The sequence below is a fragment of the Aedoeadaptatus acetigenes genome (genome assembly GCF_025566985.1).
Classification (GTDB): Bacteria; Bacillota; Clostridia; order Tissierellales; family Peptoniphilaceae; genus Aedoeadaptatus; species Aedoeadaptatus acetigenes.
Map to the genome: position 1 here is coordinate 112,335 of NZ_JAOQJD010000005.1, position 48,941 is coordinate 161,275.

At 49.0% G+C, this 48,941-nt stretch carries 50 protein-coding genes and 2 pseudogenes (1 of these 52 only partly in view); 49 read left to right on the top strand and 3 right to left on the bottom strand.

What is annotated here, in order from left to right; translation table 11 throughout:
• The 45 genes and pseudogenes from OCV31_RS04070 to OCV31_RS04290 all read left to right on the top strand — a co-directional run.
• On the top strand, positions 1-360 hold the 3' portion of the coding sequence (locus OCV31_RS04070; protein ID WP_148472866.1) for a distal tail protein Dit. 171 nt of this gene lie to the left of the window's left edge; the window shows 360 of its 531 coding nt (coding positions 172-531); the start codon falls outside the window, past its left edge; it ends in the stop codon at positions 358-360.
• Between the two features lie 2 nt (positions 361-362).
• Positions 363-1,139 carry a phage tail fiber protein gene (locus tag OCV31_RS04075; protein ID WP_148472869.1) on the top strand — a complete coding sequence of 259 codons (777 nt, stop codon included), beginning with the start codon at positions 363-365 and terminating at the stop codon, positions 1,137-1,139.
• 2 nt (positions 1,140-1,141) lie between these two features.
• Complete coding sequence (locus tag OCV31_RS04080) at positions 1,142-1,837, top strand: hypothetical protein (RefSeq protein ID WP_148472871.1); 696 nt, start codon at positions 1,142-1,144, stop codon at positions 1,835-1,837.
• On the top strand, positions 1,834-3,591 hold the full coding sequence (locus OCV31_RS04085) for a phage tail spike protein (RefSeq protein WP_148472872.1): 1,758 nt from the start codon (positions 1,834-1,836) through the stop codon (positions 3,589-3,591). Before OCV31_RS04080 ends, OCV31_RS04085 begins: the two co-directional genes overlap by 4 nt.
• Positions 3,588-4,553: a phage upper tail fiber protein gene (locus OCV31_RS04090; protein WP_148472874.1), complete on the top strand. Its 966-nt coding sequence runs from the start codon at positions 3,588-3,590 to the stop codon at positions 4,551-4,553. Before OCV31_RS04085 ends, OCV31_RS04090 begins: the two co-directional genes overlap by 4 nt.
• A gap of 5 nt (positions 4,554-4,558) precedes the next feature.
• A complete protein-coding gene (locus tag OCV31_RS04095) occupies positions 4,559-5,185 on the top strand; it encodes a hypothetical protein (protein WP_148472876.1) in 627 nt (208 codons plus the stop codon).
• Between the two features lie 13 nt (positions 5,186-5,198).
• On the top strand, positions 5,199-5,645 hold the full coding sequence (locus OCV31_RS04100) for a phage holin family protein (RefSeq protein WP_148472879.1): 447 nt from the start codon (positions 5,199-5,201) through the stop codon (positions 5,643-5,645).
• On the top strand, positions 5,626-6,900 hold the full coding sequence (locus tag OCV31_RS04105; protein ID WP_267303799.1) for a glucosaminidase domain-containing protein: 1,275 nt from the start codon (positions 5,626-5,628) through the stop codon (positions 6,898-6,900). The genes OCV31_RS04100 and OCV31_RS04105 overlap by 20 nt, the downstream gene beginning before the upstream one ends.
• Positions 6,845-7,102, top strand: a complete 258-nt coding sequence (locus OCV31_RS04110; RefSeq protein WP_148472883.1) for a phage holin family protein — start codon at positions 6,845-6,847, stop codon at positions 7,100-7,102. The genes OCV31_RS04105 and OCV31_RS04110 overlap by 56 nt, the downstream gene beginning before the upstream one ends.
• 464 nt (positions 7,103-7,566) lie before the next feature.
• Positions 7,567-8,517, top strand: coding sequence for a phosphate acyltransferase PlsX (gene plsX, locus OCV31_RS04115; protein ID WP_148472885.1), 951 nt, complete (start codon positions 7,567-7,569; stop codon positions 8,515-8,517).
• A complete protein-coding gene (locus OCV31_RS04120; protein WP_108831421.1) occupies positions 8,514-8,744 on the top strand; it encodes an acyl carrier protein in 231 nt (76 codons plus the stop codon). The genes plsX and OCV31_RS04120 overlap by 4 nt, the downstream gene beginning before the upstream one ends.
• The gene (rnc, locus tag OCV31_RS04125; protein WP_148472887.1) at positions 8,741-9,415 is read left to right on the top strand and encodes a ribonuclease III; all 675 of its coding nucleotides are present in this window, start codon (positions 8,741-8,743) and stop codon (positions 9,413-9,415) included. Before OCV31_RS04120 ends, rnc begins: the two co-directional genes overlap by 4 nt.
• Positions 9,402-10,394, top strand: coding sequence for an elongator complex protein 3 (locus OCV31_RS04130; protein WP_148472889.1), 993 nt, complete (start codon positions 9,402-9,404; stop codon positions 10,392-10,394). The genes rnc and OCV31_RS04130 overlap by 14 nt, the downstream gene beginning before the upstream one ends.
• Positions 10,381-13,944 (top strand): chromosome segregation protein SMC, encoded by a 3,564-nt coding sequence (gene smc / locus OCV31_RS04135; RefSeq protein WP_148472891.1) that lies wholly within the window; start codon positions 10,381-10,383, stop codon positions 13,942-13,944. The genes OCV31_RS04130 and smc overlap by 14 nt, the downstream gene beginning before the upstream one ends.
• Positions 13,913-15,409: a signal recognition particle-docking protein FtsY gene (gene ftsY, locus OCV31_RS04140; RefSeq protein ID WP_148472894.1), complete on the top strand. Its 1,497-nt coding sequence runs from the start codon at positions 13,913-13,915 to the stop codon at positions 15,407-15,409. The genes smc and ftsY overlap by 32 nt, the downstream gene beginning before the upstream one ends.
• Before the next feature lie 95 nt (positions 15,410-15,504).
• Positions 15,505-16,668 (top strand): alanine racemase, encoded by a 1,164-nt coding sequence (gene alr, locus OCV31_RS04145; RefSeq protein ID WP_148472896.1) that lies wholly within the window; start codon positions 15,505-15,507, stop codon positions 16,666-16,668.
• A 74-nt stretch (positions 16,669-16,742) separates the two neighbouring features.
• On the top strand, positions 16,743-17,102 hold the full coding sequence (gene ylxM / locus OCV31_RS04150; RefSeq protein WP_267303800.1) for a YlxM family DNA-binding protein: 360 nt from the start codon (positions 16,743-16,745) through the stop codon (positions 17,100-17,102).
• Positions 17,092-18,429, top strand: a complete 1,338-nt coding sequence (gene ffh, locus OCV31_RS04155) for a signal recognition particle protein (protein WP_148472900.1) — start codon at positions 17,092-17,094, stop codon at positions 18,427-18,429. Before ylxM ends, ffh begins: the two co-directional genes overlap by 11 nt.
• A 22-nt stretch (positions 18,430-18,451) precedes the next feature.
• Positions 18,452-18,697, top strand: a pseudogene (rpsP, locus tag OCV31_RS04160) (30S ribosomal protein S16); the annotation flags it as partial.
• 287 nt (positions 18,698-18,984) lie between these two features.
• On the top strand, positions 18,985-19,224 hold the full coding sequence (locus tag OCV31_RS04165; protein WP_148472904.1) for a KH domain-containing protein: 240 nt from the start codon (positions 18,985-18,987) through the stop codon (positions 19,222-19,224).
• Positions 19,208-19,708 (top strand): ribosome maturation factor RimM, encoded by a 501-nt coding sequence (gene rimM / locus OCV31_RS04170; RefSeq protein WP_148472906.1) that lies wholly within the window; start codon positions 19,208-19,210, stop codon positions 19,706-19,708. The genes OCV31_RS04165 and rimM overlap by 17 nt, the downstream gene beginning before the upstream one ends.
• A complete protein-coding gene (trmD, locus tag OCV31_RS04175) occupies positions 19,705-20,454 on the top strand; it encodes a tRNA (guanosine(37)-N1)-methyltransferase TrmD (protein ID WP_148472908.1) in 750 nt (249 codons plus the stop codon). The genes rimM and trmD overlap by 4 nt, the downstream gene beginning before the upstream one ends.
• Positions 20,441-20,785, top strand: coding sequence for a 50S ribosomal protein L19 (gene rplS, locus OCV31_RS04180; protein ID WP_108831409.1), 345 nt, complete (start codon positions 20,441-20,443; stop codon positions 20,783-20,785). Before trmD ends, rplS begins: the two co-directional genes overlap by 14 nt.
• A 71-nt stretch (positions 20,786-20,856) precedes the next feature.
• Positions 20,857-22,527, top strand: a complete 1,671-nt coding sequence (locus tag OCV31_RS04185; RefSeq protein ID WP_148472910.1) for a glycosyl hydrolase family 18 protein — start codon at positions 20,857-20,859, stop codon at positions 22,525-22,527.
• A 67-nt stretch (positions 22,528-22,594) separates the two neighbouring features.
• Positions 22,595-23,230, top strand: a complete 636-nt coding sequence (locus OCV31_RS04190) for a zinc dependent phospholipase C family protein (RefSeq protein ID WP_148472912.1) — start codon at positions 22,595-22,597, stop codon at positions 23,228-23,230.
• Positions 23,231-23,452: 222 nt separating this feature from the next.
• Positions 23,453-24,451, top strand: coding sequence for an aspartate--ammonia ligase (asnA, locus tag OCV31_RS04195; protein WP_148472914.1), 999 nt, complete (start codon positions 23,453-23,455; stop codon positions 24,449-24,451).
• A gap of 58 nt (positions 24,452-24,509) precedes the next feature.
• Entirely contained in the window at positions 24,510-25,268 is a 759-nt protein-coding gene (locus OCV31_RS04200) for a hypothetical protein (protein WP_148472916.1), read from the top strand.
• A 38-nt stretch (positions 25,269-25,306) separates the two neighbouring features.
• Entirely contained in the window at positions 25,307-25,801 is a 495-nt protein-coding gene (ruvC, locus tag OCV31_RS04205) for a crossover junction endodeoxyribonuclease RuvC (RefSeq protein WP_148472918.1), read from the top strand.
• 7 nt (positions 25,802-25,808) lie between these two features.
• The gene (gene ruvA, locus OCV31_RS04210; RefSeq protein ID WP_148472920.1) at positions 25,809-26,399 is read left to right on the top strand and encodes a Holliday junction branch migration protein RuvA; all 591 of its coding nucleotides are present in this window, start codon (positions 25,809-25,811) and stop codon (positions 26,397-26,399) included.
• Between the two features lie 9 nt (positions 26,400-26,408).
• A complete protein-coding gene (gene ruvB / locus OCV31_RS04215; RefSeq protein WP_148472922.1) occupies positions 26,409-27,419 on the top strand; it encodes a Holliday junction branch migration DNA helicase RuvB in 1,011 nt (336 codons plus the stop codon).
• Positions 27,416-28,645, top strand: coding sequence for a SpoIID/LytB domain-containing protein (locus tag OCV31_RS04220; protein ID WP_148472924.1), 1,230 nt, complete (start codon positions 27,416-27,418; stop codon positions 28,643-28,645). The genes ruvB and OCV31_RS04220 overlap by 4 nt, the downstream gene beginning before the upstream one ends.
• Before the next feature lie 10 nt (positions 28,646-28,655).
• On the top strand, positions 28,656-29,687 hold the full coding sequence (queA, locus tag OCV31_RS04225) for a tRNA preQ1(34) S-adenosylmethionine ribosyltransferase-isomerase QueA (RefSeq protein WP_148472926.1): 1,032 nt from the start codon (positions 28,656-28,658) through the stop codon (positions 29,685-29,687).
• Complete coding sequence (tgt, locus tag OCV31_RS04230; protein WP_148472928.1) at positions 29,684-30,802, top strand: tRNA guanosine(34) transglycosylase Tgt; 1,119 nt, start codon at positions 29,684-29,686, stop codon at positions 30,800-30,802. The genes queA and tgt overlap by 4 nt, the downstream gene beginning before the upstream one ends.
• Positions 30,803-30,815: 13 nt before the next feature.
• Complete coding sequence (gene yajC, locus OCV31_RS04235) at positions 30,816-31,169, top strand: preprotein translocase subunit YajC (protein ID WP_199909584.1); 354 nt, start codon at positions 30,816-30,818, stop codon at positions 31,167-31,169.
• 9 nt (positions 31,170-31,178) lie between these two features.
• Positions 31,179-31,325: a six-cysteine ranthipeptide SCIFF gene (scfA, locus tag OCV31_RS04240; RefSeq protein ID WP_077075141.1), complete on the top strand. Its 147-nt coding sequence runs from the start codon at positions 31,179-31,181 to the stop codon at positions 31,323-31,325.
• Positions 31,326-31,369: 44 nt separating this feature from the next.
• A complete protein-coding gene (gene scfB / locus OCV31_RS04245) occupies positions 31,370-32,728 on the top strand; it encodes a thioether cross-link-forming SCIFF peptide maturase (protein WP_148472930.1) in 1,359 nt (452 codons plus the stop codon).
• Positions 32,725-34,440 carry a single-stranded-DNA-specific exonuclease RecJ gene (recJ, locus tag OCV31_RS04250; RefSeq protein ID WP_148472932.1) on the top strand — a complete coding sequence of 572 codons (1,716 nt, stop codon included), beginning with the start codon at positions 32,725-32,727 and terminating at the stop codon, positions 34,438-34,440. The genes scfB and recJ overlap by 4 nt, the downstream gene beginning before the upstream one ends.
• 4 nt (positions 34,441-34,444) lie before the next feature.
• The gene (locus OCV31_RS04255; RefSeq protein WP_148472934.1) at positions 34,445-36,604 is read left to right on the top strand and encodes a RelA/SpoT family protein; all 2,160 of its coding nucleotides are present in this window, start codon (positions 34,445-34,447) and stop codon (positions 36,602-36,604) included.
• Between the two features lie 9 nt (positions 36,605-36,613).
• Positions 36,614-37,063 (top strand): D-aminoacyl-tRNA deacylase, encoded by a 450-nt coding sequence (dtd, locus tag OCV31_RS04260; protein ID WP_148472937.1) that lies wholly within the window; start codon positions 36,614-36,616, stop codon positions 37,061-37,063.
• The gene (locus OCV31_RS04265; RefSeq protein ID WP_148472939.1) at positions 37,063-37,683 is read left to right on the top strand and encodes an MBL fold metallo-hydrolase; all 621 of its coding nucleotides are present in this window, start codon (positions 37,063-37,065) and stop codon (positions 37,681-37,683) included. Before dtd ends, OCV31_RS04265 begins: the two co-directional genes overlap by 1 nt.
• The gene (hemZ, locus tag OCV31_RS04270; protein ID WP_148472941.1) at positions 37,680-39,059 is read left to right on the top strand and encodes a coproporphyrinogen dehydrogenase HemZ; all 1,380 of its coding nucleotides are present in this window, start codon (positions 37,680-37,682) and stop codon (positions 39,057-39,059) included. The genes OCV31_RS04265 and hemZ overlap by 4 nt, the downstream gene beginning before the upstream one ends.
• Positions 39,056-40,588: a Mur ligase family protein gene (locus tag OCV31_RS04275; RefSeq protein WP_148472943.1), complete on the top strand. Its 1,533-nt coding sequence runs from the start codon at positions 39,056-39,058 to the stop codon at positions 40,586-40,588. The genes hemZ and OCV31_RS04275 overlap by 4 nt, the downstream gene beginning before the upstream one ends.
• 8 nt (positions 40,589-40,596) lie before the next feature.
• On the top strand, positions 40,597-42,375 hold the full coding sequence (gene aspS, locus OCV31_RS04280) for an aspartate--tRNA ligase (protein WP_148472945.1): 1,779 nt from the start codon (positions 40,597-40,599) through the stop codon (positions 42,373-42,375).
• A gap of 4 nt (positions 42,376-42,379) precedes the next feature.
• Complete coding sequence (locus tag OCV31_RS04285) at positions 42,380-42,796, top strand: SoxR reducing system RseC family protein (RefSeq protein WP_148472947.1); 417 nt, start codon at positions 42,380-42,382, stop codon at positions 42,794-42,796.
• A gap of 123 nt (positions 42,797-42,919) precedes the next feature.
• Positions 42,920-43,342 (top strand): transposase family protein, encoded by a 423-nt coding sequence (locus OCV31_RS04290; protein WP_267303801.1) that lies wholly within the window; start codon positions 42,920-42,922, stop codon positions 43,340-43,342.
• Here OCV31_RS04290 and OCV31_RS04295 read toward each other — a convergent pair.
• Positions 43,327-43,794 (bottom strand): annotated as a pseudogene (locus OCV31_RS04295) (transposase); the annotation flags it as partial. The gene OCV31_RS04290 and the pseudogene OCV31_RS04295 sit on opposite strands and share 16 nt — an antisense overlap.
• A gap of 50 nt (positions 43,795-43,844) precedes the next feature.
• Here OCV31_RS04295 and OCV31_RS04300 point away from each other — a divergent pair.
• The gene (locus OCV31_RS04300) at positions 43,845-45,146 is read left to right on the top strand and encodes an ISL3 family transposase (protein WP_267303802.1); all 1,302 of its coding nucleotides are present in this window, start codon (positions 43,845-43,847) and stop codon (positions 45,144-45,146) included.
• Positions 45,147-45,219: 73 nt separating this feature from the next.
• Here the strand turns inward: OCV31_RS04300 and OCV31_RS04305 are convergent, their stop codons facing one another.
• Complete coding sequence (locus OCV31_RS04305) at positions 45,220-46,443, bottom strand: dihydroorotase (RefSeq protein WP_148472956.1); 1,224 nt, start codon at positions 46,441-46,443, stop codon at positions 45,220-45,222.
• Positions 46,444-46,527: 84 nt separating this feature from the next.
• Here OCV31_RS04305 and sdaAB point away from each other — a divergent pair, with 84 nt between their 5' ends.
• The 3 genes from sdaAB to OCV31_RS04320 all read left to right on the top strand — a co-directional run bounded on the left by sdaAB (position 46,528) and on the right by OCV31_RS04320 (position 48,681).
• Entirely contained in the window at positions 46,528-47,220 is a 693-nt protein-coding gene (sdaAB, locus tag OCV31_RS04310) for an L-serine ammonia-lyase, iron-sulfur-dependent subunit beta (protein ID WP_148472959.1), read from the top strand.
• A complete protein-coding gene (gene sdaAA, locus OCV31_RS04315) occupies positions 47,213-48,088 on the top strand; it encodes an L-serine ammonia-lyase, iron-sulfur-dependent, subunit alpha (RefSeq protein ID WP_108831544.1) in 876 nt (291 codons plus the stop codon). The genes sdaAB and sdaAA overlap by 8 nt, the downstream gene beginning before the upstream one ends.
• Before the next feature lie 113 nt (positions 48,089-48,201).
• The gene (locus tag OCV31_RS04320) at positions 48,202-48,681 is read left to right on the top strand and encodes a DUF4342 domain-containing protein (protein WP_148472961.1); all 480 of its coding nucleotides are present in this window, start codon (positions 48,202-48,204) and stop codon (positions 48,679-48,681) included.
• Between the two features lie 152 nt (positions 48,682-48,833).
• Here OCV31_RS04320 and OCV31_RS04325 read toward each other — a convergent pair.
• A partial coding sequence (locus OCV31_RS04325; protein ID WP_267303804.1) for an IS3 family transposase occupies positions 48,834-48,941 on the bottom strand: 108 nt, incomplete at its 5' end.

Here is a 48,941-nt window from a genome sequence, read left to right on the forward strand (position 1 = left end):
AGAACGATTCGGCTGGAATGCGACGTTATTGAAAAGTTGTCGCGGGCCGATTTGAGAGAAATATCTTATATCTTAGGTAAAAAAGGCAAGTTGTATCTGTGGGATGAGCCTGACAAATACTACGTTGGCGAGATTTATCATGGCGGCGAAATTATGGACTTTCCAAAACAAAACATGCGGACATTTACCCTCGAATTTATCTGCGAACCGTTTGCCTATCGAGAATCTAAAACCATTGAATTCGAAGGTGAACTACAAATCGATTATCAAGGAACAATGGACACTCCTTGTATTCTTGAATTGGACAATCCGTCAAAAGGATCGAACGGCTTTTTGATCACGCAACTGAAAAGGAGATAATTATGTATGCGACAAATTATTTAGAAAGAGCATTTTTAAACACATTAAAAGGAATTCAGTTTACAGCGCCGGCAGTGGTATATGTCGGACTTTATATTACGAGCCCAAGTGAAACTGGTGCGGGCGTAGAAGTTAACTATAACGGTTATGAACGACAACTTGTTCGTTTTAATTCGCCCGCAGAAAAAGATGGCGTCATTAGTATTTCCAATGAAGAACAAATCAACTTCCCGCAGACCGAATCGCCAGCCGGTACGGTCACTTATATCGGCATCAGTGATTCAAAATTAGGTGGAAATATGCTGGCCTATGGGAAGTTAACAGAAGACTTGGAAATCAGGGCACAAGAGGCACCGGTATTTATGCCTGGAGAAATTAAGGTTTATTCTACGGGGAATTTATCGACAGCGTACAAGAAGAAACTTTTAAATATTTTCAATGGTAGAAGCATGAACGGCGTATCGCCTCATCTGGCATTATTTAACAATTCCCCCGATAAAGGTGGAAGTGAATTGATCGGCGACAATTATTCTCGAGTACCCATTGAATTTTCTGCACCAGAAGAAAATGAAACTGGCCAATCGGTGATTAAAAATTCGAACAAGCTAAACTTTAATCGCCCCACGACGGATTGGGGAATGTGGGATCATACGGTAGTTATGGATGATTTAAAACTTGGCGAAGCGATTTGGATTTATGACCGAGGAACTGGCAAAGAACTCAAGAAAGGCTATATGCCTATTGCAAACATCGGCGCATTGAAATTTGCCATTAACTAATCATGAAGTACAACTTAACGCCGTTTAATATTTCAGGCGTCGACACACAAGAGCCGTTAATTACTATGCATTGCTCGGCAACATTGGAGCTGAGTGTCAATTCCTATGCAGATATTTCGCTTTCCATGACAGGAACGAATCAAGTTGGTATGAAGGCTTTATTGTCTGGCGGAACGCCTGTCGAAATCAGTTTTGACGAAGAAATCACGTCAAGCGGCACTATTACTTCGGCATGCGCTATGCAATTTCAACTGAATGAAAAGTTGCACGTAAATGGGTGGTCTTCAGAAGACATTATGATCGAAGATCCATTCGAAGAAGAAATGAATTGCGATGTATGTGTTTCCGAAGACATTGCATTTGACAATGATTTTATTGAAACTTTTGATTCTGTCATCATACTAGATAAATTTATCGACTTGGTCATTATGGAACTAAGCGAAAACCTTGGAATAAATACACAGAGCACCATCTTAGATTTGACGATTATTCCTGTTTACCATAGAACTTCCAATAGCAAACGTGTGACTGTGAACTCTGAAAATTATACGGTTTATTATGATGGGAAAAATATTCTGGATAGTTATGCCAGCAACGAATGGATCGAAATAGGGCGCGATACAAAAAAAATAAGTGTTTATTCCTATAGTAATATTCCAGTTAAGGGGCGGTTGATTTATAAGGAGAGATTCCTATGATTCTATTAGAAGTGCAAGACACAAATCGAAAAAAGATCGCCTATCTGGAAAATGCATTTGACATCACCGAAGAATTAAAAATCAATTCAATCAACTTCGTCAATTTTTCCATGCCGAAAAACGATCCAAAAAATGAGCATTTAAAAATGTTCAACTATGTCAAAACGCCTCATGGATTGTACCGCATTTTAAAAGTAACTGAAAACGAAGATTCTTATGAGTATGAAGCGGAACATGTTATCGCAACATTACTGGATCACGTGATTTTTGGAACTGTGGTCTATGGAAACCTAGGCATCTATACAAAAAACGTTGTTCAGTACGTTTTGAACAAACAAAAAGTAAAAAATTGGGTTCTGGACGAGTGTGATTTTTCCCGACAATTTGAATATTGTTGGGAAAATGAAAACTTGGCTGGGGCTCTTTTTAGTATTCCAAAACCGCTGGAAGCGGAATATATTTGGAAATTTAATACGGATCAATATCCATGGAAATTGAGTTTAAAAAAGCTATCAAAAGAGGAAGCAAAGCTTCACGTCCGCCCGAAGAAAAATCAGATTAGCCTGAAAGCGACGTCAAATCCGAGAGACATTTGCACGCGAATTTATCCGCTCGGTTATGGTGAGGGCGTCAATCAACTGACGATTAAATCTATTAACAACGGAATTCCTTATTTGCAGGCCGAACAAAAATATATTGATAAGTATGGATTACAAGAGCGCGTTTGGATTGATCGCCGTTATGAGAAAGCCGACAGTTTAAAAGATGCAGCGCAAGTTATGCTGGATCGACTGAAAGAACCAATTATGGAATTTGAAGTTGATTTCGCTTTATTTAAAGATGATGATTTCACCCTTGGTGATACGGTTGTTGTTAGTGATAAGTATAGAGACACCATTATCGGCATTCAGTACAATTATTCCGATATTATGACCAGCAAAGTCACCATTGCTAATGACTCAACTTCAATCGCCGGTACGGTCGCAGATTTAGCCGACAGGCAGCGAATCGAAATGACCTATGCGCAAGGTGCAACGCAACTTTACGCACAATCCATTCAAGTAAACGCCGATAATCGTTATGGTGCGGAATTGAATTTTTATGTGCCGCAGGAAATGCGTGTCATAAATAAGGTGATCGCCAAAGTAAAAATCGATTCATTCAGAGCGTATTCTAAGGCAATCAAAGGTGGAGGCGGATCCACTGATTCCACTGACTCGGGCGGCGGTTATTACGACGGGTCTTCCACCGAGGGCGGTGGGTATCAAACGTCCACGTCTGACATCGACCAGCTAATTCCTGGCAGCCAAGGCGGTCACAACCATGGCATGGAAGGCCTCATTCAAATGTTTGGTTACGACGGCCAACCGTGGAAAAAAGATAGATTTCTCCCTTCGGGCAACCACACGCACTTTATGACAGTAAAAAATCACACACACGGTTTCCGCATAAATATTCCGTCTCATCGCCATCGCTTCGAAGTAAAAGATCATACCCACGACATTGAATTCGGTATTTTTAGAAGCCACGGGAACGTGCGATATTTTACAGTGAAAGTAAATGGCAAAGTGAAGGACACGATTTATAGTAATTCTGGCGAAATTGATCTGACAACGTACTTGCTAAATAACAAGAACGTTATTTCTAGGGGATCCTGGCATTCGGTCGAAATTGTACCAAGCGATTTGGCCTATGTGACAATCGACTTGTTTTTCCAAGGGTTTGTACAAAGTAGAGGTGATTACACAGTATGAAAGAAATGTACAAGGGGATGGTCAATTCTCCACAAACAAAATTGTCGAAAGCGATTAATTCTGCAGATACTGATATTTACGTAAAAGATGGGTCAGCATTTCCTAAAGGACCGAATCTTGCGGTAATAGGAACAGACAAGAGTGCTGAAACTATATTGTATAGTTCTGTGAATAATGACATTCTGGTCGGATGCACTCGCGGTTATCAAGGAGAAGCTAAAACTTGGGACGTGAATACACCTATTGCAAGAAATTTTACCGAAGCCGATTTAACTGCGGTGCAGGAAAACATTCGAACACTGGATGAAAAAACATTAGCAGACATGACAGAAGATAGCTTGCATAGAACCGTTTCCGATCAAGAAAAAACATCGTGGAATAATAAAGTTGATAAAGTGGACGGCAAGGCACTCTCAACAAATGACTTTACCGATGCGGCAAAAAAGAAAGTGGATGCTATTCCACCTAATCCAAAATATACAGACACGATTCAAGATTTGAGTGGATATGTAAGAAAAGAAGAAGGTAAAGTCCTTTCTGACTGTAACTTCTCTGGTCTGGAAAAACAGAAGCTACGGCAACTTCCAACCGAAAACGAACTTGGTGCGGTATTGGAAAAAAAAGCAGATAAGACAGAATTGAAAACAAAGCTTTCTGAAATGACTGACGATTCAACACACAGATTGGTGACGGACACAGAAAAAACAACGTGGAATAATAAACTTGATTCCGTGAGTGGAGAAGATGTATCGCGATCTAAAACAAAAGGGTATGAGAATGCCACTGCATGGCAAAGTGTATCTTCTAGCCGAGATGTTGAAGACTGGATTGGTGACTTCGATAAGAGGACGAGAGAAAATAAAGAAGCCATTTCAAATGTAGCTAAAATAGTGGTGTTAACAGAGAGTGAGTACAAAGCATTAAGTAATAAAGATCAAAATACAATTTATTTTGTAAGGTGACAAAAATGTTTTTGCAAGATTTAAAACTTAACAATCACGACCGGTCAATAAGCAACATATATTTGGGCGACCAATATATGATTGGAACCAAGAAAGTGGAATTTAAAAACTACCAAATTTTTAGTATGACAGATAAAAACTTTGTGGTAAATTTTACAGAACCTGTAAACGACACAGGGAGGAAATTCCTGCCAAAGGTGAGTTTTAGTAAGATTCTTCTTCGGTCATTTGAAGCCGACGCCACCAAGTGGTTGAAGTTTATGTATCTATCTTTTAGCATTGTTAGAAAGAGCGATTTGAAACGCTTCACCGTGTCAGTCCAATATAAGGACAAGGAATTAAGAGACTTTCTAACCAGTGAAACTTTTACTTTCATAGATAAGGAATTAAAGGTTTACGACGAAGGAATTTCAACTCAAGATAAGAATTGGCTTCAAAGTCAACCGATAAGGTTATTCAACTTCGACGGATATTATCTTCATCCAATTAAGGGTGAATGGATGTTTGATGAATTAAATGTGTCATCTTTTATCTTTGAAGATAATACTCCTCGACCGACGTTAACGCAATTTCAACGCTGGTTAGATACTGACGGGTGGTTAAAATTGACTGCGAAATGTTGCATAGGTTAGAAAGGAGTGATCTATGGAAGTAACACTGGACATGATTATTGCCGCCTATTCTAGGATTGCGAAAGTAAATTTGTACCACTTATTTACAATCTTGGTGATCCTCGACGTCGTAAGTGGGTGGGCGAAAGCAATAGTAAACAAGGATTTGGATAGCAAAGTGGGTGCCGCAGGAATTGCAAAGCATCTGGCGGTCATACTACTGATATTCTTAACCTGTCCTTATTTGTGGTTGCTGGGTTTTGGTTGGTTAGCTAAATTCCTTATTTACTCTATGGGAGCCACTTATGGAGTATCTATCGTCGAAAATTATTCGGATATGGGAATGCCGCTTCCAAAGTGGTTTGCGCAGTTTTTCAGAAGAATACAATCAGAAATCAATGAGGTAAGTTTAGACGATGTTGAATCTCTAAAATTAAAACATCATGTTAAGGAGGGTGAGAATGATAAAAATCATGCTTGATCCAGGTCACGGGGGCGGACGTGCCTACAATCGCGGTTTTGTCCCGGTTGTTGGTTGGTCCTACTGTAATGAAGGGGACAATAACTTTATTTATTCAAGAGATTTTTTAAAGCCGGCATTGGAACGTGCCGGCTTTTACGTTGAGATGACAAAATCAACGATCGGCCCTGATCCGTCCTTAAAAGCACGAGGTGCAAAAGCCAAGGGGTTTGACCTTTTGATTTCTGTTCACTCTAACGCAGCAAACGGAAGAGCAACGGGCGTGGAAATTTATGACAGCACAAATCCAAAGGAATCTTGTAAATCTCTATGTGATCAATTGTGCAGCGTCATTGCCACCGCGATTGGAACAAACAATCGCGGCACGAAATATAGGAGAAGCCGCAACGGCTCGAATTATTACGGGATTCTCAGGCATGGTCTAGCAAAGAAAAATATTATTATTGAACATGCTTTCCACGATAACCACGAAGATGCTCGGAAGTTTGTAACGAACCTTAGGGCGTGCGCAGAAGCTACCGCCAAAGTGCTGGCTAATTATTATGGTCTTAAAACAAGTGATACTGCACCAGCAAAACCTCAGGACAAAGACTTTGTTGAAATTGTACGAGAACATTTAAACGGTACAAAATTAAGACTTTTGCCGTCGGTAACAATTGCCCAAGCAATTTTAGAAAGCGACTGGGGCAGAAGTGATCTGGCCAAAAATGCGAACAATTTATTTGGGATTAAAGATTCTTTAGATTGGCACGGAGAAACCTATACAAAGGCCACGTGGGAACAAAAAACGTCGGGCGAAAAATATCAAATCAACGCCGCATTTAGAAAATATCCATCTATTAAGGATAGCATTATTGACCACGATAATTTTTTCTTTTCCACTGATTGGAGACGGTTGAATTATACTCGGGTACTAAATGCTAAAAATTATAAGGATCAATGCAAAGCGCTTCAAGAATGTGGGTATGCAACAGATCTTAATTATGCTAAAAAGTTAGTCAGTTTAATAGAAAGACTTGGTTTGCAAAGATACGACAAAGGAGTAATTATGGACATTAACAAAATTTCCGACTGGGCGAAAGATGCTTGGGAGTGGGGAAAAGAAAAAGGAATCACTGACGGCACCCGTCCTGGCGCTGAGATGACGCGAGAAGAAATGGTAACAATGCTTTATCGTTATGATCAAAAAGGAGGCAAAAATGCAACATGCAATTGTTCTGACGTCGGCAGTCGTCGGATTGACACAGGCCTTTAAAATAGCGGGAGTTCCAAATAAGTATTGCCCTACGCTTGCGGTTATAATCGGAATGATTATGCAACTAGCTTTAGCGGGATTGTCTGCAGAAAATGCGATTACAGGAATTGTGATTGGATTGTCCGCCGTTGGTCTCTATGAAAGCGGAACACGCATAGGAGATTACGGAATGGTTAGTGGGCATGAAAATAATCGTAAGTAGACATTGCGGATATACAGAAAAACGAAGGAGCTTCAATTCGCAGCGCCGACTAAGGTGATATAATATCTATAGAGATTGTAAAAGGCCTTAAAATCGATCTGAGGACGTCGAAAAAAATGGAGAAATTAAAAATATGAAAGCAGGCTATAAGCACAATAGCCAACTTGTAGCCAACAATTCAGGCTCTAAAGCGTTGAAAGTATTGGAAAATACAGCGTTATTCGAAATGTGGTATCAAGTCCTCTTTCCCGCACCATGTAGACTCCCTATACCGGGCATATTGTCTCGGTGGCGGGATCGCATTGACGTGTTTAACCTTACAGCTTTCAGAGTTGTAGGGTTATTTTTTTGCAGAAAACTCCTCGTCTTCGGCCAAATAGTTGAATGACGGGAAGGGTTTATATTACAATAGGTTGGATCGAAGAGTCGCATTTATTTCCGGTTTATATATAAGGAGAACGCACATGAAAATAGCTTTTGATTGCCAGGGCGGGGATCACGCACCTCAGGCGATTGTCGAAGGGGCCCTGAAGGCGAAAGAGGCCTTGGGCATCGAGCCGATCTTTTTTGGCGACGCAGCGCGTTTAAAGGCCATCGATGGCGTGGATGAAAGCCATATCGTCCACTGCGCCTCGGCCATTACTCAGGAAGACAGCCCGGCGCTTGCTATTCGGAAAAAGAAGGACAGCGCCATTGTCATGGGCCTCGGTGCCTTAAAAGAGGGAAAAGTCGACGGCATGATCAGCGCGGGAAGCACCGGCGCTTTGTTGGCCGGTGGCATGTTTATCGTGAAGCGAAAAGAAGGCGTTGAACGGGCCGCTCTTCCGGTTTATTTAGAAATCAGCGGCCAAAAGAAATTAATTTTAGACGTGGGGGCCAATATGGACGCCTCCCATGAAATGCTTTTAAGTTTTGCCGAAATGGGCCAAAGTTACCTGCGCGATGTCGAAGGCGTGGAAGCGCCGACGGTAGCCCTGTTAAACGTGGGCACGGAAGAAGGCAAGGGCAATCAACAGGTCAAGGCGGCCTACGCGCTCATGGCCGACGGCATCGAGCACTTTGCCGGAAACATCGAGGCGAGAGATGTCCTGTTTAACAATGTGAACGTCATTGTCACCGACGGCTTCGCCGGAAATATTTTACTGAAGACCATCGAAGGCACGGTGGGATACATTCAACATGGCGTGGCATCGGCTGCCAAAGGGAGCGAGAAGGCCGGTGAACTGAAGATGTTGGCTAAGAGCATCTTAGGGGATCTGGATTACAGTCGTTACGGCGGCGTGCCTTTGTTGGGCCTTGAGAAACCCTTATTTAAAGCCCACGGCGCATCAAATTCCGAGGCCATTTTATCGGCGACGGAGGCACTGGTGCGCATGGTGCGAGGAGACGAATATAGAGAAGGAGCAGGACAATGAGAGAAAGAATTTTAGAAATTATTGCCGAACAGGTGAACCGTTCCGTAGATGAACTGGACCCTTCCATGGATTTTATCGACGATTTAAATATGGACTCCATCGAGTTGGTGGAGTTGATTATGAGCGTGGAAGATGAATTCGACATCGAAATCGACGAGGATCGCCTGGAAAAAGTCCGAAGCATCGGCGATGTGTTGGACTTACTGGAAGAGTTTGATCTGGATTGACGTCCTTTCATGAATTGGAGGCGCGGGTCGGCATTCGTTTTAAGAATCCGGCCCTGTTGACCGAGGCTTTTTCTCACAAGACGTACAGCAAAGAGAGAAATGCACAGTCCTACGAGCGCTTGGAATTTTTAGGCGACAGCTTGTTGAATTTTATCGTCGGCGACTACCTTTACTCGCACTGTGATGAAGAAGAAGGCGCGTTGACGAAGATGCGTGCCGATTTGGTATGCGAATCGGCCTTAAAGGCGGCTGCCGAAGCCTTGGATTTGGGATCTTTTTTGCTTATGGGCGAGGAATTAAAGAAAGATGAGAAGTTCAATATCCACAGCGACGATTTATACGAATCCCTACTCGGCGCCATTTACTGCGATCGAGGCTTGGATGCGGCCCGCGCTTTTGTGGAAAAAACATTGCTCGCCGGGCGCAGAAACTTTAGGGCGGATTACAAATCTCTCTTGCAGGAAGCGGTGCAAAAGAAGTACCGAAAAAACGGCGTGGATTATGATCTCCGCGAAATCAATCCGTCGGCCTTCGGCGATGAAGACCGCTTTGAAGCCACGGTCTATGTTTTGGGCCGGGCCGTGGCCACGGGTCGGGGACGCAACAGGAAGACCGCAGAGGGCGCCGCTGCCGCCGAAGCGCTGAGAAAGATGGATCATGGCGAAGCGTAATATTATTCCCATTTTCATACCCTTTGCCGGTTGCCCGGTGAAGTGCGTTTACTGCGATCAAAATCAGATCACCGGCATTTCGAGCACTGTTTCGGGAGAAGACGTGGACCGTCAGATCGTAAGAGGGCTTGAAAACGGCGCCTACTCGCCTGCGGAGGTGGCTTTTTACGGCGGCACATTTACCATGCTTCCTGTGGAGAAACAAAACGAGCTTCTTCAAGCCGCACAGCCTTTTATCAGCTCCGGCGCCCTTTCGGGCATTCGCCTGTCTACGCGGCCGGAGAAATTATGTGAAGAAGACTTCGCGCGTCTGAAATCTTTCGGCGTAAAAACCGTGGAGTTCGGCATTCAATCGGTTGATCCCGATGTTTTGACGGCCGCAAAGCGCGGCGTATCCGTCGAGGAGATGGACCGCACAGTCGTCTTGGCAAAAGCCGCGGGATTCCACGTGGGCCTGCAGCAGATGATCGGCCTGCCGGAAGATTCCTTTGAAAAAGATGTAAAGACGGCTCGCTGGATCGCCGAGCGCGGGGATTTCGCGCGGATCTATCCCACGGTGGTCTTTAAGAACACGAAACTCTACGCCATGGTTGCGGCGGGAGAATTTCATCCCCTGTCCTTAAAAGAGGCCATTGAGCGGGCGGCATATCTTTTGGATCTTTACGACGCCGCATCAGTCCCCGTCATACGGGTCGGACTGCCGCAAATGGAGCGCGGCGCCTACGTGGAAGGCCCTTACCACGATAATTTCAGAGAATTCGCCGAGTCCCATCGCCTGTTGGCGCCGATTTTTAAAAAGTACAAGGCCGTCGAATCGGTGGAGGGAAGCCACAGGGCGATTAATCGCCTGGTCGGCCCCTTCGGCTACGGCAGGAAGGCCCTCGAGGCCGTTTACGGGCCCGTGGCCTTTCGGAGCAAGAATTCGGTCGAGGAAGAACTGCAGATCAACGGAGAGGAATACACCCATGCATTTAATTGAAATGGAGCTTTACGGCTTTAAATCCTTCGCCAAGCGGACGCACATTCGCTTTTCCGAAGACATTACGGCCATTGTCGGGCCCAACGGCAGCGGCAAGAGCAATATCGTCGACGGCATTATGTGGGCCTTAGGCGAATCCAGCGTCAAACAACTCCGTGGAAATAAAATGGAAGATGTTATTTTCAGCGGCACCGATCGCCATCAAGGCGTGAATTTTGCAGAAGTCGTTCTCACATTTGACAACAAGGACGGCTTTTTTGATTTGCCCTACGAAGAGCTTTCCGTTTCCAGAAAGTATTTCCGCTCCGGCGAAAGTCAGTATACCATTAACAAAAAGCGGGTGCGCCAAAAAGACGTGCGGGAGATTTTTCTCGACACGGGTATCGGAAAAAACGGCTATTCCTTTATCGGCCAAGGCCAAATCGAAGAGATATTAAGCACCCGTCCCCAGGACCGCAGAAATGCCTTCGAAGAAGCTGCGGGAATCAGCAAATTTAAATTGCGCAAGGAGGAAACCCTTCGGAATTTAAATAAAACCACGGAGCATATCGAGCGCATCGACGATATTTTCTCCGAACTGAAGAATCGCTCCGGCGAAATGGAAGAGAAGCGAACGAAGGCCCTGCGGCTCAACGAATTGGATTCGGAAAAGGAAAAGTACAGCTATGCCCTCCTAACGCGGGAAGTGGCCTCGGCGAAAGAAAAGCAGGAGAAAATTCGAGCGCGCTACAAAGAATCGGAGGCCGCCTGGCAGGAAGAGAAAGAGGCGAATCGCCTCCTCGAAGCTGCGATTCAGGAAAAAGAATTAAAAATCGAATCCGACGGCGACAACGAAGGGGCCCTCAGCGACGAAATCCTGACCCTGATTCGAAAAAAGGAGCAAGCCTCCGGGGATCTGCGCTCAAAAATCGAACGAGGTAACTACTTAAAAGAAGCGAAAACCGAAAGAGAAGCCGCCGCCAAAACCCTGCGGACGGAATTGGAAGGTCTTCTAGCCGCATCGGAAAAGCAGGAAAAAGAGGTGCAAGCCCTTAAAGGGCGCATGGACGAAAAAGCGTCTGCCCTCGATGGGATGAAGGCCGACTACGAGCGCGTCGTGGAAAAGGTGGCGGCCGTGGATTCAGGTGAAAAATCCCGCCGCGAGGCCTTGGATCAATTAGCCGACCGACGTCATTCCCTGGAATCGCGCCTGCAGGCCTTGGATTACTTATTAAAAGAACGCGCAGAACGGCTGGCGCAACTGAAGGATCGAAGAAAGGAATGGGCGCGGGAAACAGAAGAACTCGCGAAAAACCTTTTTGATTACGAAGAGAAAGAATCGCAATTAAAAGGCGCGTCGGCGGATTTAGAAAAACGGCTTTCGGGAACCCGCGATTCCCTCGTCGACATAAAAAGCCGAATCGACGCAATCGACGGGCAGATAAAAAATCTGACCATGGGTATGGAAGGGATTGAGCGCGAAAAGCGTTACTTGGAACGTCTTCGGGACAATCACGAAGGTTTTCAACATGGCGTCAAGCAGTTTCTGAAATCTGCTCGGTCGGAATCCTTCTACAATGCCGTGATCGGACCGGTGGCGGAGCATCTTCACGTGGAGGAAGCGGACGCCTTGGCCATATCCACAGCGCTTGGCTACGGCGGACAAAACATCATCCTAAAAGACGATCGAAGAATCGGCACGATTCTTTCTTACCTAAAGAGCCGGAAAATGGGTCGTCTCACCTTCCTACCCTTAAACAACTTGACGCCACGCCCTCTCCCCGGGGATCTCTCTCGACAAACGGCCATTCCCTTCCGCGTGGCATCGGATTGCGTCCGTTGCGAGGATTCCCTGCGCCCGGTGGCGAACTTTCTCTTGGGCCGCATTCTTTTGGTGGAGACGGTGGATGAGGCGAAGCAACTGGCCAAAGACTTAAAGCACCGCTATCGCATCGTCACCAAAGGCGGCGACGTCTTTCAAGTGGGCGGCGCCATTACCGGCGGCCAGGCGAAAAGCGGATCCACGGATCTCTACACGCGAGACGGCGAAATAGCCAAAAAAGCTTCGGAGCTGGTGACGATTTCCAAGGAGCTAAACGAAGCGAAGAAACAATATGAGCATTTGCATGCAGCCTACGGCGATTTAAAAAATAAAGAAAAAGAGCTGGCCGAAGCCCATGAGGAGAAGAAAGAGGCGTGCCGCAGGGCGGAAGAGAAGCTCTATCGCCTGCGCTCCGCCCTGGAACACAGCGAAGAGCAACAGGCGTCCTTAGACGCAGAGATTGAGAAGGAAACGGCGGCTTTAGGTCGCGACGAAGAGGAGTGTAAGGAACAAGAAGAGGCCCTAGAAGAAATTGCAACCTCGGAGAAAGAGTGGACGTCGCTAGAAGACGACGACAGCGACCGATGGCACCGCAGCTTAGATGAAAAGCGAGAGGAATTAAACGGGGCGAAAATCGAGCATCAGAAAATCATCGCCGCTTACAGAGAAGAGTCTCTGCGACTGGAGCAAATTCAGCGCGACGCTTCGGGTACAAAAACCCGTCTCGAAGTCGCGGAAAGAGAAGCTCGTGCCATGGCCGATGAAATGGAAAAGCTTGAGGCATCTGTGGCAGAGGCGCAACCGGAAGAGGCCCGCATGGAAGAGCGAGTGGCGGTGCTCCGAGAATCCCTCGCGTCATTAAAAGAGCATGTCTCCGACGAAAGACAAAAGCTTCGGGAAGAGAAGTCGGCCCTGGAAGCGAAGAAGGAGCATGCCTTTGCCCTGGAAAAAGATTTGGTCCGCCTTCAAAATCAATTGGAAGAAGCGGATCGGGCGGCGATTATCTTCACCGATGCCCTGGCGCAAAGCACCGACCCGGGAGACATCGATGCGCTACTGAACCTTTCCGTCACGACGCTGAGGAATAAAGAAAGCGCCATTGAAAAAGAAATTCTGCAAATCGGACCGGTGGACGGCGATGCCCTGGAGCAGTACAGCATTTGGAAAGAACGGGTAGACTTTTTGTCGGAACAGCGAGAAGACTTGGTGCTTTCCAAGGAAAAATTGGAAAAAATGATCAAGCGCCTGGACAAAGATATGCGCAAGCAATTGGAAGAAGCCCTCATACTAATCAACGGCTACTTCAACGACATCTTCCGCGAGCTCTTTCAAGGAGGAAAGGCATCTCTGGCTTGGGACGAAGGAGACATTTTGGAGGCGGGCATCTTAATTTCCGCCCAACCGCCGGGGAAAAAGCTTCAATCCCTTTCCCTCTTATCCGGCGGCGAGCGGTCCATGACGGCGGTGGCCCTTTTGTTCGCCTTGTTACGCATGCGTCAGTCGCCCTTTTGCATCGTCGACGAAATCGACGCGGCCTTGGACGATGCCAACATTCGCCGCTATTCGAATTACGTGAAACAAATCGAAGACATGCAATTTATTATGATTACCCACAGGAAGCAGACCATGGAAATGGCCAATGAAATTTACGGCGTCACCATGGAAGAAAAAGGAATTTCCCGTTTGTTATTTTTAGAATTAGAGGAGGTCGAATCTCATGTTGGAGTGGATCAAGCGAAAAATCGGTAAACAGGATGCCAATGGAGAGAAGGAAGAAAAACAGGACATAGACAAAGCTGAAACGGAAAAGGCCGAGGAGGCACCGGAAGATATCGCGGATGGCGCCGACGAAGCGCCGGCGGACGAGAAAGAAGATCCGAAAGAGACGGCAGATCCCGTAAAACACAAGGCCTACGATTTTTCCAAACCGGAAGAGAAGGAAGCCTCGGAAGAGGAGGGAGAAAAAGCGGAGGCTGGCATCGAGCCGGAAAAAGAAGCGACAGAGGAATTGCCCGAGGAAGAAGAGTCGGCAGAGGAACAGCCTGAGGAAGAAACGACAATTCCCGCCGAAGAAAGTGAAATCGTACCGGCCGATGCGGATCAGCGGGCGGTTGAATCTGAAACGAAAATTGAAGAAGACAATGCAGCGGCATCTGATGCGCCCGGCGAAAAAGAAGTCGAGGAGGAACAAGCGGCGGATGAAGTCGCCTCAGAATCCGAAGTGACCGGGGAAGAAGCACCTGCAGAAGAAGATAAATCGAAAGAAGATGCATCCGACGAAGTTGAAGAGAAAGTCGGCTGGTTTAAGCGCCTGAAACAAGGGCTTGAAAAAACCAGAGACGACATGAACTATAAGATCAACGATATTTTGGGCAATTACGTCAAGATCGACGACGAGATGATGGAAGATTTGGAAGACCTCTTAATCTCCTCGGACATGGGCATGGAAACTACCATGACCTTAATCGATCGCCTAAAAGAAACCATTCGCGAAAAACAAATCCAAGACCCGAAAAAAGTGAAGGGCCTTTTGGCGGAAGAGATTCGCGCCATTTTGGAAGGAGATCCGGAACGGAACCGCTTACATGTGGAGCCTTCTCCCGCCATCATTCTCATCGTCGGCGTCAACGGTGTCGGCAAGACAACGACCATCGGGAAATTGGCCTATCGCTTTAAGCGCGAAGGAAAATCCGTATTAATCGCTGCGGCGGACACCTTCCGAGCGGCGGCCATCGAGCAAATCGAAACCTGGGGTGAGCGCTCCGGCACGCCTGTGATCAGTCACAAAGAAGGGGCCGATCCGGCGGCGGTGGTATACGACGCCATTCAGGCGCAAAAATCCAGAAACATCGACGTGTTAATTTGCGATACGGCGGGCCGTCTCCACAACAAAAAGAATTTAATGAACGAGCTGGAGAAAATCCACCGCATTATCGAAAAAGAAGCGCCGGATGCGCAAAAAGAATCTCTCTTGGTTCTCGACGCCACCACCGGCCAAAACGCCATTCTCCAGGCGAAGACCTTCGATGAAGTCACCGACTTAAGCGGTTTAATTCTCACGAAATTAGACGGCACGGCCAAAGGCGGCGTGGTGCTGCCCTTGGTACAGGAGCTGGACATTCCCATTAAACTCATCGGCGTAGGCGAAGGCATGCTGGACCTTCAGGATTTTTCCGGAAAAGATTTTGCGAATGCGTTAATTAGCACGGAATAATATTTGTTTTTTCATCTACCTCTTGCAATTTATTGAAGAAAGTCGGATAATAGAGAAAAGAAATTATATCCGAAGCGCGATTGGAGGAGGTAATTATGAAAATCACACGTCCCGCTTGGCTGGAAATTGATCTCGATCAAGTAAAGAAAAACATGCTGGAAATTCAACGCCACTTAAAGGAAGGGACTGAAGTCATTTCCATTGTGAAGGCGGATGCTTACTCCTTCGGTGCCATTGAAGTTGCAAAGACTATGAAAGAATGCGGCGTCACCCACTTTGCTGTCGCTTCCGGAAACGAAGGGATCGCCTTGCGCCGCGCCCTTCCGAAAGTCGACATTTTGGTCTTAGGCTATACTCCGGAAGAAGTTTCCGACATGATGATTGAAAATTCCATCGACATGGCTTTGTATCGCCTGGACGTCGCGGAAAAATTAAACGCTCTTGCCGGCCGTCTGGGAAAGAGAGCCGGCGTGCATATCGCCATCGACTCGGGCATGAACCGGATCGGCTTTAAGCCCACGGATGAAAGCGTCGATGCCATCGAAAAGATCGTTCGCATGGACAATATCGAAGTAAAGGGCATGTTCACCCACTTCGCTTTGGCCGATGAAGATCGCGACTTTACATTAAAACAATACGAACGCTACGATTGGGTCTATCAAGAATTGAGAAAACGGGGCATTACATTGAATCGCCACGTATCCAATTCCCATGCCCTCATGAACTTTAGAGAATTCGACTTAGAATACGTTCGCCCCGGTATTATTCAATACGGCACTACGGAAGGCGATCCCGGCGGAAGAGACTTCGACGTACGCTTCGTCGCTCAATTAAAGGCTGAAATCGGCCACGTAAAAGCCGTCGGTGCCGGCGAAGGCGTCAGCTACGGTCAAATCTATGTCACCGAAGGGGAAACAAAAATCGCCACCATTCCCATCGGCTATGCCGACGGCATGGAACGTAGCATGTCTGAAAAATTCGACGTCCTCGTCGGCGGCAAGCGCTGCCCGCAAATCGGCCGCATCTGCATGGACCAAATGATGGTGGATGTCACCGGCGTTGACTGCAAAGTCGGCGACGAAGTGGTCATTATCGGTAGACAAGGCGACGAAGAAATTACCATCGAAGAAATCGCCGCAGCCAATAACGAAATCCCGACCTCCTTCGTTACCCACTTCAAACAACGGTTGCCGAAGGTCTATATGAAAGGCGGTGTGCGGTACAAGACCGTGGACGAAATTATGCACATCGAATATTGACAATATCCCCAAGGGATAGTATAATTCACAGGGTCAAGGAATTAACCTGACCCTGTTTTTTTATGGGAGTGATCATGGATAAGACAGTACACGTCAATGTTTTGTTAGACTTATACGATGAATTGCTAAGCGACAGGCAAAGGCAAGTGATGGATCTCTACTATAAGGAGGACTACTCCTTAAACGAGATTTCCGATCTGTTGAGTATTTCGAAGCAGGCCATTTCCGAGCACATTAAACGTGCGGAAGGGGCGCTGAAAAATTACGAGTCGACCCTGAAGCTCGCCGAAAAAACGAAGCGATGGAAAGAAGATGGGGAAGCCATCGTCGCATCCTTGGAAGAGCTCAGGCTCTTTTCCCGGGAGGCCCGTTTTCATGAAATCATCGATTCGATTGAAACTCGTATAGATAAGGAGGGATACTATGATATTTGAATCCCTGGGCGATAAATTGCAAGACACGATCGGCAAATTGCGCGGCAAAGGCAAAGTAACCGAGCAAGATGTCGACGAGGCGATGCGCGAAGTTAAATTGGCACTGCTCGAGGCTGATGTCAATTTTAAAGTCGTCAAATCCTTTGTAAAGAAAGTAAAAGAACGCTCCTTGGGCAGCGACGTCATGGAAAGCTTGACGCCGGGCCAACAGGTCATCAAAATCGTTATGGAAGAGCTGTCGGCCTTAATGGGCGACAACGCGGAAAAAATTGATTTTTCCAAAAATCCGACGGTCATCTTAATGACCGGTCTGCAAGGGGCCGGCAAGACCACCACCACGGCGAAGCTGGCGCGCTTATTGAAAAAGCAAAACAAGCGGCCGCTCCTCGTGGCCTGCGACGTTTACCGCCCGGCGGCCATTAAGCAATTGGAAGTATTGGCATCACAAGTTCAGGTTCCCGTCTTCGCTCAGGGAACCGACGAAGATCCCGTGGCCATAGCACGGCGCGGCGTCGAGCACGCCAAGGCCAACGGCAACGACGTGGTCATCATCGACACGGCGGGCCGCCTCCACGTGGATGAGGCCCTAATGGATGAAATTAAAGGGATTAAAGAGGCCACGGCGCCGACGGAAATCCTCTTGGTTTTAGATGCCATGACCGGTCAAGATGCGGTAAAAGTGGCTCAGGCCTTTAACGACGCTCTGTCCATTACCGGCGTGGTACTTACGAAGTTGGACGGCGACGCCCGAGGCGGCGCGGCACTTTCCATTCGTTCGGTAACGGATGTGCCCATTAAGTTTATCGCCCTGGGCGAAAAACTGGACGCTCTGGAAGTGTTCCATCCGGATCGCATGGCGAAGCGGATTTTGGGCATGGGCGACGTGGTGGGCCTTATCGAAAAGGCCGAAGAATTTGTGGACGAGAAAAAAGCCAAGGAATTGGAAGAAAAAATTCGTTCCCAAACCTTCACCTTCGACGACTTTCTGGATCAAATGCAGCAGATGCGAAATTTAGGTCCGCTGGAAGACTTGTTGGGCATGCTTCCCGGCATGAACAACAAGGCCATGAAAAATTTAAAGATCGACGAAAAGGAATTCGCTCGCGTGGAGGCGATTATTCAATCCATGACGAAAAAAGAGCGAACCCACCCGGAGATCATCGACAGTTCGAGGAAAAAGCGCATTGCCCAAGGATCGGGTACCGATGTAAGACAGGTGAACGGGCTGTTAAAGCAATTTAAAGAATTGCGTAAAATGATGAAAAAGCTCGGCGCGATGAGTGGAGGAAAGGGCAGACGCAAAATGAAGATGCCTTTTCCGTTTTAAATGAGAAATATGGGAGGATATAATGGCAGTAAAAATCAGATTAAAGAGAATGGGTTCCAAGAAGAATCCCTTTTACAGAATCGTAGTAGCAGATTCCAGAAAACCGAGAGACGGCCGTTTCATTGAAGAAATCGGTTATTACAACCCCTTAACGGAACCGAAGATTTTGCGCGTCGACGCCGACAAGGCAAACAGCTGGATTAAAAACGGCGCAAAACCCACGGATACCGTCGAACGTCTCTTCAAGGAAAATGCTGTTTATGAAGCAACCGGCAACTTCGATAACACCGACGTACAAAAGGCGAAGCGCGAAGAAAAAATGGCCGCCGAACGCAAGGCACGCGCCGAAAGAGAAGCTGAATTGGATCGCTTAGACGAAGAAGCAAAAGAAAAGAAAGCCAAAGAAGCTGAAGAAGCCAAAGCCAAAGCCGCAGCTGAAGCAGAAGCTGCCGAAGCTGAAGCGGAAGAAGCTGAAGGCGAAGAAGAAGTCGCAGAAGAAGCTGAAGCGGAAGAAGTTGCTGAAGAAGCATAAGGTTCGAACCAGGAGGTGAGACCATGGAAGCGTTAATTCACTACATCGTCTCGAAGCTCGTTATGGACCGAGAGTCCGTCGAAGTGATCGAAACCAGAGACGGCGACGAGGTCCACATCCAAGTGTATCTGAATCCCGACGACATGGGGCGCGTCATCGGACGTCAAGGAAAGATCGCCCGCTCCATTCGCAGCATCGCCAAAGCGGTGGGAACGAAAGAACAAGTGATGGTCTCGGTGGATTTCGATGCCAAAGAAGGATAAAGTCCTCGTCGGATTAATCACATCGGCCCACGGCATTCGCGGCATGGTGAAGGTCTATCACTACACGGATTCGCCGGATCGATTCAACACGATTCAGCGCGTCTACATCGAAGGCGACGACGCCCTTCGGGCCGTCGAGTCGGCGTCGGTTCAAAAAAACATGGCCCTTGTAAAAATTCAGGGGGTGGATACGCGAAACGCGGCGGAAGGAATTTTGAAAAAGAAATTATTCATTCCTTTCGAGGATCGCAAGCCCCTTGAAAAAGACCAGTTTTTTATCGATGACTTGATCGGCCTGACCGTATCGACGCCCTCAGGCGATGTAATCGGCGAACTTACCGATGTGATGACCCAACACGGCAACGATATTTTAGTAATCGACACGGAAAAAGGCGAGGTACTCATCCCGTTTGTCAAAGCCTTTGTTCGTTCGGTCGATCAGGGCGGCATCGTCGTCGAGCCCATCGAGGGGATGCTTTCATGAGATTTACCGTACTGACTTTATTTCCGGAATTTGTCGATTCAATGAAGACCTATTCCGTTATCGGGCGTGCCGTGGACAAGGGCTTGATCCGACTGGACTGCGTCAATATCCGGGATTACACCACGGATAAGCACAACAATGTGGACGATTACAGCTACGGTGGCGGACCGGGCATGGTTTTGCAGGCCCAGCCGGTTGCCGATGCCATATTAAAAAATCGCGGTTGGGACGGTCACGTCATCCATTTATCGCCGCGAGGCAAGGTCTTGACGCAATCGAAGCTGGAAGAACTGGCAAAGAAAGAGCACCTCGTTTTGGTCAACGGCCATTACGAAGGCATCGATCAGCGGGTCTTGGATCACTACATCGACGAAGAGATTTCCATCGGTGATTACGTCCTTTCCGGCGGAGAGCTGGGAAGCATGGTCTTAATCGACGGCGTCAGTCGACTGATCGCAGGCGTCTTGAGCAACGAAGATTCGGCCGTGGAAGAATCCCACAGCCAAGGCCTTTTGGAACACGGGCACTACACCAGGCCCTATAATTTCAGAGGCTACTGCGTACCCGACGTGCTTATGAGCGGCAATCACCGAAAGATCAAAGAATATAGAAGAAGAGAAGCTCTGAAAGTGACCTACGAGCGTAGGCCCGATCTGTTAGAGACAGCGGAGCTTTCGGAGTCGGACAAGAGTTTTTTACAGACTCTTAAAGAAAAACAAGAGGGGGAAAAGCATGGACATCATTAAATCCATTGAACAAGCGCAATTAAAAGACAATGTGCCTGAATTTAAAGCAGGCGACACCGTACAAGTAAACTACCGCATCATCGAAGGTTCCAGAGAAAGAATCCAAGCCTTCGAAGGCACCGTCATCAAACGTCAAGGCGGCGGCATCAACGAAACCTTTACCGTCAGACGCCTTTCCTATGGTGTCGGCGTCGAAAGAACATTCCCGGTACACTCTCCGAGAATCGCCGAAATCAAGGTATTAAAGCGTGGTAAAGTTCGTCGTGCAAAACTTTACTACTTACGCGATCGCCAAGGTAAAGCGGCCAAAGTTAAAGAAAAGAAGTTTTAATTGTTTAGGCATTGCTTTTGCAGTGCCTATTCTTTTAAAATCTTTTCCTGTTTAAGAAAGTAGCAGGTACCATGAAAAAACTACTTATATTGCTATTGGTTCTTGCCGGCGTATTATTTGGCGGTTACACCGTTTTAAATAAAGCGGGCGGCAACAATCAATACTCTGAAACGTACAAAACCTTCCACATTATCTACGAAGATCAACTTGTGCCGGCAAAATATGCCATGCGCGAAGACGGTCAGTACTACATGTCCCTCGAAGGCGTGCAAAAATACCTGGACGACTCGGCGCACTACGATGAAGCAAAGGCTGCCGTCGTCTTCAACAACAAGAGCGGCGAAAAAGTCTTGCCTTTAGACAGCAAGGAAGCCACGGTGAACGGTGGTAAAATCGGTTTAAGAGATCCCCTCGTTAAAAAGGACGATCAAATCTTTATTCCGGTGGAAGCCTTCGTTCACGATTATCCCATTGCCATGAATTACGAAAAGGACAAAAATGTCCTGGTCATGGACAATCGCATGAAAAAACACGCCGCAGGTACACTGGCCGGCGACGGCGTGAATTTACGTGAATCCGACACCACGGATTCGCCCATTGTCGCCACCTTAAAAGCCGATGCCAAGCTTTGGGTTTACGGCAAAAAAGGCGATTGGTATCGCGTCAGAGAGCAAGACGGCTACCTTGGGTGGATACGCGAAGATAATTTGCAGGTTGAAACCCTGGACGGCGGCGAGTACACGGCGGACAGCGGCCTCGTGCAGCAATCGGCCGTTAAAAAGCCTCTGAATATTACCTACGACTACACCTATGCCCAAGTGAAGGACGAAGTCATTGCGGGCATCAAGAAAATCGACGGTTTGGACGTGGTGATTCCCACGTGGTTTTCCGTGGAAAATGCCCAAGGAGACATTCGTGACCGCGGAGATATACGCTACGTCGAAAATTACGCAAAATTAGGCGTGGCCACCTGGGCCTATCTGGACAACAGTTTCGATCCCGAGCTGACCCATCAATTCCTGCAAAATGAAGAGGCGCGGAAAAGGGCTGTATCCACCTACGTGAATTTTGCCAAAGCCTACGGCATGAAGGGCATTAATATCGACTTTGAAAACACCAAAGTGGAAGATCGCGATGCCTTAACGACCTTTGTCAGAGAAGTGGCCGAAGAGGCCCGGGCGGCAGACCTGTTAGTTTCCGTCTGCGTCACGCCGCAGATTTCTAAAAATGTGGAAAATGAGCTTTACGACCGCAAGGCCTTGGCCGAAATCTGCGACTATGTGGTCTTAATGGCCTACGACCAACACTGGGGAAGCTCCGAAAAAGCCGGATCCGTCGCCGAATACAAATGGGTGGAAGGCAATATCAACCTCAGCCTAAAAGATATTCCGCCGGAAAAATTCATTCTTTCCGTGCCCTTCTATGCCCGTTTGTGGAAAGAAGGAGACAAGGGGCTTACATCCAGTGCTGTGGGCATGAAAACCACAGCCGATTACGTCACGGCCCATGGTTTAAATCCTACGTGGGACGATGAAGCGAAGCAGTACACCATCGAGCAAAGCGTGAACGGAAAGAGCGAAAAGATTTGGATCGAAAACGCGGAATCCGTCAGCTGGAAGGTGTCTTTGATGCGCAAATACAATTTGGCGGGGATTTCTTCCTGGCGTCTCGGATTCGAGACACCGGATGTGTGGGGTGCCATGGCGGATCAATTCAGTAAATACCGCTATCCCTATCAATAGAAATTGCATATTTCGGAAATTTTGATATAATGGCAGAGGAAGATGGAATAAAGACAAAGGAGTGTTCATGGTACCTGAAACACATCGTATTATCGCCGGTGAGGTGCGAAATCGCATCATAGAGGATTACGGCATTATTTTAGATGAATCGAAAATGTTGCGCGGATCCATTGCACCGGATGTGTATCCCAAGTATAAATTTATTCCCCATTATTATGATGAAAGCATCGATTACGTCGTCGAAAAAATCGTAGCTCTGGTTCCCTATATGTCGGAGCTCCTCAACGATACGGCCTGGAAGGATTTGTTAAACCTTCCCGTCAGCTACAAGATCGGCGTCATCAGCCACTATTTGTGCGATTACATGACCCATCCCCACGCTCGCCGCATTCGCTGCACCTCCATGAAAGATATGAAATCCCACATGCTTTACGAAAAAGACCTAAACCGCCACGTAAGAAAACACGGCGTTGATCGGGATTGCATTTCCAATATGGAAATGGGCAGCTTCCAAGGCGACAAAGGCGATCTTCGCGTCTATGTAAAAGAACAGATCGCGGCCTTGATCGAGCTTTATAAAAAAGAAACCATCACATTTAGAAACGATGCGAATTTCGCCTATATCGTGAATGTGTTTATATCAAATGTAGTTTGCGAAGCGGCCTTAAGTTATCAAAAGGTCGGACAAGTTCAAATGGCATAACCTTTGAAGAGAAGGGAAGCAGGACGGCTTATATTCAGCGAGGCATGTCGGTGAAAGATGCTTATAGGTCCCTGCGGAAAACATCTCGGAGGTTCTGCTCTCAAAAGGGCAGACGGTTTTACCCGTTATTTTGTAATAGAGTATGAAGTACTCGAACAGGTGGCATAGCGAATTTTTCGTCCGTTTGATGAAGAATTCGCTTTTTGTATTGAAGGAGAAAAGATGAGAAACAATTCTGAAGCGACAAAATTTACAATCAAAGAAACACAAATCGCCATTAAAAGTTTAAAAGATTATTTTGAGAGAGATTTGGCGAATACATTAAATTTAACCCGCGTCTCGGCGCCTTTATTTGTGCGTCCGGAAACGGGCTTAAACGATAATTTAAGCGGCGTGGAAAAGGCCGTGTCATTCAAGCTGCGTAAGTACGACATTGATGTGGAAATTGTGCAGTCCTTGGCGAAATGGAAGCGCAACGCCCTGAAGGCCTATGGATTTGACTATTACGAAGGTCTTTACACGGACATGAACGCCATTCGCCCCGACGAAGAGCTGGACGCCATTCATTCCATTTACGTGGACCAATGGGATTGGGAAAAAGTGATTCGCAAGGAAGATCGCACCGATGCCTATTTGCATTTTATCGTTTCGGAAATCTATTCGGTTTTTCTCCGCACGGAGACTTACATTAACAGCGTCTACCCCAATATTCTCTCGAGAAAATTGCCCTCATCCATTTACTTTATGACGGCACAGGAATTGGAGGACAAGTATCCGGATCTGAGCCCGAAGGATCGGGAGTACGCCATTTGTCGCGAGAAAAAAGCGGTGTTTTTACAAGGCATCGGAAAAGAACTTGCAGGCGGCGCGCCCCACGACGGCCGCAGCCCGGACTACGACGATTGGGATTTAAACGGGGACATTTTATTCTACAATCCCACGACGGATTCGGTGATCGAGCTTTCTTCCATGGGCATTCGCGTGGACGAAGAAAGCTTGATGCGCCAATTGGAAGTGGCCGGCGAAACGGATCGCCTGAAGATGAAGTACCACAAGGATCTTTTGGCCGGGGAGTTACCCTATACCGTGGGCGGCGGCATCGGCCAATCGCGAATCTGCATGTTCTTTTTGGAAAAGAAGTCCATCGCCGAGGTGCAAGCGTCCGTATGGCCTGAGGATTTTCTCCTGGAATCGAAACTTCGAGGAGAAGATGTGCTTTAAAAGGCCGTGAATTCTCTCGTGCTTTATGATAAAATAAAGCACAATAAGGAGGAAAGGCATGTCCGTACAAAACGCGCAATTGAATGACAAGACGTTAAATTTCGTCGACATGAAAGCGAAGCTCACACAGAAGTTTTTGTATGGAGCGGACAGCTCGGCCATGCAGCTCCTTTTAAATTTGTATGATCTGGAAGAAAAGATCCACAATATCTTTCCTTCCTACGTCTCGATGAAAAATCTCAAGAAGGACATTTTGTCCTTTCTGCGACGCAAAGAAAATCGCGCCCTCTTTGCAAACAGCTTAACCGACGCGATTTACGACGACATCAATCGCTTTGAGCTCGTCATGTATTTGGCCGGCTACAAATGCGGTTACAGCGCGGCATCGGAGGCCAACGAACTGGAGGTCATCGCCCTCAGGCACATCGACCTGTGCCATCTCTTTGAGCGAAAGGTGCTGTTCCACTACGATGTGGAATATGAGGATGTGCGGCGCTTCCGCAAAGAGGCCATTAATCGGCACATGTACTCCATCGGAGGCGGTGCCCCCATTCAGGAACAGGCCCGCCGGTTTTCGAAAGCGGTATTAAAGCGCAAAGTATTGACCCTAAACCACTATGTGGACCGGCAATTGCAAATGGATTTTCAAAGCCCGAAAAAGTTGTATCGCGAGTCGGACTACGTATTGACCCGGGAAGAGCTGGTCGGTTTAAATCGCAAATTAAAGAATTTTTTATACCGAGACGGACTCAGAATCTATTTGTCGGCCTACTGGTGTGGCATTAACGATTCGGTTTTAAGAAGATATCGTCCGTAATCGAAGGGCTCTGAGGGGCCCTTTTTTTAAGGAGTTTTATGAGAGTTTTGGGAATCGATCCGGGCCTCGCCACCATGGGCTATGGTATTATCGACGTGGAGGGCAATCGCCTTCGTGCCGTGGAGTACGGCACCATTGAAACGGCAAGCAAGACGGATTATCCGAAACGCCTGTATCAGCTTCACGTGGAACTGAAAAAAATCATCGAAGATACCCGCCCCGACGAGGTAGCCATGGAGGAGCTGTTTTTCAATAAGAACATTACCACGGCTATTTCCGTGGCTCAGGCCCGGGGCGTGGAAATATTGACTTGCATGGAAATGGGCCTGCCGATTTACGAATACACGCCCCTGCAGATTAAACAGGCCGTGGTGGGCTACGGCAGGGCGGAGAAGCATCAGGTGCAGGAAATGGTGAAGATGTTTTTGCATTTAAAAGACATTCCCAAGCCCGACGATGCCGCCGACGGGCTGGCCATCGCCATTACCCATATCCATTCGGCGAAGAGCAAAGCACATTTTGAATTGAAGTAGGTGGCATATGATCGATCGCATAGGCGGCATAATTTTAGAAAAAAAATTAGACGGCGTCGTCGTTGAAACGGGAGGATTCGGCCTTTTGGTCTATCTCCCCGGATCCGATCTCGGTAGAGTCGACGAAGGGGATCGCGCGACGATTTACACGTATCTGCAAGTGAAAGATGACGGATTTTCCCTCTTCGGCTTTTTGGATGAGAAGGACAGGGAGTTGTTTCTTCTGTTAATCGGCGTCACCGGCGTTGGCCCGAAAGTGGCCATGGGTATTTTCGGGCGATTTTCCGCCGGCGATGTGATTTATTTTATCCAAAACGGCGACGCGAAATCATTAACGGAAGCGCCGGGTATCGGAAAGAAGACGGCGGAGCGCTTGCTCTTGGAGCTGAAAGATAAGGTAAAGGGGCTGAGCGCACAGGTACCTCACGGGGAATTTGCGCCCGCTCCCGCGCAGGGTGCAGTGCAAGAGGCCATGGACGCTCTTGAAGGGCTCGGCTACGCCACCAATGAAGCGAAGGCGGCGATTCAAGGGATTGACAGCGACGATGTGGAAGTTTTGTTAAAGGCGGCGTTGAAGCGTCTCGCCATGAAGGGGTAAGGAGGGCCTATGGAAGAGGAACGATTAGTTTCAAAAACCGTGTTGCCTCAGGAAGAACGCCTGGAAACGGCCCTTCGTCCGAAATTTCTTTCGGAATACATCGGCCAGGACAAGGCGAAGGAAAAACTGGAAATTTTCATCGAAGCGGCCAGGCGCCGCGACGAATCCCTGGATCACGCCCTATTGAGCGGCCCGCCGGGGCTCGGTAAGACCACCCTGGCCAATATTATCGCCAATGAAATGCACGTGAATATGCGCGTGACCTCCGGGCCGGCCATCGAACGACCGGGGGATTTGGCCAGCATTTTGACCAATCTGGATGAAAACGACGTGCTCTTTATCGACGAAATCCACCGCATTCCCCGCACCGTGGAGGAAATTCTCTACCCGGCCATGGAAGACTTTGCCTTGGACATTATCGTGGGCAAGGGCCCTTCGGCGAGGTCTTTGCGCCTAGACCTCAATCACTTTACATTGATCGGCGCCACCACTCGCTCCGGTCAATTGGCCTCGCCTTTAAGGGACCGCTTCGGTGTGCTCTTAAATCTCGAGCTTTACGACGCGGATAGCTTAAAGACGATTTTGCTGCGCTCGGCGGAGATTTTAAATATTCCCCTGAGCACGTCCGGCGCCATGGAAATCGCTAAAAGGAGCCGAGGCACGCCGCGCATCGCCAATCGCCTTTTGAAGCGGATTCGCGACTTTGCGGAAGTGAAGCGAAACGGATTGATCGACGAGGATGTGGCGAAAGAAGGCCTCCGCCTCTTGGATGTCGACGCCTATGGCTTGGACGATTTGGACCGAAAAATCTTGAGGACCATGATTTTAGACTACGAGGGGCGTCCCGTGGGGATCGATACCATAGCTGCCACCATCGGCGAGGAACGCATTACCATCGAAGATGTGTACGAGCCCTATTTGCTGCAAATAAATTTCATTCAACGAACGCCTCGGGGCCGCATGGCCACGAAACGGGCCTACGATCATTTAGGCATTCCTTACAGAAAGGATGAGTCATGAAAAAAATACTTAGCTTGCTGGCCTTTGTCGCCGTACTCGTAATGGGCGCGCCGGTGTTTGCGCAATCGGAGCCCATTCACGTCAAAGTAGGCCCCACTTCCTCTTCCATTACCCTTTCCACCGATGGCAGCTTAATGAAAAACGGCAGCCCCGTGGGAAGCAGCTTTACCGCCACGGCGTCCAATGTGTCGGATGCCGATGTATTTTCTTCTACCGCCGGCTATATTTCAATCGGCGGGAAGCCTTACCGGGGAAGTGTGCGCTTTGTGAAATCGGGCGATCAGTTGAAATCGGTGAACATCGTCGATGTGGACGATTACATTCGCGGCGTCCTGCCGAAAGAAATCGGCACCACCACGCCCATCGAAGCCTTGAAGGTGCAGGCCGTTGTCTCCAGAAGCTTTGCATATGCCAACTGGAATAAATTTGCCAAGTACGGCTATAATTTAGACGATTCAAGCGCATCACAAGCTTATGCCGGCATGAGCGTCGAGTCGCCAATGACCGATCGGGCCGTGGCGGAGACGAAGGGCCAAATTCTTTACTACAAAGGCGAAGTGGCCAATACGATTTTCCACGCCACTAGCGGCGGCGAAACGGAAGCCATCGAAGACGTATGGGGCGGCAATCCCTCTCCCTACTTGAAGGCCCTGAAAGACCCTTACTCACTGAATACGCGCCACGCCACTTGGGAGGCGACGCTCTCATCCGCCGACATTTGCAGGGCTTTTCCCGCTGTGGGACAGCCCACGTCTTTGGAAGTCTCGGAGCGCTCCTCTACCGGGCGGATTAAGTTCATGGCCGTCGTCGGAACTTCGGGAAGAGAAGTCGTTACTGGCAATCAATTCCGCATGAAAATGGGACCCATTAAGGTAAAGAGCGCAAACTTCGGCACGGAATCGAAGGCCCGCGCAGCGGAAAGACCGCTGACGGTGATCACCTCGACGGGAATCAGACCCTATACAAAGGATCGAGTTATTTCCGCCACTGGCATTCGCGCAGGTAGCGCCGATTCGGTGATCCGCGCCAATGGCTTAGAGAGTGCAAGTGCACAAACGGCAACCTACAACGATGTCATGCCCATTCGAGGCTCGATTACATTAAAGGGCACGGGCTACGGCCACGGCGTGGGCCTCAGCCAATACGGCGCCATTGAAATGGCCAAGGCCGGCAAGGATTACAAAGCGATTTTGAGCTTCTACTATCCCGGTACGGAATTACGATAGAAAGGACAGCATGAAAACAAGCGAGTTTTACTACGATCTTCCCGAAGAGTTAATCGCCCAACACCCGGCGGATAAGCGCGACGAATCCAGACTTTTGCACGCCATGGCAAATGGCGAGGTGGAAGATTTAACCTTTAAAGACATTCTTCGATTCATTCGCCCCGAAGATGTGCTGGTGATTAATAACACGAAGGTTCTTCCCGCGCGGATTTACGGCCATCGTCCGGAAAAAGAGGAGCACATTGAAGTGCTTCTCGTAAAAGAAATCGAAAAGGATCTTTGGCAGTGCATGGCGCGCCCGGGCAAAAAGATGAAAGTCGGCGGCACCATCGAATTCGGCGAGGGCCTTACGGGAAAAGTGGAAGCGGTGACGGAAGACGGCTTGCGCCACATTCGCTTTTCCTACGAAGGCGTGTTTATCGAGATTTTGGAACGCCTCGGCGAAATGCCTCTGCCGCCCTACATTCATGAAAAATTAAAGGACAAGGATCGCTACCAGACGGTCTACGCCAAATACGAAGGCTCCGCTGCGGCGCCCACGGCGGGCCTGCATTTTACACAAGAGCTTTTGGATGCCATTCGCGCGCAGGGCACGGAAATCGCGGAGATTACCCTCCACGTGGGCCTCGGAACCTTCCGCCCGGTTAAAGTCGACGAGGTGGAATCCCACGAAATGCACAGCGAGTACTATAAAATCGACGAGAAGGCGGCCGAGGCCATCAATCGCGCCAAGAAAAACGGCGGCAGAGTCATCGCCGTGGGCACCACCTCCATTCGCACCTTGGAAAGCTGCATGCAAAAAAACGGCAAGATCTGCGCCGATTCCGACAACACGTCGATTTTTATCTATCCCGGCTACGAATTTAAAATCGTCGACGCCATCGTGACGAATTTCCACTTGCCGGAATCCACCTTGATTATGCTGGTTTCCGCTTTTTACGGAAAAGACGCCATACTGAAAGCCTATGGCCACGCCGTGAAAGAAGGCTACCGCTTTTTCAGTTTCGGCGACGCCATGTTTATAGAAAAGAGAGAATCATGAAATTTACATTAACCCATGAATCTTCGAATACGAAGGCGCGGCGAGGCGTCATCGAAACCGATCACGGAACAATCCAAACGCCGATCTTCATGCCCGTGGGCACCCAGGCCACGGTCAAGACCATGACGCCGGAAGATCTCAGGGCCATTCGTGCGCAGATTATATTGTCAAACACCTACCATTTGTTCCTGCGCCCGGGCACGGAGATCATTCAAGAGGCCGGGGGCCTGCATAAATTTATGCATTGGGACGGCCCGATCTTAACGGACAGCGGCGGCTTTCAAGTCTTCAGTTTGTCTCACCGACGGAAAATCACAGAAGAGGGCGTCACTTTCCGCAGCCATATCGACGGATCGAAGCAATTCCTTTCACCGGAAAAATCCATCGAGATCCAGCACATCTTGGGCTCGGACATTATTATGGCCTTCGACGAATGCGCGCCCTATCCCGCATCAAGAGATTATATTATGCATTCCGCCGAGCGCACCAGTCGCTGGGCCGAGCGCTGTAAGATCTACCACGACGACAAGCCGGGGCAAAACCTCTTCGGCATTATCCAAGGGGGCATGTTCAAGGACCTTCGGAGACAAAGCGCCGAGCAACTGGTGGCCATGGATTTTCCCGGCTACGCCGTGGGCGGCCTCTCCGTAGGCGAGCCCATCGAAACCATGTGCGACGTTCTGGACTACACCACGGACTTTATGCCGAAAGACAAGCCCCGCTACCTCATGGGCGTCGGGACGCCGGATTTTCTCTTTGAGGCCGTGGAAAGGGGCATCGACATGGCGGACTGCGTCCTTCCCACGCGTAACGCGAGAAAAGGCACTTGCATGACAAGCCACGGAAAGCTCGTCATAAAAAACGCCCAATACGCTCACGATTTCCGGCCACTGGACGAGGAATGCGACTGCTACGTCTGCCGAAATTACTCCAGAGCCTATATTCGCCACTTGTTTAAAGCTAATGAAATTCTCGGCATGCACCTGGCCAGTTACCACAATTTGTATTTTCTCTTAAATCTCATGGACAATATAAGAAAGTCCATAGAAGAAGACAACTTCCTTCAATATAAAGATGACTTTTACGGAAAATATGGTTATAATAATAAGAAATAGATAGGAGGTATGTATGGAATTTGGAGATGGTCTTTTCCCGCTGGGAGCGATCGGTGGGGGAAATTCAATGGTCCCTACACTCATCTCTGTCGTTTTAATGATCGCCATCTTTTACTTCGGTATTATTCGCCCGAATAAAAAGAAGGAAAAAGAAGCGGCAGAAATGATGGAGAATCTGGCCGTCGGCGACGTTATCTATACCTATGGCGGCATCGTCGGAAAGATCGTGCAGGTGAAGGCCGATGTGATCGTCATCGAATCCACGGGCATGAAGACGCGCTTGGAAATTATGAAATGGGCGGTCAAGAATGTCTTGAAACCGTCGGGACGGAAAGCTGAAAAAGAAGAAGACGAAGAGGAAGAATAGGAGCATTTTATGAAATACATAAAAACACTGACGAAACGTTCACTGCGTAAAGGTTTAGAAAAAGCCGGTTGCGGCGAATGTCAAACCTCTTGCCAATCGGCCTGCAAGACCTCTTGTACCGTCGGCAATCAAAAGTGCGAAAATAAGGACAGATAAGGTTGTGGGATTCCCACACCTTTTTCTTTTAGAAGGGGAAATTTGTGCGTAAAATTCATCGTTTTCAAGGAAATGGCAAGCATATATTACTTGATGTGGCATCGGGGGCGGTGCACGTAGTTGATCCCATGATTTTCGACATGGCCGCAGACATGTTGGATTTGTCGAAAGAGGCCATGGTGGAAAAATACACAGGTCGCTACGATCCTCGTGAGGTGGCACAGGGCTACGATGAGCTGGATTACCTTATTGAAGAGGGCCTGCTCTACTGTGAGGACACGCCGGTGGATTTAAGCGGCTTTAATCCGGACTGCCACATTAAAGCCATGTGCCTTCACGTCTCCCACGACTGTAATTTGCGCTGCGCCTACTGTTTCGCCTCTCAGGGGGATTTCCACGGCGAGCGCATGGTCATGGATCTCGAGACCGGGAAAAAAGCCTTGGATTTTCTTTTGGAAAACTCCGGAAACCGCCGTAATTTAGAAGTCGACTTTTTCGGCGGCGAACCCATGATGAATTTCGATGTGGTAAAAGAGCTGGTTAGCTACGGCAGAGAACGGGAGAAAGCCTACGGAAAGAATTTCCGCTTCACTATGACGACCAACGGCCTTTTGCTGAACGATGAAAATATCGAGTATTTGAACCGCGAAATGGCCAATGTGGTCCTGTCTATTGACGGCCGCAAGGAAATCAACGACGCCATGCGTCCCACGGTCAACAAAAAAGGCAGCTACGACACCATCGTTCCGAATTTTCAAAAATTAATCGCCTCCCGAGGAGACAAGGATTACTACATTCGCGGCACCTTTACCAATCACAATTTAGACTTTTCGAAAGACGTTATCTTGTTCCACGATTTGGGCTTTGAGAAGACCTCCATGGAGCCGGTGGTCACCGATCCCAATGAGGAATACGCCATTCGCGAAGAGCATCTGGATCAAATCCTGAAAGAGTACGAAAAGCTCAGCGAAGACTATTTGCGCATTCGCAAAGAGGATCCCGATTTTCTCTTTTTCCACTACATGATCGATCTCTCCGGCGGCCCCTGCGCTTACAAAAAAAGCATCGGCTGCGGCGCGGGAAGCGAATACGTGGCCGTGACGCCGACGGGGGATATTTATCCCTGTCATCAATTTGTCGGCGAGGAAGATTTCCTCCTGGGAAATGTGGACGATGGCATCGTGAACAAAGATCTGCAAGACCACTTCCACAAAGCCGACGTCTTTCATAAAGGGGCCTGCACCGATTGCTGGGCCAAGTATTTTTGCAGTGGCGGTTGCCACGCCAACGCCTACCACAACAACGGCGACATTTACGAGCCCTTCGACATCGGTTGCCAAATGGAGCGCAAGCGCCTGGAATGCGCCCTCAGTGTCTATGCCAATGAGCAGAGTGAAGAATGAAGTACTGGTCTATTAAAAACGAACAACCGAAAGAATCCATCGACTTTCGCGCATTGGGCCTGCAGGAATGGGAGTTTCGCATTCTGGTGAATCGCGGCGTGGACACGAAAGAAAAGATTCAAAACTATCTGCACCCTTCGATGGATCACATCCATTCGCCCATCGCATTAAAAGATATGGTAAAGGCGGGCAATCTCGTTCAGAGCGTCAAGGGAAAAATCCGCATCATCGGCGATTACGACTGCGACGGCGTCATGAGCACGACCATTCTCATGAAAGGCCTGCGTGGACTCGGCTACGATGTGGACTATCGCTTGCCCCATCGACGGGAAGACGGCTACGGAATGAAGCCCTATATGGCCGAAGAAGCCGCTCGTGACGGCGTGGAGGCGATCATTACCTGCGACAATGGTATTGCGCAGTTTGAAGCCATCCAAAAGGCGAAAGCCCTTGGCCTGAAAGTCATCGTCATCGACCACCATCAATTGGTGCGACGAGAAGGCGAGGAAGTCCTGCCCGATGCCGACGCCATTATCAATCCCCATCAAGAAGCCTGCAGCTATCCCTTCAAAGGCTTGTGCGGCGGCGCCTTGGCATATTATTTTATTAACTATCTCTATACGATTTCGGGAAATATCGAGACCATGGATAAAGACCTGATCGGTTTTGCCGCCTTAGCGACGGTGTGCGATGTCATGGAGCTTATTGGCGAAAACAGAGATCTGGTCACTTGCGGTTTGGAACAATTGAATCGTTCGCAAAACATCGGCTTAAATGCTCTGAGAGATGCAGCCGGTATAAAAGGCGACATCGACGCCTACCATCTAGGTTTTATTTTAGGTCCCACCATTAATGCGGCGGGCCGGTTGGATACGGCCGCCGACGGGGTGGAACTGTTTTTAACGGAAGACGAGGATTTCGCAAAAAAGACCGCCGCCTATTTGCGGGAATTGAACAGAAAGCGCCAAGATTTAACCACCGAAGGCCTGGCCCGTTTGGAAAAACAATTGGCCAGTCCCAAGGAAAGGGTGCAGCCCATTTACATTTTAAAAGATGAAACCATCGACGAGTCCATCGCCGGCATTATCGCCGGGCGCATTAAGGGCAAATATCATCGCCCCTGCATCGTACTTACCTCGGGCAAAGACGGTCTGAAGGGATCAGGCAGAAGCATCGACGCTTATAATATGGTGGAGCAGATCCGAAAGAGCGAAAAATACCTTTCCTCCTTCGGCGGCCACGCCATGGCCTGCGGCTTAAGCTTGAGAAAAGATCAGTTTATCGCCTTTAAGCTCGATGCCATCGAAAAAAGCGATTTGGATCCCAGAGATTTGATCCCTCGTGTGCGACTGGATACGATTATGCAGCTCGACAAGGTGAGTGCTGAAACTGTGGAGCGACTGAATCGCCTGAAGCCCTTCGGAAACGGAAATCCCAAACCGCTTTTCGGCGCAACCGGGGTCTATGTTTCACAGTACCGAATTTTAGGTAAGAATAGAAATGTAATTAAATTGGAGCTATTCTACAATCAGGCGCGCTACGACGGCATTCTCTTTATGCCGGCGGATGAATTTCTGGCCTTTGCCAATGAGGCGAAGGCACCGGACGGCAGCCTATGCATCGACATGGCCTATGTGCCCACCATCGACACATTTAATAACAGAAATACGCTTCAATTTCAAATCGAAGACTTAAGACGATCTAAACGGTGATACTATGATTGAACAATTGATTGAAAAAATCTTGTCTTACAACCCGGAGGCCGATGTAGATAAAGTTCGCGAAGCTTACGACTATGCCGAAAAACATCACGAAGGCCAAAAGCGCAATTCAGGGGAGGATTATATCGTCCACCCCTTCAATGTTGCGCTCATTTTAGCTGAAATGAACATGGACGTTTCCACGATCATCGCGGGCCTTTTGCACGATACGATCGAGGATACGGACGTCACCTACGACGATGTAAAAGAGCGTTTCGGCGAAGAAGTCGCCATTTTGGTCGAAGGCGTGACGAAATTAAAAATGCTTTCCTACCAGACCAAACAGGAAAAGCAGGCGGAAAATATTCGCAAGATGGTTTTGGCCATGGCGAAAGATATTCGCGTGGTCATCGTAAAATTCGCCGACCGCCTGCACAATATGCGCACCTTGGAATACATGACGCCGGAGAAAAAGCACGACAAGGCGCTGGAGACCATCGAAATCTACGCGCCCCTGGCGGATCGTTTGGGGATGAGTCGCGTAAAAAGCGAATTGGAAGATTTGTCTCTGCGCTACCTGGATCCCGAAAATTACTACAATTTAGTGGATATGGTGAACCGCCGTAGGAGCGAGCGGGAAGCATTGATTCAATCCTTGATCGACGACATTTCCAAGCAGTTGAAGCGCATGGGCATCGCCGCAGACATTAACGGTCGACCGAAAAACTTTTACAGCATCTATAAAAAGATGATGAAGAAGGGAAAGACCTTCGAAGAGATCTACGACCTGCAGGCCATCCGCATTCTCGTCGACGACGTGAAGGATTGCTACGGGGCTTTGGGCGTGGTACACACCATGTACAAGCCCATTCCCGGCCGCTTCAAAGACTACATTTCCATGCCGAAGCAGAATAAGTACCAATCTTTGCACACGACGGTTATCGACGACAATGGCGAAACCTTCGAGGTGCAAATTCGTACCTGGGAAATGCACAAGACGGCGGAATACGGGATCGCCGCTCACTGGAAGTACAAAGAAGGGGCGAAGAAATCCACCTCCTTCGACGAAAACTTAACCTGGCTCAGACAGCTGCTGGAATGGCAAAAGGATTTAAAAGACCCGAACGAGTTTATGGAAACGCTGAAGGTCGACTTTTTTGCCGACGAGGTCTTCGTTTTTACGCCGAACGGCGACGTCATTAATCTGCCCGACAATTCCACGCCCATCGACTTCGCCTATCGGGTGCATACGGCAGTGGGAAATACTTGTGTCGGTGCGAAAATCAACGGCCGCATCGTTTCCTTGAGCCACAAATTAAAAAACGGCGAAATCGTCGAAGTCATCACCAATAAAAATTCCGAGCCTTCTTTGGATTGGCTTTCCATCGTCGCCAGTCCCCAGGCTCGCACGAAAATAAAACAGTACTTCAAGGTCAAGGACCGGGACAAAAACATCGAAAAGGGCCGGGCCATGATCGAGCAGGAGGCGAAGCGCCTGGGCTACCGGCCGTCGGAATTTGTTCGCGACGATTGGATGGAGGACGTGCGCCAACGGCTGAAGTTCGACAATTTAAACGACCTCTATTCACAAGTCGGCTACGGCAGCATGAGTGTGCGCCAAGTGACGGCGAAGCTTGAAGAATACGCCAAGGAAGAAAAGCGCAAAGCCATGGCGGAAAATATGACCGTGGAAGACATCGCCGTACAGGAAGAGTCGAAGAACCACCGAAATGCCGGCGGCATCGTGGTGAAGGGCATCGACAATGTGAAGGTGCGCATCGCCAAATGTTGTACGCCGGTTCCGGGGGATGAGATCGTGGGCTTTATTACCATGGGTCGCGGCGTGAGCATTCACCGTTCCGACTGCATTAATCTGAAAAACAATATGAACGAAGATCGCCTTATTCCCGTGCGTTGGGAAATCGACGAAAAGGAAATGTACAGTGCGGAAATTGAAGTGCGAGCCGCAAGCAAGAACAATGTCTTGGCCGACATCGCCAATCGAATTCACGACGCCCGACTGGACATTCAAAACCTCTCCGCCAGAGAGGACAAGGACCACAATTTGATTATTCGCACGGTGGTTCGCATTCACCACATCGACGAATTGGAACGATTGTTGAAAAAATTGGAGCGTGTGGAAAATGTCTATGAAGCTTATCGGGTAAGCGGTTAAGGAGGAAGTATGCGAGCAGTTATTCAACGGGTAAAACGAGCAACCCTATCCGTCGGCGGGGAAGAAGTCTCCTCCATCGGCGGAGGCCTTATGGTCTTGGTCGGCATCACGGATTCCGATACGAAAAAAGACATGGAATACATCGGCAACAAAATCGTGGGGCTGCGCGTCTTCAATGACGAAAACGGCGTGATGAATGTCAATGTAGGCGACAGCCAGAACGAAATCATGGTGGTCAGCCAGTTTACCCTTTACGGTGACGCGAAAAAAGGCAATCGGCCCAGCTACATTCGGGCGGCGAAAGGCGAAATTTCGGAGCCCATGTACGAAGATCTGATCGCCTACATCGAATCCAAGGGCCATAAAGTCGCTCGCGGCGTCTTCGGTGCGGACATGGCCATCGATATGGTGGCGGACGGGCCGGTAACCATTTTAATCGACAGCGAAAGGAGTTTTTAATGGCAATTGATACGCTCTTAGTCGGCGGTACGACGAATTGTTACATCGTCTACGATGACGACAAAAACGGATTTATCATCGATCCCGGCGCGGAAGCTGAAAAGATCCTCGCCTACGTTAAAAATTTAGGTTTAGCGATCGAAGGGATTTTACTCACCCACGGCCACGGAGATCACATTTCCGCATTAAATAAAGTGCGCGACGCCTTGGGCGTGAAGGTTTATATGCACAAAGATGAATTGGAAAACTTCCTCAGCCAATCGCCTCAGTTTGTCGCCATGCTCGGCGGCGAGCTCCCGAACAAAAATCCCGATGTTCTCTTACAAGACGGGGATATTATTTCTTTCAAAGCAGGCGATGTGAAGGTTCTCTTTACGCCGGGTCATACGCCGGGGGGCGTCTGTTACCTATACGGCGATACGCTTTTCACCGGCGACACCCTGTTCCAAGGTTCCATCGGCCGCACGGATTTTCCCGGCGGCGACGTGGCGGCCATTATGGAATCCCTCGTCAAGCTATCGAAATTGGATGAGGATTTAAAGGTGCTTTCCGGACACGGATTTGCCACGACCATCGGCACGGAAAAACGCATGAATCCCTTTATGCGGCAGATTTTATGATTCGAATAGTTAACGGCACAGATTCGGAGTTGCACACATTTTACGAGCTGCTTCGAATCTATTTTCCTGCTTACGAGACATCCGGCGAGCTGTTTTTAATTATCGACACGACAGCTGAAAATAAACACGTAACCTTAATAATCGACGACGATCAATACGAGAACACCTTTGGCGGCACCGACGAATATGAGTTGAAGCGAAAGATCAGCGCCTGGATCGCATCGGAAGTGGATCATCCGAACAAAGAGCCCTCTCTTTGGGGAAGCTTAACAGGGACCCGGCCCATTAAATTTTTGCAAAAGCATCGACGAGAATTAGGCGACGCCGGTGTGATGAAGCTTTTGACGAAGGATTACCTCATCGATCCCGACGTGGCGTCTTTACTGATGCGCATTGCGAAGCGAGAAAGCGCCCTGATCGGCGAAAATTGGGGCCGTGGCTATTCGTTGTATATTCACATTCCCTTTTGTCCGACGCGCTGCGAATACTGCAGCTACCCCACCATCGGCAGCGACAACAAAGAGGCCGTGCGAATTTACATGGATTATCTCTTAAAGGAGCTGTCCTTCGTTCTTAATAAAATGGGCACTTCACCGGAGACCATCTACATCGGCGGCGGTACCCCCACGTCCATTCCCGTGGCGGATCTTGAGAAAATTTTTCAGGAGCTTCGCCATTTGACGCCGAAGGAATTTACCCTGGAAGCCGGCAGGCCCAAAACCATTACGACGGAATTGGTGGACATGATTCGCGATTATCCCGTGACGAGGATCAGCATTAATCCCCAGACCATGGTGGATCGCACGCTGAAGGCGGTAAAACGGCCGCACAGCGCCGAAGATATTTTAACGGCCTACGAATTGGTGCGGAAAAAGACCGATCTTCAGGTGAATATGGACATGATCTTAGGTCTCGGCGACGAAACCGTAGACGATGTGGACTATACCTTAAATAAGCTCTGCGCCCTGGAGCCGGAGAATATTACCGTCCACATGCTGTCTTTGAAAAACGGTTCGAAGCTTTTTGAAAACAACAGCGTTTTTGTAAAAAACACGCGCTCCATGGAAAGCTACGCCATGGGTTTTTTGAAAGAAAAGGGCTACCATCCCTACTACCTGTATCGGCAGAAGCGGATTTTAGGCAACGGTGCCAATATCGGCTACGCAAAAGATGGCACGGAATCTATCTACAACATGGTCATGATGGAAGAAATTCATACCGTCGTCGGCGTGGGCATGTCCGCCACGACGAAACTGGTGGACTCCCGGGGAAATACCATTCGAAAATTTTCAAATTTCAGAAACATGCGGGACTACACGGACCGCTTCAGCGAGGTGCTTAAGAAGAAGGCGAAGTATTTGGGAGACGTACTATGATATTAAAAAAACTCTTAGACGCCATAGAAATCATTGATAAAAAAGGCGTCATCGACGAGGATCACCTCGTCGAACACATTTCCAACGACTCGAGAGAAATCGGCGAAGGAGATATTTTCGTCGCCATGAAGGGAGTTTTGGCCGACGGCCACGATTACATTCAAAAAGCCAAAGAAAAGGGCGCCGCCTTGGCCGTGGTCGATCACTTCACCGACGACGAGATACCGCAGATTTTGGTAAAAAATCCGCGAATCGCCCTGGCCGATTTGGCATGCACGTTTTACGATCATCCGTCGAAGGAAATGAAGGTGTTCGGCGTCACGGCCACAAACGGCAAGACCTCCACGGCCTATATGATTCGCGACATATTCAAGGAGGCGGGCTATGAGGTCGGCGTCGTCGGCACGGTGGAAGTGCAGTACAAAGACGTGTCCATTCCATCCATTTTAACGACGCCGGAGAGCATTCATCTGCAAAAGCATTTGCGCGACATGGCGGACGTTGGCGTGGAAGTGGTGGTCATGGAAGTGTCCTCTTCCGCCCAGGAACTATACAGAAGCAGGGGCATCGACTACGATATTGTAAGCTTCAACAATATTTCCGTGGAGCACTTGGAGCAACACGGCACCTTTGAAAACTACTTTCACTACAAGAGCCGCTTGATTCGTCACGCCGACGAGAAGACGGCGGTCATCCTGAATGTCGACGCGCCCCTTATCGAAGGGCTGATTGAAAAGACGAATGGCGACGTGTTTACGGCGGGCATCGAAAAAGACGCATCCATTGGCATCGAGGCCATTGATTTGTCCACGGGCTTTGCGAAATTTAATTATGTCGTGCGTAGGGCCCATCACAGCGAGCGTTGGTCTTTGGAGCCCATGGTACTTCCCATTCAATTGGAAGTCGCCGGTTACCACTCCGTATTAAACGCCATGATCGCCATTACTTACGGTTTGTTGGAAGGCGTGGATGGCGCGGTGATTCAAAAAGCCATGCAAAATTTTTCCGGGGTCGAAAGACGCTTCGAATTGATCTATAATAAAGAGTATATGATCCTGGACGATCACTTTGCCAATGAAAAAAACATCGCCGTCACCCTGGAAACCTTGTGTCACATGGAATACAAGAACCTCCACCTTCTCTACGCCGTGCGAGGCGGAAGAGGGACTGAGTTAAATCGCGACAATGCCTTGGAAATGGTTAAGTGGATGCACAAGCTTCCCCTTAAGACCTTTGTAGCTACCAGGAGCGAGGAAGTGGTTACGAAAAAGGACGCGGTAACGGATGCGGAATTGGCCGCTTTTAAGGAAGTCATGGCCGATGCCGGTTACGACGTGCCCGTGGTGGACGATTTAAAAAGCGCCATCGATGCGGTATGGAGTAAGGTCGGAGAAGAGGACGTCTTTTTACTGGCCGGTTGCCAAGGTATGGATCACGGCGCCAAATACGTGTGGGAGGCTCTGGCCGAAGAATCAACAGGCGACGAGAAATCCTATTGGATGAAGAAAATAGAAAACAGAATTTGCTAGGAGGCATCATGGGAGAAGCATTAGGCGGATTAAAACGCAGTCATTTTTGTGGAAATTTAAGAGAAGAACAGATCGGTGAATCCGTAACCCTTATGGGCTGGGTGCAAAAATCCAGAAATCTCGGGTCCATTGTCTTTGCTGATCTTCGCGATTACACGGGGATTGTCCAAGTGGTATTCGACGGGGACACGGACGAAGCCATTTTCGAAAAGGCGACGAAGCTTCGCTCGGAATTTTGCGTCGCCGTCGTAGGCGCCGTTCGCATGAGGAGCTCCGTGAATGAACATATTCCCACCGGCAAGATCGAAGTGTTGGCTTCGGAATTAAAGATCTTATCCGAATCCGATGTCCCGCCGATTTACGTCAAAGACGACGACGATGTTTCCGACGACTTGCGCTTAAAATACCGTACCCTGGACTTGAGAAAGCCCCGCAGTCAGTCGATTTTACGCACCCGTTCTCGGGTATATAAATTAACGCGGGACTTCTTCGACAGCGAAGGCTTCGTGGAAGTTGAAACGCCTATGTTAAATAAGCCCACGCCGGAAGGGGCGCGGGACTACTTGGTGCCCAGCCGCATTCACGACGGGGAATTTTATGCCCTGCCTCAATCGCCGCAACTTATGAAGCAATTGCTCATGGTGGCAGGCTTTGATCGCTATATTCAAATCGCCCGCTGCTTCAGGGACGAAGATTTGCGCTTCAACCGTCAACCGGAATTTACGCAAATCGACATGGAACTGAGCTTTGTGGAAGCGGAAGATGTCATCGAAGTCAACGAACGGTATTTAAAGATGCTTTTTAAAGAAGTTCTGGGCAAAGACTTGGCCGTTCCCTTCGATCGCATGACCTATCAAGAGGCCATGGATCGCTACGGTGTGGATAAGCCCGACGTGCGCTTCGGCATGGAATTAAAAGACGTCTCCGATTTAGTAAAGGACTGCGGCTTCAAGGTATTTACCTCTGCCGTGGAAAGTGGCGGCAGCGTCCGCGCCATCGTCGTAGAAGGCGGCGCCGATTTCTATTCCCGCAAGAAGATCGACAAGCTTGAGGCCTTTGTGAAAGACTTCAAAGCCAAGGGTCTGGCATGGGCCAAGGTGAAAGAAGACGAAATTCAATCGCCGATTTTAAAATTCATCGGCGATGAAACCATGGATAAAATCCTGGAAAAACTTGAAGCCAAAGCCGGCGATTTGGTGCTTTTCGTGGCCGACAAAAATGCCACGGTCTACGCCGCCCTGGGTAATTTGAGAAACCACATTGCCGATGAAATGGGCATGATCCCCGAAGATGTCATCGCGCCTTTGTGGATCGTGGAATTCCCCTTGTTCGAATACGACGAGGAAGAAGGCCGCTACGTGGCCATGCACCATCCCTTCACATCGCCCATGGACGAAGATTTGGATAAACTGGAATCCGATCCCGGCGCTTGTCGCGCAAAAGCCTACGACATCGTCATTAATGGCGATGAAATGGGCGGCGGATCCATTCGTATCCACGACAGCGAGATTCAATCCCGCATGTTCAAGGCTTTGGGATTCACCGCGGAAGAAGCTGAAGAAAAGTTCGGCTTCCTCATCGAGGCCTTCCGCTACGGCGCGCCGCCGCACGGAGGCTTGGCCTACGGACTCGACCGCTTAATCATGCTTTTAACCGGTGAAAAGAACATGCGCCACGTCATCGCCTTCCCGAAGACCCAATCCGCCAGCGATTTGCTCACCGGAGCACCGGTATCCTTACCGGAAAAACAATTAGAGGAAGTTCACATTCGCGTTATAGAGGAGTGATCTTATGATCCAAATCGGACACATTTTATCCGTAAAAGACGGATTCGCCTATATGGAAGTAAGCAGAAAGGGCGCTTGCGGCTCCGCCTGTGCGGTCTGCGAGAGCACGGCCTGTGAATCGAAATCGGAATTTATTTCCGTTCCCAACGAATTAAATGCCGAAGAAGGGGACAGCGTGGAATTGTTCGTCAACGACAATTTCGTGCTCCACTCCATTTACAAACTCTACGGCATTCCCTTGATCGCCTTTTTACTGGCCATCGGCCTGGGGCAATTTATTCTCCCCGATCCCATGGAGAGAAGAGATCTCTATATCTTTATTTTCGGCGCCCTGTCTCTCGTCGTTAGCTACTTTATCCTGCGAACCGTCGACAAGAAACACGCCAATGAAGCCCGGCCGAAAATGGTTCGAATTCTTTAAACAAAAAATCCATGCTGCGAGGCATGGATTCAGACTGCAGACAAACTCCGAACAAAACTCGGGGTTTGTCTCTTTTTTATGTATTTTTGGCTCTATAATATCCATTGGGGAGTAAGCTCCTCAATGGATATTTTTGTGCAAAAAGATAGCACTTGTTTTCCCTATCGCCTAAAATTAAATCACCACAAAATAATAAAGGGGGTCAAACAAGTGCAAAACAATATTACCACATTACTTTTAGGAATCCAAGACGTCGAGGTTACCGCTGTTTTAGAAGAAAGACGGCTCATTACCATTGACTGCAAACCCGTTCATGATCGGGTTTGTCCTCACTGTGGCTCGACCCACGCTTGGGTCCACGATCACCGGAAGCAAGTGCTTCGGGACGCACCGATGCGCCGAAAGCACGTGCTTCTGCGGGTTAAGAAGACACGGTATGATTGCAAGGATTGCGGGGCGCGCTTTGAGGCACCTCTTTCCTTTGCCGCCAAGGGCAAGCAGATGACAAAGCGTTTAATTGCTTATGTGGNGCGTTTTTCTTCATAGGACTTGGTATGCCTTGTTTTTCCGCGATGTCTTAATTTTCTAATACATCCTCTATTGCCCCTAGAGAGATTCGGCTCGTCAAAAAGGCCGGAATAAATGGCTCGATAGATTGTAGTGAAGCTAATGCTATAAACACTCTCTTCGTATTTTAATCGGGCAGCGATCTGTTCCGGAGACCACTGATGCTCTAAGAATAGAGACTTTACCTTTTGGAAAAGGACGGCATCGTCTAACTTCTTTTGGGGACGACATGCTTTTCTTCTAGTGGTGTAAAGTGCCTGTGCATCACAAGGTAAATAACTACCTTGTAAAGAGTTTCTCTTTAACTCACGGCAAATTGACGACTTGTTGCGTCCTAATTTGATGGCTATCTCAGATTGATTTAAGCCGATATCCATATAATGCTTTAGCAACTCACGCTCTTTTAGTGTAAAATGAGAATAATGATTCATCGTTCCTCCTGGTTGATTGGTTTTCGTCGACACAATTTTACCAGAAAACGGTGGATCATTTTTTGTTGCACTTAGATTGTAAATTCAAGGTGCAAAAAGATAGCACTTGTTTTCCCTATCGCCTAAAATTAAATCACCACAACATAATAAAGGGGGTCAAACAAGTGCAAAACAATATTACCACATTACTTTTAGGAATCCAAGACGTCGAGGTTACCGCTGTTTTAGAAGAAAGACGGCTCATTACCATTGACTGCAAACCCGTTCATGATCGGGTTTGTCCTCACTGTGGCTCGACCCACGCCTGGGTCCACGATCACCGGGAGCAAGTCCTTCGGGACGCACCGATGCGGCGCAAGCACGTGCTTCTGCGGGTTAAGAAGACACGGTATGATTGCAAGGATTGCGGGGCGCGCTTTGAGGCACCTCTTTCCTTTGTCGCCAAGGGCAAGCAGATGACAAAGCGTTTAATTGCTTATGTGGTGGATGCTTTTCGGGATATTCGTTCTGTGTCGGAGTTGGCGCGGGAAGTGGGCATTTCAACGACGAGTATTTTCCGTATCGTGGCTTGTCTGTTTGTGCCCCGTCAACGGCTGCCTCGCGTCTTTTGCATCGACGAGTTTAAGGGCGATAGCGGCGGAAGCAAGTACCAAACCACCTTGGCCGATGGGGAGGCCCATCGAATCATCGATATCCTTCCGACGCGCTACGGCAAGGATTTAGCCGCTTATTTCTCTTCCATTGATCGAGCGGAACGACGCGGCGTCGAGATCTTTGTCAGCGATATGTGCGGCACCTTTAAAGGCGTGAGAGAAACCTTCTTTCCACAGAGTACCCATGTCATTGACCGCTACCATTTCATCCGCCAAGTCCATTGGGCCTTGGAAAATGTGCGGAAGCGGGAACAGAAACGGATGACGGCGACGGAAAGAAAATGGTTTAAACGAAGCCGCAGCCTCCTAAAAAAGCCGGCGAAAGACCTGACCGAAGCAGAGAAAAGCCTTGTCGCCACCATGCTTGAAAAGAGTGATGCCATTCGAACCGCCTACGTCCTAAAAGAAGGCTTTTACACCTACGTCCTTTCTCAGAAAGACAAAGAAACAGCGAGTGTGGCTCTTTCAAAGTGGATGGAAGAGGCAAAGAAAGGCGGGCTAAAGGAGTGGCGCTACTGCTTGCGCGCCTACAAAAACTGGTTCGATGAGATTACCAACAGCTTTGATTACCCGTGGAGTAACGGCTACGTGGAAGGAACGCACAACAAGATCAAGACGGTGAAGCGCGTGGCCTTTGGGATGCAAAACTTTCATCATTTCCGAACAAAACTGCTTTTTGTCTGTTCGAAAGATCGGTGATGAATGGCATTTGGGAAAACAAAAAGGAGCCTAGTTTTCACTAGACTCCCCAATGGTTGACATAGAACCTTTTTTATTCAAATGCATGGTATTTGCCTTTGACGCAAATGCCTTTTATTTTTCCCTTAAACGTCTTTCCGATCAGGGGAGAATTGTGGCTTTTGCCGCGGAAGAAGGCCTCGTCTACCGCGGTTTCGCCTTCGGGATCGAAGAGCACGAATTCGCCGCCGGCGACGCCTTTGTGGGGCAGCTTGTAAAAGTCCGCCGGGATTTTCGTCATGGCGGCGATAAGGTCTTCCAATGTGCATTTCTCCTTAAGCACCAACTCCGTGTAGAGGAGCACGAAGGCGGTCTCGAGACCCGTGATGCCCGAGGGGGCGTTTTTCAGGGGCCTGTTTTTTTCCTCCGCTGTGTGAGGCGCGTGGTCCGTGGCGATGCAGAAGTTTTCGTGGCCGATAAATTTCGCAAGATCCGATGCGTCCATGGCGGTGCGCAGAGGCGGATTCATTTTCGCCAAGGTGCCGTAAGTCTTCACGTCCTCCCCGGTCATGGTCAGGTGGTGGGGCGTGATCTCGCCGAGCACCTTGGCCCCGGACTCGGCGAAGGCGGCCACGAGGCGGGCGGTGAGGGCGCAGGAAATGTGCTGAATGTCAAGTTTCGCCCCCAGGTAATGGGCCAGGGAAAGGTCCCGGGCCGAGAGGCTGTATTCCGCCATGGCCTCGGCGCCTTTAAGGCCGAAGGCGGGGGCAAAGCGGCTGTCCACCCCCGGATTTTTCACATAGGCGGGATCTTCTTCGTGAAGGCTCACGGGCAGATCCAAGGCTTTGGCCCGAAGGAGGCCTTCTTTTAACAGGTCCATATTATCCACGGGAAAGCCGTCGTCGGAAAAGCCCACGGCCCCGAGGCGCGCCGCCTCTTCCATGTCCACGAGCACTTCGCCCTTGAGGTCCTTCGTCAGGGCGCTCACAGTGTAGGCGTGAAGGGGCAGCGCCTTTGCCCGGGCGTAGAAATCTGCGATGGCTCCTCCCGTCATAACGGGTTTCGTGTTGGCCATGGCGAGAATGTGGCCGTAGCCGCCGTGTAGGGCCGCCGCGGCGCCGGTGTCCAAGGTTTCTTTTTCTGTAAAGCCCGGGTCCCTTAAATGGACGTGCACGTCCACAAAGGCGGGAAAGGCCATCAGGCCCTCGCCGTCGACGGTTTTATCCGCGCCTTCCACGGGGACGGTGAGGGTGGCGGTTTCGTATCGCCGGGACACGGGATCGATGATGCGAACATTTTTTACGGTAAGTGTAGCCATGGCTCCTCCTAACGACGGAAACAATTCTGTGATAGAATACAATTGCAAACGGGGTATGAATACAGTAATGAATAGAGGTGGATTATGAAAAGATACAAGGCATTTGACGTGGTCGGTCCCATTATGGTGGGGCCTTCCAGCTCCCACACGGCGGGAGCCTGCAAGATCGGAAACGCCGCATTGGCCATTAGCGGAGACAGCCCCTTTCACAAGGTGCGCTTCAATCTCCACGGCTCCTTTGCCTCGACCTATCGCGGGCACGGCACGGACATGGCCCTGGTCGGCGGCATCTTGGGCATTATGCCCGACGACGAACAGCTGAGAGACAGCTTTAAAATCGCCGAGGAAAAGGGCTTGGCCTACGAATTTGTGGAAACGGATTTAGGGGATCGCCACCCGAACTCCGTAGAGATTATTTTCTTCTACGACAATGGCGGCCATTTGTCCGTCACGGGATCCTCCATCGGCGGTGGAAATATGCTCATCGTCGCCATTAACGACATCGAAGTGGCGTTTAAGAATCAATACCCTACCCTTATTTTACAATATCAGGAACAAAAAGGGGTCATCGCCCTGGTTTCTTCTATATTAACGGACAACGACTACAATATCGAAACCATGGTCACCAACAAAATCGACGAAACGGTGACCTTGGTCACGGAGATCACCCACTCGGTGGATCCCGCCATTTTGGAGCCGATCCTCAAGGATCCCCGCTTTGAATTTGCGAAATACGTGGACATTATTAAACCCATGCAAGGGAGACACCATGATTAAAACGGCAAAGGCATTGATCGAATTATGCCGAGAAAAAGACTGGAAGATTTCGGATTACGTGCTGGAAGAAGAGTCCAGAGGCGACGAGGAAAAGAAGGCCGCCATCTTAAAGGAACTGCACCACATGCTGGGCATTATGAAGGAATCCACTTCCCGCACCTTGGAATCGGGCACGAATTTAAACCACGATTTAATTAAGGACTTCGGGAAAAAGACCTGGGAGTATTCTAAGAGCGGCAAGAAATTCGTCACCGACGAAAAGACTTTGCGCGCCATGGCGCGGGCCTTCTCCACCTTTGAATCCAATGCAAAGATGGATGTGATCGTGGCGGCGCCCACGGCGGGCAGTTGCGGCATCGTGCCGGCGGCTTTGGTGACGGCGGCGGAAGACATCGACGCCTCCGACGACGAATTGGTGGAAGCCCTTTTAACATCCATCGGCATCGGCCAATTTATCGCCGGCTACGGCACCTTCGCCGGAAGTGAAGGGGGCTGCCAAGCGGAATGCGGTGCGGCCTCTTCCATGGCGGCGGCGGCTTTGGCGCAGCTTTACGGCGGCGATGTGGAAACCTGCCTAAATGCGGCCTCCATCGCCATCGTGAACATCTTGGGCTTGGTCTGCGACCCCTTGGGCGGCCTGGTTCAATACCCCTGCACCTTCAGAAACGCATCCGGCGTCTCCAACGCACGGGTCAGCGCCGACATGGCTCTGGCCGGAACGTACAGCATCATTCCCTTCGACGAAGTCTGCAAAGCCATGAAAGAAGTGGGCGACGCCATGCCCGCCTCCCTCCGCGAAACGGGGATCGGCGGTTTGGCTGGCACGGACACGGCAAAAACCCTCTGCGGGAAAATCTTCGGTAAATAAATCTAACCTTTGGTAAAGAAAGGTAAAATAAAGCCGCCCCGCCCTTTTTTCCTCAAGCCTTTCGGGTACAATAGGAACAAGAAAACAATTCCGACACCAAGGAGGCAATTATTATGATTACCATGGAAAAAATCGACTACGTGATTTCCGTCACCGGGGCAAGCTACGGCGACGTGCGGGAGGCTCTGCTTTCCGCCGACGGCGACGTGGATAAAGCCATTCGCCTGCTCATGGGCGAAGAAAGAGCCGAAGAAGAACAAAAGGAAAGCTTCAATTTTAAAGACGACAAAAAGACCCGAGTGGAAGACATTTCCGACACCATCTCCAATTTCGGCGAAGAAGTCATCGACGCCGTGAAAGATTTCTGGGAAAAAGGCAACGCCACCAAACTCGTGATCATGGACGAAAAAGACGAAGTGATCTTAAACGTCTCCATGAACCTGGGCGCCATCTGGACGGTGATCGCACCGGTTGCGGCCCTTATGGGCGTGGGCATCGGCATCATCAGCCGCTGGGAATTCTACATTTATCTGGACGACGGAAAAGTCATCAACGTCAAGGACTACATCACCAAAAAACACCGCATGCGGTAATAACCGGCGCAGCGCCTTCGGGGGCTGCGTTTTTTGTACTCGAAAATTCGCCATAAAAAGCCCTCGCCGCTTCATCTAGAGTGACCCCATAAAGTTGGACTTAATCGAGTAAGCATTTCGCTTGCTCGATTTTGTTTTACATACTCTTCTTTCTATGCAGATTTCATTCGTTCACGGTATTGCTTCGGACTCAAGCCACCCAACTTTTCTTTGATTCGATCGTTGTTGTAGTAGCGGATGAAACGTTCGATGGAACGCAC

Excerpts from the sequence above, each read along its gene's own strand:
- OCV31_RS04075 (WP_148472869.1), top strand. The coding sequence starts at position 363 with ATGTATGCGACAAATTATTTAGAAAGAGCATTTTTAAACACATTAAAA.
- OCV31_RS04080 (WP_148472871.1), top strand. The coding sequence starts at position 1,142 with ATGAAGTACAACTTAACGCCGTTTAATATTTCAGGCGTCGACACACAA.
- OCV31_RS04085 (WP_148472872.1), top strand. The coding sequence starts at position 1,834 with ATGATTCTATTAGAAGTGCAAGACACAAATCGAAAAAAGATCGCCTAT.
- OCV31_RS04090 (WP_148472874.1), top strand. The coding sequence starts at position 3,588 with ATGAAAGAAATGTACAAGGGGATGGTCAATTCTCCACAAACAAAATTG.
- OCV31_RS04095 (WP_148472876.1), top strand. The coding sequence starts at position 4,559 with ATGTTTTTGCAAGATTTAAAACTTAACAATCACGACCGGTCAATAAGC.
- OCV31_RS04100 (WP_148472879.1), top strand. The coding sequence starts at position 5,199 with ATGGAAGTAACACTGGACATGATTATTGCCGCCTATTCTAGGATTGCG.
- OCV31_RS04105 (WP_267303799.1), top strand. The coding sequence starts at position 5,626 with ATGATAAAAATCATGCTTGATCCAGGTCACGGGGGCGGACGTGCCTAC.
- OCV31_RS04110 (WP_148472883.1), top strand. The coding sequence starts at position 6,845 with ATGCAACATGCAATTGTTCTGACGTCGGCAGTCGTCGGATTGACACAG.
- plsX (WP_148472885.1), top strand. The coding sequence starts at position 7,567 with ATGAAAATAGCTTTTGATTGCCAGGGCGGGGATCACGCACCTCAGGCG.
- OCV31_RS04120 (WP_108831421.1), top strand. The coding sequence starts at position 8,514 with ATGAGAGAAAGAATTTTAGAAATTATTGCCGAACAGGTGAACCGTTCC.
- OCV31_RS04130 (WP_148472889.1), top strand. The coding sequence starts at position 9,402 with ATGGCGAAGCGTAATATTATTCCCATTTTCATACCCTTTGCCGGTTGC.
- smc (WP_148472891.1), top strand. The coding sequence starts at position 10,381 with ATGCATTTAATTGAAATGGAGCTTTACGGCTTTAAATCCTTCGCCAAG.
- ftsY (WP_148472894.1), top strand. The coding sequence starts at position 13,913 with ATGTTGGAGTGGATCAAGCGAAAAATCGGTAAACAGGATGCCAATGGA.
- alr (WP_148472896.1), top strand. The coding sequence starts at position 15,505 with ATGAAAATCACACGTCCCGCTTGGCTGGAAATTGATCTCGATCAAGTA.
- ylxM (WP_267303800.1), top strand. The coding sequence starts at position 16,743 with ATGGATAAGACAGTACACGTCAATGTTTTGTTAGACTTATACGATGAA.
- ffh (WP_148472900.1), top strand. The coding sequence starts at position 17,092 with ATGATATTTGAATCCCTGGGCGATAAATTGCAAGACACGATCGGCAAA.
- OCV31_RS04165 (WP_148472904.1), top strand. The coding sequence starts at position 18,985 with ATGGAAGCGTTAATTCACTACATCGTCTCGAAGCTCGTTATGGACCGA.
- rimM (WP_148472906.1), top strand. The coding sequence starts at position 19,208 with ATGCCAAAGAAGGATAAAGTCCTCGTCGGATTAATCACATCGGCCCAC.
- trmD (WP_148472908.1), top strand. The coding sequence starts at position 19,705 with ATGAGATTTACCGTACTGACTTTATTTCCGGAATTTGTCGATTCAATG.
- rplS (WP_108831409.1), top strand. The coding sequence starts at position 20,441 with ATGGACATCATTAAATCCATTGAACAAGCGCAATTAAAAGACAATGTG.
- OCV31_RS04185 (WP_148472910.1), top strand. The coding sequence starts at position 20,857 with ATGAAAAAACTACTTATATTGCTATTGGTTCTTGCCGGCGTATTATTT.
- OCV31_RS04190 (WP_148472912.1), top strand. The coding sequence starts at position 22,595 with ATGGTACCTGAAACACATCGTATTATCGCCGGTGAGGTGCGAAATCGC.
- asnA (WP_148472914.1), top strand. The coding sequence starts at position 23,453 with ATGAGAAACAATTCTGAAGCGACAAAATTTACAATCAAAGAAACACAA.
- OCV31_RS04200 (WP_148472916.1), top strand. The coding sequence starts at position 24,510 with ATGTCCGTACAAAACGCGCAATTGAATGACAAGACGTTAAATTTCGTC.
- ruvC (WP_148472918.1), top strand. The coding sequence starts at position 25,307 with ATGAGAGTTTTGGGAATCGATCCGGGCCTCGCCACCATGGGCTATGGT.
- ruvA (WP_148472920.1), top strand. The coding sequence starts at position 25,809 with ATGATCGATCGCATAGGCGGCATAATTTTAGAAAAAAAATTAGACGGC.
- ruvB (WP_148472922.1), top strand. The coding sequence starts at position 26,409 with ATGGAAGAGGAACGATTAGTTTCAAAAACCGTGTTGCCTCAGGAAGAA.
- OCV31_RS04220 (WP_148472924.1), top strand. The coding sequence starts at position 27,416 with ATGAAAAAAATACTTAGCTTGCTGGCCTTTGTCGCCGTACTCGTAATG.
- queA (WP_148472926.1), top strand. The coding sequence starts at position 28,656 with ATGAAAACAAGCGAGTTTTACTACGATCTTCCCGAAGAGTTAATCGCC.
- tgt (WP_148472928.1), top strand. The coding sequence starts at position 29,684 with ATGAAATTTACATTAACCCATGAATCTTCGAATACGAAGGCGCGGCGA.
- yajC (WP_199909584.1), top strand. The coding sequence starts at position 30,816 with ATGGAATTTGGAGATGGTCTTTTCCCGCTGGGAGCGATCGGTGGGGGA.
- scfA (WP_077075141.1), top strand. The coding sequence starts at position 31,179 with ATGAAATACATAAAAACACTGACGAAACGTTCACTGCGTAAAGGTTTA.
- recJ (WP_148472932.1), top strand. The coding sequence starts at position 32,725 with ATGAAGTACTGGTCTATTAAAAACGAACAACCGAAAGAATCCATCGAC.
- OCV31_RS04255 (WP_148472934.1), top strand. The coding sequence starts at position 34,445 with ATGATTGAACAATTGATTGAAAAAATCTTGTCTTACAACCCGGAGGCC.
- dtd (WP_148472937.1), top strand. The coding sequence starts at position 36,614 with ATGCGAGCAGTTATTCAACGGGTAAAACGAGCAACCCTATCCGTCGGC.
- OCV31_RS04265 (WP_148472939.1), top strand. The coding sequence starts at position 37,063 with ATGGCAATTGATACGCTCTTAGTCGGCGGTACGACGAATTGTTACATC.
- hemZ (WP_148472941.1), top strand. The coding sequence starts at position 37,680 with ATGATTCGAATAGTTAACGGCACAGATTCGGAGTTGCACACATTTTAC.
- OCV31_RS04275 (WP_148472943.1), top strand. The coding sequence starts at position 39,056 with ATGATATTAAAAAAACTCTTAGACGCCATAGAAATCATTGATAAAAAA.
- aspS (WP_148472945.1), top strand. The coding sequence starts at position 40,597 with ATGGGAGAAGCATTAGGCGGATTAAAACGCAGTCATTTTTGTGGAAAT.
- OCV31_RS04285 (WP_148472947.1), top strand. The coding sequence starts at position 42,380 with ATGATCCAAATCGGACACATTTTATCCGTAAAAGACGGATTCGCCTAT.
- OCV31_RS04305 (WP_148472956.1), bottom strand. The coding sequence starts at position 46,443 with ATGGCTACACTTACCGTAAAAAATGTTCGCATCATCGATCCCGTGTCC.
- sdaAB (WP_148472959.1), top strand. The coding sequence starts at position 46,528 with ATGAAAAGATACAAGGCATTTGACGTGGTCGGTCCCATTATGGTGGGG.
- sdaAA (WP_108831544.1), top strand. The coding sequence starts at position 47,213 with ATGATTAAAACGGCAAAGGCATTGATCGAATTATGCCGAGAAAAAGAC.
- OCV31_RS04320 (WP_148472961.1), top strand. The coding sequence starts at position 48,202 with ATGATTACCATGGAAAAAATCGACTACGTGATTTCCGTCACCGGGGCA.